General features: G+C 59.1%; 59 protein-coding genes (2 of these 59 running past the window's edge). 39 read left to right on the top strand and 20 right to left on the bottom strand.

Annotated features, from left to right (window positions below; all coding sequences use genetic code 11):
• The 13 genes from J2D75_RS03265 to J2D75_RS03205 form a co-directional block, all read left to right on the top strand.
• Positions 1–114, top strand: the final stretch of a protein-coding gene (locus J2D75_RS03265; RefSeq protein WP_207852615.1) for a peptidylprolyl isomerase. 1806 nt of this gene lie to the left of the window's left edge; 114 of the gene's 1920 nt are visible here — the last part of the coding sequence; its start codon lies beyond the left edge, outside the window; the stop codon is at positions 112–114.
• The gene (trpE, locus tag J2D75_RS03260; protein WP_207852613.1) at positions 111–1640 is read left to right on the top strand and encodes an anthranilate synthase component I; all 1530 of its coding nucleotides are present in this window, start codon (positions 111–113) and stop codon (positions 1638–1640) included. The genes J2D75_RS03265 and trpE overlap by 4 nt, the downstream gene beginning before the upstream one ends.
• Positions 1641–1697: 57 nt before the next feature.
• Positions 1698–2294 carry an anthranilate synthase component II gene (locus J2D75_RS03255; RefSeq protein ID WP_207852611.1) on the top strand — a complete coding sequence of 199 codons (597 nt, stop codon included), beginning with the start codon at positions 1698–1700 and terminating at the stop codon, positions 2292–2294.
• Complete coding sequence (trpD, locus tag J2D75_RS03250; protein WP_207852609.1) at positions 2287–3399, top strand: anthranilate phosphoribosyltransferase; 1113 nt, start codon at positions 2287–2289, stop codon at positions 3397–3399. Before J2D75_RS03255 ends, trpD begins: the two co-directional genes overlap by 8 nt.
• An 11-nt stretch (positions 3400–3410) precedes the next feature.
• Positions 3411–4277 carry an indole-3-glycerol phosphate synthase TrpC gene (gene trpC / locus J2D75_RS03245; RefSeq protein WP_207852608.1) on the top strand — a complete coding sequence of 289 codons (867 nt, stop codon included), beginning with the start codon at positions 3411–3413 and terminating at the stop codon, positions 4275–4277.
• Between the two features lies 1 nt (position 4278).
• Positions 4279–4755: a cyclic pyranopterin monophosphate synthase MoaC gene (gene moaC, locus J2D75_RS03240; protein WP_207852606.1), complete on the top strand. Its 477-nt coding sequence runs from the start codon at positions 4279–4281 to the stop codon at positions 4753–4755.
• A gap of 123 nt (positions 4756–4878) precedes the next feature.
• Positions 4879–5889, top strand: a complete 1011-nt coding sequence (gene pdhA / locus J2D75_RS03235; RefSeq protein WP_207852604.1) for a pyruvate dehydrogenase (acetyl-transferring) E1 component subunit alpha — start codon at positions 4879–4881, stop codon at positions 5887–5889.
• 6 nt (positions 5890–5895) lie between these two features.
• On the top strand, positions 5896–7257 hold the full coding sequence (locus J2D75_RS03230; RefSeq protein WP_207852602.1) for a pyruvate dehydrogenase complex E1 component subunit beta: 1362 nt from the start codon (positions 5896–5898) through the stop codon (positions 7255–7257).
• A gap of 12 nt (positions 7258–7269) precedes the next feature.
• Positions 7270–8532 (top strand): pyruvate dehydrogenase complex dihydrolipoamide acetyltransferase, encoded by a 1263-nt coding sequence (locus J2D75_RS03225; protein ID WP_207852601.1) that lies wholly within the window; start codon positions 7270–7272, stop codon positions 8530–8532.
• Between the two features lie 27 nt (positions 8533–8559).
• Positions 8560–9972 carry a dihydrolipoyl dehydrogenase gene (gene lpdA, locus J2D75_RS03220; protein ID WP_207852599.1) on the top strand — a complete coding sequence of 471 codons (1413 nt, stop codon included), beginning with the start codon at positions 8560–8562 and terminating at the stop codon, positions 9970–9972.
• Between the two features lie 136 nt (positions 9973–10108).
• Positions 10109–11083, top strand: a complete 975-nt coding sequence (lipA, locus tag J2D75_RS03215; protein ID WP_207852597.1) for a lipoyl synthase — start codon at positions 10109–10111, stop codon at positions 11081–11083.
• On the top strand, positions 11083–11565 hold the full coding sequence (locus J2D75_RS03210; RefSeq protein ID WP_207852595.1) for a type II toxin-antitoxin system RatA family toxin: 483 nt from the start codon (positions 11083–11085) through the stop codon (positions 11563–11565). Before lipA ends, J2D75_RS03210 begins: the two co-directional genes overlap by 1 nt.
• 21 nt (positions 11566–11586) lie before the next feature.
• Positions 11587–11925, top strand: coding sequence for a hypothetical protein (locus J2D75_RS03205; RefSeq protein WP_207852593.1), 339 nt, complete (start codon positions 11587–11589; stop codon positions 11923–11925).
• On the opposite strand, the gene J2D75_RS03200 is transcribed toward J2D75_RS03205, so the two are convergent.
• From J2D75_RS03200 to J2D75_RS03185, 4 genes are all read right to left on the bottom strand, one after another.
• Entirely contained in the window at positions 11911–12456 is a 546-nt protein-coding gene (locus J2D75_RS03200) for a CinA family protein (RefSeq protein ID WP_408736724.1), read from the bottom strand. The two genes, J2D75_RS03205 and J2D75_RS03200, sit on opposite strands and share 15 nt — an antisense overlap.
• Positions 12453–12983: a phosphatidylglycerophosphatase A family protein gene (locus J2D75_RS03195; RefSeq protein ID WP_207852591.1), complete on the bottom strand. Its 531-nt coding sequence runs from the start codon at positions 12981–12983 to the stop codon at positions 12453–12455. Before J2D75_RS03195 ends, J2D75_RS03200 begins: the two co-directional genes overlap by 4 nt.
• Positions 12980–14959 (bottom strand): lytic transglycosylase domain-containing protein, encoded by a 1980-nt coding sequence (locus J2D75_RS03190; RefSeq protein WP_207852589.1) that lies wholly within the window; start codon positions 14957–14959, stop codon positions 12980–12982. Before J2D75_RS03190 ends, J2D75_RS03195 begins: the two co-directional genes overlap by 4 nt.
• 67 nt (positions 14960–15026) lie before the next feature.
• Positions 15027–15638, bottom strand: coding sequence for a YjbE family putative metal transport protein (locus J2D75_RS03185; protein ID WP_207852587.1), 612 nt, complete (start codon positions 15636–15638; stop codon positions 15027–15029).
• Between the two features lie 175 nt (positions 15639–15813).
• On the opposite strand from J2D75_RS03185, the gene purB reads away from it, so the two are divergent.
• From purB to J2D75_RS03140, 9 genes are all read left to right on the top strand, one after another.
• Complete coding sequence (gene purB / locus J2D75_RS03180) at positions 15814–17163, top strand: adenylosuccinate lyase (RefSeq protein ID WP_207852585.1); 1350 nt, start codon at positions 15814–15816, stop codon at positions 17161–17163.
• Positions 17164–17312: 149 nt separating this feature from the next.
• Complete coding sequence (purC, locus tag J2D75_RS03175) at positions 17313–18080, top strand: phosphoribosylaminoimidazolesuccinocarboxamide synthase (protein WP_207852583.1); 768 nt, start codon at positions 17313–17315, stop codon at positions 18078–18080.
• A 28-nt stretch (positions 18081–18108) separates the two neighbouring features.
• Positions 18109–18351, top strand: a complete 243-nt coding sequence (gene purS / locus J2D75_RS03170; RefSeq protein ID WP_207852581.1) for a phosphoribosylformylglycinamidine synthase subunit PurS — start codon at positions 18109–18111, stop codon at positions 18349–18351.
• Positions 18348–18743 carry a Rap1a/Tai family immunity protein gene (locus J2D75_RS03165; protein WP_207852579.1) on the top strand — a complete coding sequence of 132 codons (396 nt, stop codon included), beginning with the start codon at positions 18348–18350 and terminating at the stop codon, positions 18741–18743. The genes purS and J2D75_RS03165 overlap by 4 nt, the downstream gene beginning before the upstream one ends.
• Entirely contained in the window at positions 18740–19441 is a 702-nt protein-coding gene (gene purQ / locus J2D75_RS03160; protein WP_207852577.1) for a phosphoribosylformylglycinamidine synthase subunit PurQ, read from the top strand. The genes J2D75_RS03165 and purQ overlap by 4 nt, the downstream gene beginning before the upstream one ends.
• Positions 19438–21645 carry a phosphoribosylformylglycinamidine synthase subunit PurL gene (gene purL, locus J2D75_RS03155; protein ID WP_207852575.1) on the top strand — a complete coding sequence of 736 codons (2208 nt, stop codon included), beginning with the start codon at positions 19438–19440 and terminating at the stop codon, positions 21643–21645. Before purQ ends, purL begins: the two co-directional genes overlap by 4 nt.
• A 30-nt stretch (positions 21646–21675) precedes the next feature.
• Complete coding sequence (locus J2D75_RS03150) at positions 21676–21906, top strand: BolA family protein (protein WP_025859661.1); 231 nt, start codon at positions 21676–21678, stop codon at positions 21904–21906.
• 34 nt (positions 21907–21940) lie between these two features.
• A complete protein-coding gene (gene grxD / locus J2D75_RS03145) occupies positions 21941–22279 on the top strand; it encodes a Grx4 family monothiol glutaredoxin (RefSeq protein WP_207852573.1) in 339 nt (112 codons plus the stop codon).
• Positions 22280–22352: 73 nt separating this feature from the next.
• Positions 22353–22658 (top strand): hypothetical protein, encoded by a 306-nt coding sequence (locus tag J2D75_RS03140; protein WP_243428404.1) that lies wholly within the window; start codon positions 22353–22355, stop codon positions 22656–22658.
• Positions 22659–22703: 45 nt separating this feature from the next.
• Here J2D75_RS03140 and J2D75_RS03135 read toward each other — a convergent pair whose 3' ends face one another.
• Entirely contained in the window at positions 22704–23156 is a 453-nt protein-coding gene (locus J2D75_RS03135) for a YraN family protein (RefSeq protein WP_243428403.1), read from the bottom strand.
• On the opposite strand from J2D75_RS03135, the gene J2D75_RS03130 reads away from it, so the two are divergent.
• Entirely contained in the window at positions 23155–24582 is a 1428-nt protein-coding gene (locus J2D75_RS03130; protein ID WP_207852571.1) for a phospholipase D-like domain-containing protein, read from the top strand. The genes J2D75_RS03135 and J2D75_RS03130 overlap by 2 nt on opposite strands.
• Here the strand turns inward: J2D75_RS03130 and J2D75_RS03125 are convergent.
• Positions 24566–25276, bottom strand: a complete 711-nt coding sequence (locus tag J2D75_RS03125) for an endonuclease/exonuclease/phosphatase family protein (RefSeq protein ID WP_207852569.1) — start codon at positions 25274–25276, stop codon at positions 24566–24568. The two genes, J2D75_RS03130 and J2D75_RS03125, sit on opposite strands and share 17 nt — an antisense overlap.
• Positions 25273–26361 carry an AI-2E family transporter gene (locus J2D75_RS03120; RefSeq protein WP_207852567.1) on the bottom strand — a complete coding sequence of 363 codons (1089 nt, stop codon included), beginning with the start codon at positions 26359–26361 and terminating at the stop codon, positions 25273–25275. The genes J2D75_RS03125 and J2D75_RS03120 overlap by 4 nt, the downstream gene beginning before the upstream one ends.
• On the opposite strand from J2D75_RS03120, the gene J2D75_RS03115 reads away from it, so the two are divergent.
• Positions 26342–27340: a sulfurtransferase gene (locus J2D75_RS03115; protein ID WP_243428402.1), complete on the top strand. Its 999-nt coding sequence runs from the start codon at positions 26342–26344 to the stop codon at positions 27338–27340. The two genes, J2D75_RS03120 and J2D75_RS03115, sit on opposite strands and share 20 nt — an antisense overlap.
• Before the next feature lie 27 nt (positions 27341–27367).
• The gene (gene metC, locus J2D75_RS03110; RefSeq protein WP_207852565.1) at positions 27368–28576 is read left to right on the top strand and encodes a cystathionine beta-lyase; all 1209 of its coding nucleotides are present in this window, start codon (positions 27368–27370) and stop codon (positions 28574–28576) included.
• Positions 28577–28585: 9 nt separating this feature from the next.
• Here metC and J2D75_RS03105 read toward each other — a convergent pair whose 3' ends face one another.
• The 4 genes from J2D75_RS03105 to J2D75_RS03090 all read right to left on the bottom strand — a co-directional run bounded on the left by J2D75_RS03105 (position 28586) and on the right by J2D75_RS03090 (position 32822).
• The gene (locus J2D75_RS03105; protein WP_207852563.1) at positions 28586–30097 is read right to left on the bottom strand and encodes a YifB family Mg chelatase-like AAA ATPase; all 1512 of its coding nucleotides are present in this window, start codon (positions 30095–30097) and stop codon (positions 28586–28588) included.
• 3 nt (positions 30098–30100) lie between these two features.
• A complete protein-coding gene (gene serA, locus J2D75_RS03100) occupies positions 30101–31360 on the bottom strand; it encodes a phosphoglycerate dehydrogenase (protein ID WP_207852561.1) in 1260 nt (419 codons plus the stop codon).
• Between the two features lie 132 nt (positions 31361–31492).
• A complete protein-coding gene (locus J2D75_RS03095) occupies positions 31493–32284 on the bottom strand; it encodes an inositol monophosphatase family protein (RefSeq protein WP_207852559.1) in 792 nt (263 codons plus the stop codon).
• 40 nt (positions 32285–32324) lie between these two features.
• Positions 32325–32822: a c-type cytochrome gene (locus tag J2D75_RS03090; protein WP_207852557.1), complete on the bottom strand. Its 498-nt coding sequence runs from the start codon at positions 32820–32822 to the stop codon at positions 32325–32327.
• 108 nt (positions 32823–32930) lie between these two features.
• Here J2D75_RS03090 and J2D75_RS03085 point away from each other — a divergent pair, with 108 nt between their 5' ends.
• The 4 genes from J2D75_RS03085 to smpB are packed head-to-tail and all read left to right on the top strand — an operon-like array spanning position 32931 to position 35980.
• A complete protein-coding gene (locus tag J2D75_RS03085; RefSeq protein ID WP_207852554.1) occupies positions 32931–33677 on the top strand; it encodes a 3-deoxy-manno-octulosonate cytidylyltransferase in 747 nt (248 codons plus the stop codon).
• Positions 33674–34588: a prephenate dehydratase gene (locus J2D75_RS03080; protein WP_207852552.1), complete on the top strand. Its 915-nt coding sequence runs from the start codon at positions 33674–33676 to the stop codon at positions 34586–34588. Before J2D75_RS03085 ends, J2D75_RS03080 begins: the two co-directional genes overlap by 4 nt.
• Positions 34581–35471 (top strand): 4-hydroxy-tetrahydrodipicolinate synthase, encoded by an 891-nt coding sequence (gene dapA / locus J2D75_RS03075; protein ID WP_207852550.1) that lies wholly within the window; start codon positions 34581–34583, stop codon positions 35469–35471. Before J2D75_RS03080 ends, dapA begins: the two co-directional genes overlap by 8 nt.
• A gap of 2 nt (positions 35472–35473) precedes the next feature.
• The gene (gene smpB / locus J2D75_RS03070; RefSeq protein ID WP_207852548.1) at positions 35474–35980 is read left to right on the top strand and encodes an SsrA-binding protein SmpB; all 507 of its coding nucleotides are present in this window, start codon (positions 35474–35476) and stop codon (positions 35978–35980) included.
• Between the two features lie 22 nt (positions 35981–36002).
• On the opposite strand, the gene J2D75_RS03065 is transcribed toward smpB, so the two are convergent.
• Complete coding sequence (locus tag J2D75_RS03065; RefSeq protein WP_243428401.1) at positions 36003–38150, bottom strand: TonB-dependent receptor; 2148 nt, start codon at positions 38148–38150, stop codon at positions 36003–36005.
• A gap of 128 nt (positions 38151–38278) precedes the next feature.
• On the opposite strand from J2D75_RS03065, the gene nikR reads away from it, so the two are divergent.
• Positions 38279–38722 (top strand): nickel-responsive transcriptional regulator NikR, encoded by a 444-nt coding sequence (gene nikR / locus J2D75_RS03060; RefSeq protein ID WP_207852546.1) that lies wholly within the window; start codon positions 38279–38281, stop codon positions 38720–38722.
• 73 nt (positions 38723–38795) lie between these two features.
• On the opposite strand, the gene J2D75_RS14525 is transcribed toward nikR, so the two are convergent.
• Positions 38796–39479 carry a cold-shock protein gene (locus J2D75_RS14525; protein WP_207852544.1) on the bottom strand — a complete coding sequence of 228 codons (684 nt, stop codon included), beginning with the start codon at positions 39477–39479 and terminating at the stop codon, positions 38796–38798.
• Positions 39480–39871: 392 nt separating this feature from the next.
• Here J2D75_RS14525 and J2D75_RS03050 point away from each other — a divergent pair, with 392 nt between their 5' ends.
• From J2D75_RS03050 to mltG, 9 genes are all read left to right on the top strand, one after another.
• Entirely contained in the window at positions 39872–40954 is a 1083-nt protein-coding gene (locus J2D75_RS03050) for a lipid A deacylase LpxR family protein (protein WP_207852542.1), read from the top strand.
• 209 nt (positions 40955–41163) lie between these two features.
• On the top strand, positions 41164–41520 hold the full coding sequence (locus J2D75_RS03045) for a hypothetical protein (RefSeq protein ID WP_207852540.1): 357 nt from the start codon (positions 41164–41166) through the stop codon (positions 41518–41520).
• Between the two features lie 214 nt (positions 41521–41734).
• Positions 41735–42484: a glycine betaine ABC transporter substrate-binding protein gene (locus J2D75_RS03040; RefSeq protein ID WP_207852539.1), complete on the top strand. Its 750-nt coding sequence runs from the start codon at positions 41735–41737 to the stop codon at positions 42482–42484.
• A 14-nt stretch (positions 42485–42498) separates the two neighbouring features.
• Positions 42499–43752 carry a class I SAM-dependent methyltransferase gene (locus J2D75_RS03035; protein WP_207852537.1) on the top strand — a complete coding sequence of 418 codons (1254 nt, stop codon included), beginning with the start codon at positions 42499–42501 and terminating at the stop codon, positions 43750–43752.
• A gap of 142 nt (positions 43753–43894) precedes the next feature.
• Positions 43895–44839, top strand: coding sequence for an ACP S-malonyltransferase (gene fabD, locus J2D75_RS03030; RefSeq protein ID WP_207852535.1), 945 nt, complete (start codon positions 43895–43897; stop codon positions 44837–44839).
• Positions 44840–44857: 18 nt separating this feature from the next.
• Positions 44858–45601: a 3-oxoacyl-[acyl-carrier-protein] reductase gene (fabG, locus tag J2D75_RS03025; protein ID WP_207852533.1), complete on the top strand. Its 744-nt coding sequence runs from the start codon at positions 44858–44860 to the stop codon at positions 45599–45601.
• A gap of 292 nt (positions 45602–45893) precedes the next feature.
• A complete protein-coding gene (locus J2D75_RS03020) occupies positions 45894–46133 on the top strand; it encodes an acyl carrier protein (protein WP_025859646.1) in 240 nt (79 codons plus the stop codon).
• A 60-nt stretch (positions 46134–46193) separates the two neighbouring features.
• Positions 46194–47504 carry a beta-ketoacyl-ACP synthase II gene (gene fabF / locus J2D75_RS03015; protein ID WP_207852531.1) on the top strand — a complete coding sequence of 437 codons (1311 nt, stop codon included), beginning with the start codon at positions 46194–46196 and terminating at the stop codon, positions 47502–47504.
• Complete coding sequence (gene mltG, locus J2D75_RS03010) at positions 47494–48522, top strand: endolytic transglycosylase MltG (protein ID WP_408736723.1); 1029 nt, start codon at positions 47494–47496, stop codon at positions 48520–48522. Before fabF ends, mltG begins: the two co-directional genes overlap by 11 nt.
• 37 nt (positions 48523–48559) lie before the next feature.
• On the opposite strand, the gene J2D75_RS03005 is transcribed toward mltG, so the two are convergent.
• From J2D75_RS03005 to J2D75_RS02975, 7 genes are all read right to left on the bottom strand, one after another.
• On the bottom strand, positions 48560–49402 hold the full coding sequence (locus tag J2D75_RS03005) for a lipid-binding SYLF domain-containing protein (protein WP_207852529.1): 843 nt from the start codon (positions 49400–49402) through the stop codon (positions 48560–48562).
• Between the two features lie 93 nt (positions 49403–49495).
• Complete coding sequence (locus J2D75_RS03000) at positions 49496–50293, bottom strand: inositol monophosphatase family protein (RefSeq protein WP_207852527.1); 798 nt, start codon at positions 50291–50293, stop codon at positions 49496–49498.
• Positions 50294–50382: 89 nt separating this feature from the next.
• Positions 50383–51297, bottom strand: a complete 915-nt coding sequence (locus tag J2D75_RS02995; RefSeq protein WP_207852526.1) for an LpxL/LpxP family acyltransferase — start codon at positions 51295–51297, stop codon at positions 50383–50385.
• Positions 51278–52288, bottom strand: coding sequence for a tetraacyldisaccharide 4'-kinase (gene lpxK, locus J2D75_RS02990; protein WP_207852524.1), 1011 nt, complete (start codon positions 52286–52288; stop codon positions 51278–51280). The genes J2D75_RS02995 and lpxK overlap by 20 nt, the downstream gene beginning before the upstream one ends.
• The gene (locus tag J2D75_RS02985; RefSeq protein ID WP_207852522.1) at positions 52276–54288 is read right to left on the bottom strand and encodes a glycosyltransferase N-terminal domain-containing protein; all 2013 of its coding nucleotides are present in this window, start codon (positions 54286–54288) and stop codon (positions 52276–52278) included. The genes lpxK and J2D75_RS02985 overlap by 13 nt, the downstream gene beginning before the upstream one ends.
• Position 54289: 1 nt before the next feature.
• A complete protein-coding gene (locus tag J2D75_RS02980; protein WP_207852520.1) occupies positions 54290–54781 on the bottom strand; it encodes a DUF934 domain-containing protein in 492 nt (163 codons plus the stop codon).
• Positions 54768–56438 carry the 3' portion of a nitrite/sulfite reductase gene (locus J2D75_RS02975; RefSeq protein WP_207852518.1) on the bottom strand. The gene runs 21 nt beyond the window's last position, so only the last 1671 of its 1692 coding nucleotides appear in the window; its start codon lies beyond the right edge, outside the window; it ends in the stop codon at positions 54768–54770. The genes J2D75_RS02980 and J2D75_RS02975 overlap by 14 nt, the downstream gene beginning before the upstream one ends.

Genomic DNA, 56438 nt, shown 5'->3' with positions numbered 1-56438 from the left:
GATATTGCCGCAAGCTATATCAATGCTCTAGCGCGCCGCACTCCACCTCATATCAGCGAAGCGGGCGTGAATGCCGCCCTGTCGGAAGCTGGATTTGGCGGAAACGCACCATGACCATAAAACTGCACTCCTCGGCCTCGCCCTCCCGCGCCGCATGCGAAGCGGCATGGCAGAATGGTGAGGCTTCCGTTGTGTTTTCGGTTGAGGCCGCCGACCTACTTACGCCGGTTTCTGCCTATATGCGCCTCACCCACCTGCATACTGGCGCAAAGCGACACAGCTTGCTGCTGGAAAGCGTGGAGGGCGGGGTCTCCCGTGGCCGCTATTCCGTTATCGCACTCCTGCCAGATCTGATCTGGACCTGCCATAGTGGCCGCGTGAACATAGAGGCCGATGGCCATAACACCACGCCACTGGAACGCCCGCTAGACAGCCTGCGCCAGCTCATTCAGGAAACGCGCCTGACGTTACCGCCGGGCTTGCCGCCCATGATCGCAGGGCTTTTCGGTTATCTGGGCTACGACATGGTGCGTCAGATGGAGCACCTGCCAGATGCCCCACCCGATGATCTGGATCTGCCTGAATCCGTGCTGATGCGCCCCAGCCTGTTCGCTGTTTTTGACACGGTCACGGACGAACTCATTCTGGCGGCCCCCGTGCGCCCGGCCGCAGGAGAAAGCGCAGGCATCGCATGGGATCGTGCGCATGCTCTGCTGGCCCGCGCACGCACCTGTCTGGCTGGCGCATTGCCCGCCACGCAGGCAATACAAAATATACCGACCTTCAGTGAACCGGTTTCAACCTTCAGCCGTGATGAGTTCTGTGATGCCGTCAGGCATATCCAGAACTATATCGCGGCGGGCGATGCCTTTCAGGTCGTGCCCAGCCAGCGCTTTTCCACGGCGTTCCCACTCCCGTCGCTTGACCTTTACCGGGCACTACGGCGGATTAACCCGGCTCCGTTCCTGTTCCACCTTGATTTTGGCGGGTTTGCCCTCGTTGGCTCATCGCCTGAAATTCTGGTGCGCCTGCGCGCAGGCAAAATGACAGTTCGGCCTCTGGCAGGCACACGCCCACGTGGGCAGACAGTGGAAGAAGACCTGCAACTTGAGCAGGAACTGCTGGCCGACGAAAAAGAAATAGCCGAGCACCTGATGCTCATAGACCTTGGCCGCAACGATGTGGGCAGGGTCAGCCAGCCCGGTTCTGTCACGGTTACGGAGCGGTTCGTTATCGAGCGGTTCAGCCATGTCATGCACATCTCCTCCAATGTGGAAGGAGCGCTGCGACCTGACCTTGACGCACTCGACGCACTCGTAGCGGCTTTCCCGGCTGGCACCCTGACAGGGGCACCCAAAATCCGCGCCATGGAAATCATTGACGAAATCGAGCGCACGCGCCGCGCCACCTATGCAGGCTGCATCGGGTATTTCGGGGCCGGGGGCGATATGGACACCTGCATCGGCCTACGCATGGCCGTTATCAAGGACGGCATGATCCATGTGCAGGCAGGTTGTGGCGTCGTTGCGGACAGCCAGCCTGAAAGCGAATACGAAGAAACCCAGCACAAGGCGCGGGCTGTTTTCCGTGCGGCTCAAACCGCCATGGAGCAGGCTCGGGAAGAAGCGGGCAGGGGGTAATACCGTGTCCGTTTCGCATTAATTGACCGCGGCACTTTAAAAGGCCATCATTTCACCATGATCCTCCTGATCGACAATTACGATAGCTTTACCTTCAATCTCGTCCACTATCTGGGCGAGTTGGGGGAAACCTGTAACGTTGTCCGTAATGACGCCCTGAGCGCCCATGAAGCTCTGGCACTCAATCCGCAGGCTATCGTCCTTTCTCCCGGCCCATGCTCCCCTAACGAAGCGGGCATCTGCTGCGACCTGATCGCCGCAGCAGCCGGAAAGGTGCCGGTATTCGGCGTATGCCTCGGGCATCAGGCCATTGGGCAGGTCTTCGGTGCCGAGGTTGTGCGCGCGCCAACGCCTATGCACGGCAAGATCAGCCCGGTCTATCACGATGGCAAGGATGTATTCGCGGGCCTTCCAAGCCCGTTCAAGGCCACACGCTATCATAGCCTGACACTTGAGCCTGCCAGCATACCAGCACATCTGGAAGTGACCGCATGGACAGAAGATGGCGTGATCATGGGTGTACGCCATCGTGAATTTCCGATTTCGGGCGTGCAGTTCCACCCAGAAAGCATTGCCTCCGAATACGGACATGATCTGCTCCGTAATTTTCTGACCATCGCCCGGGAATGGAATGCCGGACAGGCTCATGTCTGACATCCTGACTGAGACACCAGCCGATAGTCATGCTCTGTTTACGTCCGTTCTTGAGCGCCTGACCCGCCGCGAATCCCTCAGCGCCGCACAGGCCGAAAGCGCGTTTGGGATTATCATGGATGGCGCCGTTTCATCTGAACGGATTGCCGCTTTCCTGATGGCGCTACGCGTCCGGGGCGAAACGCCAGATGAGCTTCTGGGCGCGGTAACGGCCCTGCGTCAGCGCATGAACGCCGTGCCGGGCCTTCCGTCCGATACGGTCGATGTCTGCGGCACTGGGGGCGATAACTACGGCACGCTGAACGTCTCCACGGCTGTTGCTTTTGTGCTGGCCGGTGCTGGTGTTCCCGTTGCCAAACATGGAAACCGGGCGGTTTCCTCACTGTCCGGGGCATCAGACGTGCTGGGCGCACTCGGTGTGCCGCTGCTGGCGGAAGTCCCGGCATTGCAACGCCAGATGCAGGCGCACCGGGCCATTTTTCTTGCCGCCCCCAACCATCACCCGGCCATGCGCCATGCCGCACAGGCCAGAAAAGCGCTGGGCCTGCCCACGCTGTTTAACCTTGTCGGCCCGCTGGTAAATCCCGCAGGCGTCACGCAGCAGTTGGTGGGGGTTTTTTCGCCCTCATGGCTACGCCCTGTCGTGGACGTGCTGGGCAGGCTGGGGTCCAAGCGGGTATGGGCCGTATGCGGCCTGCCGCGCATAGGCCACGGCGGCATTGATGAAATGACCCTGGCTGGCCCCACACAGGTTGAAGCCCTTGAAAACGGGCATATTCATTCCTTTGTTGTGGAGCCCGAAATGGCGGGGCTTGCATACGCACCTGTGAGTGCCATACAAGGTGGAAATGCACAGCAGAATGCACAGGCGCTTAATGCCCTGTTGCGCGGTGCGCACGGCGCGTACCGAGACACCGTCCTGCTCAATGCGGCCTGTGCGCTGCATGTCGCGGGACGGATCAACCTTGTGCGGGAAGGGCAGATCAACCCGCACGCGCTAAAAGACGGCGTGGCGGAAGCCGCGCACACGCTGGATAACGGGGCCGCTCTGGCGGTTCTTGAGGGGTTACGGGCGGCCCGGCCTGCCGACCGGCCCGAAAGATAAACAGGACAATCATGAGCGATACACCCAACACGTCCACGGTTGCACCTTCAGACGCTGTTTGCGCTGCTGGAGCTGATGAACTCCCCGACGTTCTGGCCCGTATCTGTGCCAGAACCAAACTGGAAGTAGAACATCGCTCGACCCTGCTGACCCTGAAAGAAATTTCAGCCAAGGTGCAGGAACAGAAGGACGCGCCTCGCGGCTTCGGACGTGCCCTGAAAGAAAAAGCTGCTGACCGTGCTGTCGGGCTTATCGCCGAAATCAAGAAAGCCTCCCCTTCGGCGGGCATTCTGCAAGAACACTACGACCCGGCCCAGATCGCGCGCAGCTATGAACGGGCGGGCGCGGCCTGCCTGTCCGTACTGACCGAAAGCTCCTGCTTTCATGGCTCAAATGATGACCTGATTGCAGCACGAGCAGCCTGCTCGCTGCCGGTTCTGCGCAAAGATTTCATTCTTGACCCATGGCAGGTCTATGAAAGCCGCCTGATTGGCGCAGACTGCATCTTGCTCATCATGGGTATTTTGAGCGACGAAAAAGCACTGGAACTGGTGGACCATGCCAAAGGGCTAGACATGGATGTTCTGGTGGAAGTGCATGATGAGGACGAGCTCAACCGTGCTCTGGCGCTGGATACCTTTCTGATCGGCATCAATAACCGCAATCTCAAGACGCTGGTGACAGATGTTAACACCACCAGCCAGCTTGCGCCGCTTGTTCCGCCTGACCGGATCATTGTCTCGGAAAGCGGCATCAAGACACATGCTGAAATCGAACAGCTTTCTGCTCAGGGTGTAACCGGCTTCCTTGTCGGGGAATCCCTGCTGCGCCAGCCCGACCCCGGAGAGGCCGCGCGCAAGCTTCTGGGCACGGACTGACATGACACAATCACGGCTGACACATCTGGACATGGCTGGCCATGCCCGGATGGTGGACGTTTCCGCCAAGCCTGCGACACAGCGCAAGGCCGTGGCATGCGGCGAAATCCTCATGGCATCTCGCACACTGGACATGATCCAGTCGGGAGACATGCCCAAGGGTGATGTTTACGCGACAGCACGCATAGCGGGCATTATGGCGGCCAAGAAAACCGCCGATCTTATACCGCTGTGCCATCCGCTGAGCCTGAGCAGCATCAGTGTCGATTTTGCCGCCGGGAATGACAAGGTCGTGATCACCGCCGTTGTTACAACAACGGGGGCAACAGGTGTGGAAATAGAAGCGTTGGCGGCTGTGTCCGTCGCTGCCCTGACCTTGTATGACATGTGCAAGGCGGTGGATCGCGGCATGCAGATCGACAACATCAGGCTGTTGCACAAAAGCGGGGGACAGTCAGGAGAATATAACGCCGAATAACGGCGCGGCCCAAGAACCGGATTTTCATGCACTCCAACAAAGACGCAGGATAAAATGTCTGTCTTCTCCCAATCAAAGCCAGGTGTCGCATTAAATGGTTGCGTATAGTTAAGGACTCCATTCATGGGAACAACAGACAAACAGGTGGGCAAAGCGGGCCGCAATGAGCCCTCTCTGACCCGCGAGCAGTTCATGCAGGCTTACCATGACATGCTGCTGATCCGCCGTTTCGAGGAAAAGGCTGGCCAGCTTTATGGCATGAGCCTTATCGGTGGCTTCTGCCATCTCTACATCGGTCAGGAAGCCGTCGTAACCGGCATCCAGATGTGCCTGCGCGAAGGTGACAAGATCATCACCTCCTATCGTGACCACGGGCAGATGCTTGCCGCTGGCATGGATGCTCGTGGCGTCATGGCCGAACTGACTGGCCGCGCCACGGGGTATTCCCACGGCAAGGGCGGCTCCATGCACATGTTCTCCCGCGAGAAAAATTTCTACGGTGGACATGGCATTGTCGGTGCGCAGGTCGCGCTTGGGATCGGGCTGGCCTTTGCCAATAAATATCGCGGTACGGACGAAGTGTCCGTTGCATATTTTGGCGATGGCGCCGCCAATCAGGGGCAGGTGTACGAAAGCTTCAACCTTGCCGCCCTGCACAAACTGCCCTGCATCTTCGTGCTTGAAAACAACCGCTACGGCATGGGCACATCGGTTGAGCGCGCCTCCGCCTGGCACGAGTTTTACAAAAATGGTGAACCGTGGGGCATTCCCGGCAGGCAGGTGGACGGCATGGATGTTGCCGCCGTACATGAAGCCGCCGCCGAAGCCGTTGCGCATTGCCGCGCAGGCAAGGGGCCATACCTGCTTGAAATGATGACCTACCGCTACCGTGGCCACTCCATGTCTGACCCGGCCAAATACCGTACGCGCGAAGAGGTTGAAAACGTTCGCAAGCACCACGATCCGATCGAACACGTCAAACATATTCTGCTGGATGCCGGGGTAGAAGAATCCGCCCTGAAAGCCATGGATACCGAGATCAAGGCCATCGTCAACGACGCTGCGGACTTTGCACAGACAAGCCCGGAACCTGATCCTTCTGAACTGTTCACGGACGTTGTGCTGGAGGCCTGAAAGATCATGGCGACTGAAATTCTGATGCCCGCGCTTTCCCCCACCATGACGGAAGGCAAGCTGTCACGCTGGGTAAAAAAGGAAGGAGACACGGTCTCCGGCGGCGATATTCTGGCGGAAATCGAGACCGACAAGGCCACGATGGAAGTCGAGGCGATTGAAGACGGTATTCTGGGCCGTATTCTGGTACCAGAAGGTACCGAAGGGGTCGCGGTTAACACCCCCATCGCCATTCTGGTGGAAGAGGGCGAAGCCGTGCCGGATCAGGCTGGCCAGACAGCCCCGGCAGCAGCCCAGACAGCCTCTGTCACGGCACAGCCCGCACCAGCGGCAACTACCGCACCGCAGGCAGCCGAGGCGTTCGTCAGCCACGAAGACAAGGACTGGGGGCCTACGCAGGAAATCACTGTCCGTGAGGCGCTGCGCGATGCCATGGCAGCAGAACTGCGCCGCGATGGCGATGTGTTCCTGCTCGGTGAAGAAGTGGCCGAATATCAGGGTGCCTACAAAATCTCGCAGGGGCTTTTGCAGGAATTTGGCGAGAAGCGTGTCATTGACATGCCCATCACCGAACATGGCTTCACCGGTATGGCGGTGGGTGCGGCCCTGACGGGGCTGAAGCCTATTGTCGAGTTCATGACCATGAACTTCGCCATGCAGGCGATCGATCACATCATCAACTCCGCCGCCAAAACACTCTACATGTCCGGTGGGCAGATGGGGTGCCCAATCGTTTTTCGTGGCCCCAACGGTGCCGCAGCCCGCGTAGGCGCCCAGCACTCACAGTGCTATGGTAGCTGGTACGCGCATGTGCCGGGCCTCAAGGTTGTTGCACCGTGGTCTGCTGCCGATGCCAAGGGGCTGCTGCGCGCTGCCATCCGCGACCCCAACCCGGTTGTGGTTCTCGAAAACGAAATCCTGTACGGCCACAAGTTTCCCTGCCCGGTGGATGAAGACTTCATCCTGCCTATTGGCAAGGCAAAAATCGAACGGCCCGGCAAGGATGTCACGATCGTGGCCTTCTCGATTGCTGTGGGGATCGCGCTGGAAGCCGCGGCTCTTCTGGCAGCAGAAGGGATTGATGCCGAAGTCATCAACCTACGCAGTCTCCGCCCGCTGGATACCGCAACCATTGTCGAAAGCGTCCGCAAGACGGGCCGCCTCGTGACCGTGGAAGAAGGCTGGCCGTTTGCGGGGATTGGCTCCGAAGTAGCCATGCAGGTGATCGAACACGCCTTTGACTGGCTGGATGCCCCACCCGCACGTGTTGCTGGTGTGGATGTGCCCATGCCATTCGCGGCCAATCTGGAAAAACTGGCGCTGCCACAGCCCGAGCACGTCGTCAAAGCCGTGCGCGGCCTGATCTGAGAGGCTGAGACGATGGCAACTGAAATTCTCATGCCAGCCCTTTCCCCCACTATGACGGAAGGCAAGCTGGCACGGTGGGTCAAGAAAGAGGGCGATGCCGTTACATCCGGCGATGTGCTGGCGGAAATCGAAACCGACAAGGCCACGATGGAAGTCGAGGCTATTGAGGAAGGTATTCTGGGCCGTATCCTGATTGCCGAAGGCACAGAGGGGGTTGCGGTCAACACGCCTATCGCCATTCTGGTGGAAGAGGGTGAAGCCGTTCCCGCCGAGGGCGCGACAAAATCTGCCGCTTCCACGGCGGTGGCCAGCCCGAACACCCCTGCCGCCGCACCGCAGGCCGCCGTGAGCGCACCCGCAGCCCCGGCACCTGTCGCAGCCGCCAAAACCGCTACAGGCGCCCGCATCATCGCTTCGCCTCTGGCCCGGCGCATTGCCCGGCAGAAAGGCCTTGATCTGGCGACAGTCAAAGGTTCGGGCCCCAATGGCCGTATCGTCAAGCGCGATGTGGACAATGTGCAGCGCTCCGCACCCAAGGCGGAAGTAGCCAATTCCGCTGCACAGGCACCCGCTTCAGGCGGTAGCCGTCTGGTGCCCCACACCACCATGCGCAAGGTCATTGCGCGCAGGCTGACTGAGTCCAAGGCCAATGTGCCACATTTCTATGTGTCGATAGATGTGGAACTGGACGCCCTGATGGCGCTGCGTGCGCAGCTCAACGCGCTGGCTGAAGGCGAGGGGGACGAGGGCGTAAAACTCTCCGTCAATGACATGCTGATCAAGGCCTCTGCCGTGGCGCTGAAAAAGGTGCCTACGGTAAATGCCTACTTCACCGAAGAAGGCATGCTGCTGCATGAAGATGCCGATATTTCCATAGCGGTGTCGCTGGATGACGGGCTGATTACCCCCATCGTCCGTAAGGCTGACAGCAAGAGCCTGCGTGAGATCAGTCAGGAAGCCAAGTCCCTGATCAGCCGTGCCCGTGCTGGCAAGCTCAAGCCTGAGGAGTTTCAGGGCGGCACGTTCTCGATCTCGAATATGGGCATGTATGGCGTCAAGGACTTTGCCGCTATCGTCAACCCGCCGCAGGCCGCGATCCTCGCCATTGCTGCGGGGCGCAAGCAGCCTGTCGTGTCGGGGAACGAAATCAAGATCGCTACGGTCATGACCGTAACCCTGTCGGTTGACCACCGTGCCGTTGATGGCGCGACCGCGGCACAATGGCTGAACGCGTTCCGCACGGCTGTGCAGTCGCCCCTGTCTCTTGTGCTCTAGCCTGAGCCTAGCGGAGAATCTGATATCATGAGCCAGACCGATTTTGACCTGGTTGTTATCGGCGGCGGCCCCGGCGGTTATGTGGCGGCACTCCGTGCTGCCCAGCTGGGCCTGTCCACCGCCGTGGTTGAAGCCAACCACCTTGGGGGCATCTGCCTGAACTGGGGCTGCATCCCCACCAAGGCGCTGCTGCGTGCCTCGGAAATCAATCACCTGCTGCACGACCTTGATGGCTATGGTTTCAAGGCCGAAGCGGTAAGCTTTGATTTTAAAAAAATTGTCGCGCGTTCGCGTGCTGTTTCAAAACAGCTTTCTTCGGGCGTTTCGCACCTGCTCAAAAAGGCCAAAGTTCCTGTTTTTGAAGGATTTGGCAAACTGGATGGCGTAACCGCCAACGGCAGGCGTAAAGTTCTGGTCAGCAAAAAAACGGGTGCGCCGCAAACCCTCAACGCCAAAAATGTCATTCTGGCAACAGGGGCCAGAGCACGGATCCTGCCCGGTCTGGAACCGGATGGACAGTTTATCTGGTCTTACCGTGAGGCGCTTGTTCCTGAAGAAATGCCCAAGCGCCTGCTGGTCATTGGCTCCGGGGCTATCGGTACGGAATTTGCCTCCTTCTACCGCAATATGGGTGCAGAGGTGACTTTGGTTGAAGTCGCACCGCGTATTCTGCCGGTGGAAGATGAGGAAATCAGCGCTATTGCCCATAAAGAGTTTGAAAAACAGGGCATTAGAATACTCACCAACGCCAAGATCGGTTCCCCGCAGAAGGGGGCTGAGAGCGTCAGCATTGCGGTGGAAGCGGGCGGTAAAACCGAAACCATAACGGTGGACAAAATCATTTCCGCCGTGGGTATTGTCGGGAATGTCGAAAACATTGGTCTTGAAGGCACCAAGATCAAGGTTGACCGCACGCATGTCGTAACGGACGAACTCTGCCGCACGGGCGAGGCAGGGGTTTACGCCATTGGTGATCTGGCAGGAGCACCGTGGCTGGCGCACAAGGCCAGCCATGAAGCCGTGATGTGTGTTGAAGCCATTGCCGGCAAGCACGTACATCCTATTGATGTTACAAAAATTCCCGGCTGTACGTATTGCCGCCCGCAGATTGCTTCTGTTGGCTATACGGAAGCCCGCGCCAAAGAGGCTGGCTACAAGGTGCGTGTTGGCAAGTTCCCGCTACTGGCCAATGGCAAGGCGCTGGCCATGGGCGAACCCACCGGCCTGATCAAAACCGTCTTTGACGATGCTACGGGCGAGTTACTGGGTGCGCACATGATTGGTGCGGAAGTAACAGAAATGATTCAGGGTTACGTGATCGCCCGCACAGGGGAACTGACAGAAGCCGAACTGTCGGAAACGATTTTCCCGCACCCGACCATTTCTGAATCCATGCACGAAGCCGTGCTGGCCGCTTATGGTGGTGCGCTGCACTTTTAGGCTTCCGCTACACCCGTACAGGCGCATCTCCCGCGCCTGTGATGGCGGCAGGGACTGATGACAGGCCCAGCCGCCTTGACGGGGCAGGCGGGGCGTTCCAGTTCTGTAGGGCTATTGTTCAAGATTGGGCAGGACCATGCCAACTCGCGTCATCATCGATCATCGCAAAAAAGACGCAGCCAAACTGCGCCACCCAGAAAAGGCACATCGGCCCGATAACCCGATTGCCCGCAAACCTGAGTGGATCCGCGTCAAAGCGCCCAATCACCCGACCTACCACGAAACCCGCGCCCTGATGCGTGACAACAAGCTTGTCACAGTCTGCGAGGAAGCCGCCTGCCCCAATATCGGGGAGTGCTGGTCGCAACGGCACGCCACCATGATGATCATGGGGGAAATCTGCACCCGTGCATGCGCTTTCTGCAATGTCAGCACAGGCATGCCCCTGCCGCTGGATGCAGACGAACCACACCGCGTGGCCGAAGCTGTAGCGAAACTTGGCCTGCGCCACGTTGTGATTACCTCAGTCGATCGCGATGATCTGACGGATGGCGGCGCCGCACATTTTGCGGCCGTTATCAAAGCTATTCGCGGGGCGGCCCCCCAGACCACCATCGAAATTCTGACACCGGATTTTTTACGTAAAAACAACGCACTGGAAGTGGTTGTTGAAGCACGCCCGGATGTTTTCAATCATAATCTGGAAACCGTGCCCCGCCTTTATCCGACCATCCGGCCCGGAGCGCGCTACTACCAGTCGCTCAGACTTCTCGACCGGGTGAAACAGCTTGATCCGTCGATTTTCACCAAATCCGGCTTGATGCTGGGGCTGGGAGAAGAAAAAATGGAACTCGCACAGGTCATGGACGACCTGCGTGTGGCGGATGTGGACTTCATCACCATGGGGCAGTATCTGCAACCAACGGTCAAACATGCGCCGGTCGCGCGGTTTGTCACACCGGAAGAGTTTGAAGACTATGGTGGCATAGCGCGGGTCAAGGGCTTCCTGCAGGTCAGTTCCAGTCCGCTTACCCGCTCATCCTACCATGCTGACAGCGATTTCGCCGCCCTACGCGAGGCGCGCGCCGAACGCCTGAAGGAGATGCGATAATGCCCAAACACGCAGAAAAGCGTGTTCTGTCTTACCAGCCAGAGCAGATTTTCGATCTGGTAGCCGATGTCGGCCGTTACCCCGAATTTCTGCCTTGGTGCACAGCCGCACGGGTGCGGACGCAAACAGCCTCTGAACTTGTCGCCGACCTGACAATCGGGTTTGGCCCTTTCCGTGAGAGCTTTACGTCGCGCGTGTCGCTTGAACGCCCCGGCACCATTACTGTCCGGTATGAAAAAGGGCCTTTCCGCTATCTGCGCAATACCTGGCGCTTCAGCCCTGACCCACAGGGCTGTCTTGTCGAGTTTTTTGTCGATTTCGAATTCAGTTCCCGCATCCTGCAAATGGCAATCGGCGTTGTCTTTACGGAAGCCACGCGGTTGATGGTCTCTGCCTTCATCAAACGGGCGCGTGATATTTATGGCCCGCCGCAGGGGAGTATGGTTGGCACATCCATGCCGGATAGCAAACCCGCCACCTGAAAAGACGCGAAGGCCACGTTCATGCGCGCAATATCAATCGCCCCCATGGCTCTGTTTGCCTTGCTGGTCTGCGCCGCCACAGCCCACGCAGACCCGGCATCAGCCCCTGTAGCGGAGATTCCTCTTCCTACGCAGCCTGTCAGCCCATGCGACAGAACCGAGCGAACAGACAGCAAAACGGATGCTCTGAACTGCCAGAGCCTTGACCGGATTCAGGCGCGGCTCGCTGCAATAGCACAAGCCCGCTTACCACAAGGCAGCGTTATTGCCGCCGGTACGGGTATGACAGCCCCTGAGAGCATCACAACACCCCAGCTACCCAAATCAGGGGCGTGGTATACCTCTTCAGACCAACGCTGAAAGACAATCCGCAACCATTGTCAGCGCGTGGTCTGCGGCCTGAAGGCGCACCTGTTCGCGCGAACCGGAGAAGATACGGCTTTCGGCCCGCGCTATACCGCCCACCCGGTCTGCCACAGCAAACCAGACTAACCCCACGGGCTTTGTCGCACTCCCGCCACCCGGCCCGGCAATACCCGAAATCGATACACTCAGCCGCGCCAGAGGGGCCGCCAACAAAGCGCCATGTGCCATTGCCAGAACCGTTGGCTCGCTCACCGCACCATGCTCCGCCAAGGTCGCTTCCGGCACGCCCAGCAGGTTTTTTTTCATGGTGTTGGAATATGTGACCAACCCACCTTCCGTCATGTCCGACGAACCGGGAAAATGGGTAAGAGCCGCCGCCACCAGCCCCCCAGTACAGCTTTCCGCCGTCACCACCCGGGCTGAGGCAGAGTGTAACAGTGCAAGCACATGCTCTGCTTTCCGCAGCATGGCCGCATTCAGGGTTGCCTCATCAGCAGGTAGAGCAGGCGCAGGCGCGTGGCTCATGTTCGCGCGGCCCGCAGGCCTGATAGGACTTTAAACGCTTTCACACAGCCTGCGGCCATCAGGCCCGCAACGATGTCATCCCCCATAATACCAGCGGCATCGTGCCGCCTGTCGAGGGTTCCAACCGGCCCCGGCTTGGTAATATCGAATAGCCGAAAGAGCCCAAAAGCCAGCAAAGGCAAAAACCACGGACGGGTGGTTAACGCAGGCACGCCTGTATGCTCGGGCGCAGCGACACCAGACTGCGTGAGCGCATTGTGTTCCGCTACAGGCAGGCACCCCAGCAAGGCCAACCACATGCCCGCCACCTCGTCGATTACGATCCAGCCATGATCCTCACCATCCCCCGCACGGCTGGCTGCCCACCACCCTACAAGGCTTGCCGCAATCGCTGAAGATGCCAGCAGGCGCGGTCTTTTCAGCATAGGCACACCCAGAAGCAACGCGGCAAACGAGCCGACCGTACCGGGCGCACGGGGAGAAAGCCCACATCCGCCAAACGTGGCGATAAAGCGTGCCAGTGTCATTGGTTCTCTCCCATAGCCCTGTAAATGATCATGTTTTCCCACACGCGCTGTACGTAATTACGGGTTTCCGCCACGGGAATGCTTTCGATCCAGTCAATCATGACATCATCCTTCGCGCCGTCATTCGCGGGGTTACCCATGGTACCCAGCCAACGCCCGAGCCGCCCCGGCCCGCCATTATAAGCCGCAGCGAGATAAGGCACGACAGGGCCAAAACGTTCCTGAATATGCTCCAGATACGCGACACCTAGCCGCATATTGCTTTCGGGGTCATGCAGACCACCTGCACTGGCGGCGGCGGCCGCTACGCCCGCCTTACGGGTCATATCCGCCGCTGTAGAGGGCTTGAGCTGCATTAACCCGATGGCGTTGGAAAGACTGATCGCATCGGGATTAAAACTGCTTTCCTGCCTGATCAGGCCCGGCACCAGCCCGACAGGCAGCGCATTATTTGGAATGGCATAGGGCTCCGGCCAGCCTGTGCGCAGCAGAACACCATCCCGTCCAGCTTTGCGGGCGGCTGTTACCGCAATATCCGGCAGATCAAGCCGCTGCGCCAGAGCCGAAAGCCCACGCAGGGCCGCAGTATCTGACGTCTGGTTTGCCAGCATTTGCAAAAAATCACGCGCATGGGGGCGGTCTCCCCATGAAACGAGCAGGGCGGCGGCCTGCGCCAGTTCATTGGCATCCAGCGCCTCATCCACCTTACCGTCTGCCGCGGCCAACTGAGCGTGCAAACCGTGTCTGGTTACATCTGCAACATAGGATGGGTTGAGCAGGGCCTGATCCTGCCCTTCCAGCAAAGCTCCGGCTAACTGACCATAAAAAGTGGAGGGGAAAGCGGCAGCCTGCTGAAGGGTTGCCTTATAGGCGCGCTCATTCCCCGCCTGCTCATAAGCCCGCGCCAGCCAGTATAGCCCGCGGCTTTTGCTGATCAGAGAGGAAGACTGTGTCAATGGCTGGAAAAAATCTGTCGCCCGCGCCGCATCATGCCCAAAACGCAGAGCAATCCACCCACACAGAAAACGGGAATCCAGTCGGGCGGCACCCGTAACAACCGGATCATCCGCAACGGACTGGGCTTCTGCCGCACGTCCGGCCTGCAAAAGCTCACGCGCCAGCACTTCTCGCTCGCGCCAGAACAGGGCGGGCGGGGCTGTCTGCTCTGCGGCATTACCTGCGGCAGCCCACAAAGCCACGGCTTCATCATATCGCTGTTGCTGCCGCAACCAACGCACATGATCCAGCACCAGAAAGCTGTCCGAGCCAACCGCCTCAGGCAAAGCGGCTGCCTGCTCCTGCGCGTTGCTTTCTCCACTACGGAACGCCAGCCTCGCACGGGCCAGATCCTGCCTGTCTGCTGCAAGATAGGGAAGTGTCCTACGAGCGGCTTCCGTCAGGCCTGCGCGTTCTTCCCTGTCAAAACGCACCCATGATGCACTCGGGGTTACAACGGCAGGAAACCGGGTCGCAAGCAGGCGGGCAGCGGTTGGCGCGTCATTGCCATTCTGCCATGCCCGTGCAGCTTCATCGGTCAAACGCGCCATCAAATCGGGGGCCTGCTGGGCGCAGTAGGCCAGTGCCGCCGCCGTAGCCAAAGGCTGTGTGCTGCATAGGCCGCGCACAATGCCCGGATCTGTTTCTACAAGCAGAGCCTGCTCCATGCGCGTAGCAATCAGGCCTCTGCGCGGCCATGCCGGGCCATTACTCAAAAAATCAGCATAATCCTGCACACTGGCCCGATCTGGCCCTACCAGCCTGAGCCAGAAATGCAGGCGATCCGCCAGACTGCCATTGGCAGCCTGCGCAGTCGGCACCGAAAGATCAAGATCCGGGGCGGTATAAAGATCGTCACCATCCGTAGAGGGTGGAACCGGATCATCGGCAGCGAAAACTGAAACGGGGCCAGCCAAAAACGTGGCTGTCAGGGCGATGACCGCCCACTTCCGCCAGCAGACTGCGTACAAACGTGTCATGCGCGAATGCCACCCTGTTTCATGTTCCAGCGCAGCCCCATCAAACTGCCTGCGCCTTTATCGCCTGTCAGTGGCCAACATGGCCCCAGACCTCGCCACCACCTTTGACAATCAGTTCGACCGCCACAGCCAGAACAATAAGCAGCCCCACCCAAGCAATCCACTTATAACGCTCAAGCAAACGAGCGATAAGCGATGCCGCAAGCCCCATGAGCAGCACGGAAAGCGCCAGCCCCATAACCAGAATGCCCGGATGCTCACGCGCAGCCCCCGCAACAGCCAGAACGTTGTCCAGACTCATGGACAGATCGGCAATGACAATCCGTATAATCGCCTTGCCCAACCCGCCGGGGGCTGGCTTGGCATCTGCCTCGGCTCCGGCATTGTCGCGCATTTCGCGATACATACGCCAGCACACCCATAGCAGCAGAAAGCCTCCTGCCAGTGTCAGCCCGACAATGGCCAGAAGTTTGACCGCCACCAAAGCCAGCAGAATACGAATGAGGGCGGCAAACCCCACCCCGATGAAAATGGCCTTCTGTCGTTCCTGAGGTGTCAGCGAACGCACCGCCAGGCCGATAACAACCGCGTTATCTCCAGCAAGGGTCACATCAATCATGACAACCTGCAGAAATGCGATGATGGCGGGCAGGCTAACGGATTGCAAAAGACCTGACACGGCGGCTCCAATTCCTGAATTTCGGGTGCAAACCTGCACCATAAGAACAGAGAAATCCGGCAACCCGGTGAAAAAGTCAAAGTTTTCCGCTTTGATGGCAGACGCCCGCGCGGAAATCCGCTAGAGAGACGCCACCGTTTGGACCTTCATGTTCTTTAGTAAGGAAACACGCGTTATGGTGCCGCGCTATACCCGCCCCGTCATGGCCGCCATCTGGTCACCCGAAAACCGTTACCGCATCTGGTTTGAAATCGAGGCGCTCGCCTGCGAAGCCATGGCGGAATACGGCACGGTTCCCAAGGATGCCGCCAAGGTGGTGCGCGAGAAGGGCAACGCCGCCATGGCCGCCTTTTCCGAAGCCGATCTGGCCCGGATTGATGAAATCGAAGCCGAAACCCGGCACGATGTCATTGCCTTTCTGACATGGCTGGCTGAAAAAGTCGGCCCGGAAAGCCGTTTCGTGCATCTGGGCATGACCTCATCCGATGTGCTGGATACCTGCCTGTCCGTGCAGCTTGTGCAGGCCACCGACCTGCTGCTCAAGGATCTGGATGATGTGCTGGCGGCTCTGAAGACCCGCGCATTCGAGCACAAGCACACGCTCACCATCGGACGCAGCCACGGCATTCATGCCGAACCCACATCCTTTGGCCTGAAGCTGGCCGGGCATTACGCCGAGTTCGCCCGCAACCGCCAGCGCCTCGAAACCGCCCGTGCTGAAATCGCAACCTGCGCCATTTCCGGCGCTGTGGGCACCTACGCGCATCTTGATCCGCGCGTGGAATCCTTTGTGGCAGAACGCCTTGGCCTACAGGCCGAAACGGTTTCAACGCAGGTTATCCCGCGCGACCGCCATGCTGCTTTCTTCTGCGCACTGGCGGTAATCGCCAGCGGTATCGAGCGTCTGGCCACGGAAGTGCGCCATCTCCAGCGCTCGGAAGTGCGTGAAGCCGAGGAATTTTTCCATCCGGGGCAGAAGGGTTCTTCCGCCATGCCGCACAAGCGTAACCCGGTGCTGACCGAAAACCTGACGGGTCTTGCCCGGCTTGTGCGCTCGGCCGTTGTTCCCGCACTGGAAAACGTGGCCCTGTGGCACGAACGCGATATTAGCCATTCCTCGGTTGAACGGAATATCTGCCCCGATGCCACCATCGGTCTGGACTTCGCTCTGGCCCGCCTGTCAGGCATGATGTCCAAGCTGGTGGTTTACCCCGAGCGCATGGCCGCCAACATCGAAAGCCTCGGTGGCGTAGTGCATTCGGGCGAAGTGCTGCTCGCACTGGCCAAAGCGGGCCTGTCGCGTGAGGACGCCTACCGGATCGTGCAGCGCAATGCCATGGAAACATGGACGAAGCTCGGCACCCCCGAAGGCAAGACCTTCCGCGAGAATCTGGATGCCGATCCCGAAATTTCCGGCCGTGTCAGCGCGGATGTGATCGACGCCGCCATGGACAGCCGCCAGCACCTGCGCGCGATTGATGCGCAGTACGAAAAAATCTTTGGTGAAACCGGGCCGCAGCACTAAACACAGCACAAGGGCCGCGCGGCATATCGCACGCGCGGCAATCCTGCTATGAAAGCCGGACGCACTTCCAGAATACCGCCTCGGCGGGTTTTTCATATCTTCCAGTCGGCTCCGGCCGGTCTGGTCTGACACGACAGGTAAGGATCATCATGGCCCGCCGCAGGCAGCTTTATGAAGGCAAAGCAAAAATCCTTTTTGAAGGCCCAGAACCGGGTACGCTTGTGCAGTATTTCAAGGATGACGCCACCGCCGGAAACGGCGCGAAAAGCGGTGTCATTACTGGAAAGGGCGTGCTGAACAACCGCATCAGCGAACACCTGATGCTGCGCCTGCAGGAAATCGGCATTCCCACGCACTTTATCCGGCGGATCAACATGCGTGAGCAGTTGGTCAAGGAAGTCGAAATCATTCCGCTGGAAGTTGTAGTGCGCAATATCGCCGCAGGCAGCATTTCCAAGCGGTTTGGCATTCCTGAAGGACAGCGCCTGCCGCGCCCGATCGTCGAATTCTATTACAAGAATGACGAACTGGGCGACCCGCTGGTGTCGGAAGACCATATCATTGCCTTCGGCTGGGCCTGCGCACATGACATGGAAGATATTACGGGCATGGCCATGCGCGTAAACGACTTCCTGTGCGGCCTGTTCAGCGGCATTGGCATCCAGCTTGTCGATTTCAAGCTTGAATTCGGCCGCTGCTGGGAAGGCGAGGAAATGCGGATTGTGTTGGCGGACGAAATTTCGCCCGACAACTGCCGCCTGTGGGATACCCAGACCAACGAAAAACTGGATAAAGACCGCTTCCGCCGCGACCTCGGTAATGTCAAGGAAGCGTATCAGGAAGTGGCGCGCCGCATGGGAATCCTGCCCGAAAACGGGGCAGGGGGCGACATGAGAGGCCCGGAAACGGTACAGTAAAAGCCGCAAGCGGCAACGGGAGCGAAGAATGAAGGTACGTGTGACCGTCATGCTGAAAGACGGTGTTCTGGATCCGCAGGGCAAGGCCATTGGCCATGCGCTGCATACCCTTGGCTTTAACAACGCTCAGGATGTGCGCGTAGGCAAGGTGATTGAACTCGATCTGCAGGACTGCACTGCGGAAGAAGCCCGCAAAACGGCTGAAGACATGGCTAAAAATCTGCTGGCCAATCTGGTTATCGAAGATTACGCCATAGAGGTGCCCGCATGAAGCGGCTTGTCCTGCTCTGTCTGACAGGCGCCCTTGCCAGCCCGCTGGCGGGCCCGATCCTGTTCCATGAGCAGGCTCAGGCCCAGCGTGTCACCCCCATGCAGACAGACAGCTTTGCGCGCATCTGCTCACGCCCCACCGGGCACAGCCTGTGCGATGCATATCTGAGCGGTCTGGCTGATGGGGCCACGCTTTCAAAACTCAACAGCAATGCTGCGGGCGACAGTGCGGCCACTGCCGGGTTCTGTGTTCCGGTATCGGAAACGACCGCCTCCATCCGGGGGAAGGTTCTAACCTGGCTGAAAGCCCATACAGATGCCCTGTCTCACCCGGTGGGCGAGAGCGTTTTCAAGGCTTTGCATGACACCTATCCGTGCGAGGCCAAACCATGAAAGCCGCTATTGTCGTTTTTCCCGGTACCAACCGTGAACGGGATATGGCCCTCGCACTCAAGCGTGTAACGGGTGTCGCGCCACGTATGATCTGGCATCACGAGACAGACCTTGACGGGCTTGATCTTGTCGTGCTGCCCGGCGGTTTCAGCTATGGCGATTACCTGCGTTGCGGTGCCATGGCCGCCCACTCACCTGTTATGGGTGCAGTCCGCACGTTCGCAGCAAAAGGCGGGCATATCCTTGGGGTCTGCAATGGCTTTCAGATCCTGACCGAATCAGGGCTGCTGCCGGGTGCGCTGCTGCGGAATGCTGACCTGCGCTTTCTGTCGCAGGACTGCTACCTGCGCGTTGAAAACGACCAAACCCCCTTTACCAGCCGCTGGACAAAAGGTGACGTGTTCCGCACGCCGCTGGCTCATGGCGATGGCAACTACACAGCCGACCCTGCAACGCTTGAGCGCCTCGAAGGCGAAGGCCGCGTGGCGTTCCGCTATGCCAGCGCCACCGGGCAGGTCAAGGCTGATGATGTGGCCAGCAACCCCAATGGCAGCCTCAACAGCATTGCTGGCGTGCTGAGTGAAAACAATCGTATCTGCGGCATGATGCCCCACCCGGAGGATCTGGTTGATCCGCTCATGGGCGGTGAGGATGGTCTGCCCCTGTTTGAAGGTCTGGTGGAGGCTGTAGTCCGGTGAATAAACCCGCAACCGTTGATGTCGCCCTTGCCCGTGAATTTGGCCTGACAGCCGAGGAATACGGGCGTGTGCTCACAATCATGGGCCGTACCCCCACGCTGACAGAACTGGGCGTGTTCTCGGTCATGTGGTCCGAACACTGCTCATACAAATCGTCGCGCAAGTGGCTGCGCAACCTGCCGACAACAGCCCCATGGGTTATTCATGGCCCCGGCGAGAACGCAGGCGTTGTGGATATCGGGCAGGGTTATGCTGCCATCTTCAAGATGGAAAGCCACAACCACCCGTCTTTCATCGAGCCTTATCAGGGTGCGGCCACAGGTGTTGGCGGTATCCTGCGTGACGTATTCACCATGGGGGCGCGTCCTGTCGCAAACCTGAACGCCCTGCGCTTTGGTAGCCCGGAAAACCCCGTAACCCGCCGGATTATTGATGGCGTGGTGCGCGGTATCGGCGGCTATGGAAACTGCGTGGGTGTGCCTACTGTCGGCGGGGAAATCAATTTCCACCCGGCTTACGATGGCAACCCGCTGGTTAACGCCATGACGGTCGGCATTGCCCGTACGGACAAGATTTTCCTCTCCGCTGCGGCTGGTGTGGGCAATCCTGTCGTTTACGTCGGTTCGCGCACGGGGCGTGATGGCATTCACGGTGCCACCATGTCTTCCGCGGAGTTTGATGAGGACGCGCTCTCCAAGCGCCCCACCGTACAGGTGGGTGACCCCTTCATTGAAAAGCTGCTGATCGAAGCCTGTCTGGAACTGATGGCCACGGATGCCATCGTCGCCATTCAGGACATGGGGGCTGCGGGCCTGACCTCGTCCTCCGTTGAAATGGCGGGCAAGGGCGGGGTTGGTATCGACCTTGATCTGGATGCCGTTCCCCAGCGTGAACCGGGCATGACAGCCTATGAAATGATGCTGTCAGAAAGTCAGGAACGCATGCTGATGGTGCTGCGCCCGGACCGGACGGACGTTGCGCGCCGTATTTTTGAAAAATGGGAACTCGACTTCGCGATCATCGGCCATCTGACCGAAACCGGTCACATTGTCGTGCGCCATAAGGGCGAAGTGGAAGCCGATATTCCGCTGGCCCCGCTGGCGGATCAGGCCCCGATCTATGACCGCCCGGCCACAACGCCCGTGCCGCCAGCCCCGCTGGAACCCGTGCATGCACCGCTGTCTCTGGACGCCATGCTGCTGCAGCTTGTTGCCTCTCCCGATCTGTGCTCACGCGCATGGGTGTGGAACCAGTATGACAGCACCGTAGGTGGACAGACCGTGCGCCGCCCCGGTGCGGCCGATGCCGCGATTGTCCGGGTGGATGACACCGACATCGCTCTGGCCGTAACCACGGACTGTACCCCACGCTACTGTCAGGCAGACCCGAAGACGGGTGGCGCGCAGGCCGTGGCTGAAGCATGGCGCAACATCACCGCCACGGGTGCTCGCCCACTGGCTGTGACCGATAACCTCAACTTCGCCAACCCTGAAAAACCCGAGATCATGGGGCAGTTCATCGCCGCGATCGAAGGGATGGCGGAAGCCTGCACAGTCCTAGATTTCCCTGTCGTGAGTGGCAATGTCTCGCTTTATAACGAGACCCGCAATCCTGATGGTTCCACCACCGCCATTTTGCCGACACCGGCCATTGGCGGGCTGGGCGTTCTGGAAAACGCGGCGCACGCTATCGGCCTTGGTATGCAGGACGGCAAGGATGTGGTGCTGCTTGGCGCGACACTGGGGGCACTCGGGCAGTCAATCTGGCTGCGTGAAATCCTTGGCCGCGAAGACGGCCCGCCTCCGGCGGTTGATCTGGCAGCCGAACGCCGCAATGGTGATTTTGTCCGCACGGAAATTCTGGCTGGCGCCATCACCGCCTGTCATGATCTTGCAGATGGCGGCATTCTCGTCGGCGTTGCGGAAATGGTCATGGCGGGAGGTATCGGGTGTGAACTTGACAGCCCGGATTCCGGCATCCGCCCCGAAGCATTCTGGTTCGGTGAAGATCAGGCCCGCTATCTGGCCTGCGTGGATGATGGTGCGGCCCTCTGCGCCCGTGCAGCAGCAGCAGGCGTTCCGGCCCGGATCATTGCCCGTTCCGGCGGTCAGGATTTGATTTTGCCGAGCGGCGTCACCATATCCATCGCACGGCTTAAAAACGCGCATGAAACATTTTTTCCTGCCCTGATGGACGCCCGTTAAGGCAGGAAAAACAAAAGGGGGAGAGGCAGTATGGCGATGAGCGCCACGGAGCTGGAAACATATATCCGCGCGGCATTCCCGGATGCTCAGGTCAAAATTGACGATCTGGCAGGCGATGGGGATCATTATGCGTGCAGTATTGTCAGCGAGGCATTCCGGGGCTTGCCCCGAGTGCGGCAGCACCAGCTCGTTTACGATTCCTTACAGGGCCATATGGGCGACAAACTCCATGCCCTGGCACTCAAGACCGCCACTCCCTAACCCCTCGGGTTTACCCCTTGCAAGGATATGACCAATGACTGATTCCGCCACGCAGAAAATCCAGCAGGATATCGACAGCAATCCGGTGATGCTGTTCATGAAGGGCGACGCCGACTTCCCGCAATGCGGCTTTTCTGCCCGCGTTGTGCAGATTCTCAACCATCTGGGCGTGCCGTTCAAAACCGAAAACGTTCTGGCTGATCCGGCTATCCGTCAGGGCATCAAGGATTATTCCAACTGGCCGACCATTCCTCAGCTTTACGTCAAAGGTGAGTTTGTCGGCGGGTGCGATATCGTAACGGAAATGTTCCAGAGCGGCGAACTCCAGACCCTTCTGACAGAAAAAAACATCGCCTGTAACGCTTCCGCCTGATTTTCAGGTTGTCATGACCACTCCGGCCTGTATAGTTTCACGCAGATCGTGAAAATGGGATAAGGCCGGAGTAATGACGCGTTTTGTGTTAGGGCGTGTATCACTTGTGCTCTGCGGTATGGCAGTTGCTGCTTTCGGCTTTCAGTCCGCGGCACATGCACAGCGCGTTATTTCCGACCTTGAAGCCAGCAAGCTGACATTTGCAGCGCTGACGGCTCCCCCGCCTGTTATTCACCTGCATTCACGAGCACATCATGGTGCGGCGGCGCACTCGGTTGCTGTCGCCCATGCCGGTAAAGTGCATGGCATGGTGCATCTGGTCAGCTACCACGCATCCAAACATGCGGTGCATGGCAAAAAGACACATCACCGCACCTGATCGGGGTTGCTTTCACTCCCGAATGTTTGATTCTGTGGCTCGCGATCACATCTGCCGCAGAATGTCTTCTACCCATTCCATGGCTCCCGCAGCATCCATCGCAATCAGGTCGAACCTGAGCGTTTCATAACGCCATGCGGGATTGCGTTGCAGTAGACACTCAGCCGCCCTGTATAGCCGTCTGGATTGTGCCTGCGACAGGCAGGCAAGGGCTTGTGGCATCGTCTGCCGTTTCTTCACCTCGATAAAGACCAACATACCCGCGCGCTCTGCCACAATATCGACCTCGCCACGCGGTGTGCGGGATCGGCGGAGCAGAATGCGCCACCCACTGGCTTCAAGCATGATACAGGCCTGATTTTCTGCATCCACACCATCCTGCTGCGCCTGAACGCCACGCTGACGCCGTGCAGACGAAACCACTTTGCGTTGCCCCTGCACTTGATACATGGTGGTTTTTGCTTTTCCTGCCGAGCGGAAGTTCTGATCAAACCCCATGCTGTCCGTTTTCTCCCAGCCCATGCTGCTTCTCGCCTTGATGATACTCCAGCTCGTGCTGGTCACAAGCGTGGTTCTGCATATCCTGCTGACCAAGCGCGATACGGCATCAGCCATCGGCTGGATGGGTTTTTGCATGCTCATGCCCATTTTCGGCTCGGTGCTATACGCGGTGTTCGGGATCAACCGCGTAACCCGTCTGGCACGCAAGTTGGTCGGTACGCGCCCCCCCGGACGCCCCGGCATTTCTCGGCTTTCCTCATGGAACCGCGAACTGGAAGGGCAGTTCGCACCACTGGCCCTGATGGTTGGCAAACTGACAACCCGCCCGCTTGTTTCTGGGAATACCATCACCTGCCTGCATGACGGTGACGGAGCCTACCCGCTCATGATCCGCGCGATTGAAACAGCCCGTAAAAGCGTCGTGTTGTGCTCGTATATTTTCCGCGACGATCAGACCGGGCAGGCATTTGCCAAAGCATTGGCCGATGCCCATGCGCGCGGCGTGTGCGTGCGCGTGCTGGTGGATGGCATTGGCAGCGGTTATTTCCTCTCACCCATCTACCACCGCCTTCGGCGAGCCGGGGTACCCTGTGCGCGCTTTATGCACTCCGTCTGGCCCTGGCGTATGCCTTTTCTCAACCTGCGCAACCATCGCAAAATTCTGGTTGTGGATGGGCGCGTCGGTTTCATGGGAGGGCTGAATATCGCGGATGAAAACCGTGTAACCCGCAAACCCCGGCACCCGGTATCCGATACGCACTTCATGATTGAAGGCCCGGCCGTGCAACAGTTGGCTGAAACAGCCGCATGGGACTGGTATTTCACCACCCACGAAACGCTCGACAACGACCTGTTCAGCGAAACTCCGAGTGAAAGCGGGGCAACACTGGCCCGTATCGTCACTGCGGGGCCAGATACAGATCTGGAGAAAATAGAATACACCATGCTGCAGGCCATTACTCTGGCACGGCGCAGCGTACGTTTGATGACGCCTTATTTTCTGGCAGGTGAGCGCTTTCTTTCCGAGCTGGAACTGGCGGCATTACGCGGCGTGCAGGTGGATATTGTCATTCCCGAGCGCAGCAACCATCGTGCCCTTGACTGGGCTTGCGCGGCCAACATCGCCCCTTTACTGCACTCGGGTGCGCGTATCTGGCTGGCCGCAGCTCCTTTCAACCATTCGAAACTTATGGTGGTTGATAGGGCGTGGTCGTTTTTTGGCAGTTCCAACCTTGATATCCGCAGCCTGAGGCTGAACTTCGAAATCAATATGGAGGCCTACGACACCTCTCTGGCTGATAGTCTGGATACGTTTATCGACAGCCACCAAAACCGCAGACTAACCCATTACGATCTGGATAATCGTTACAAACTGACAAAAATACGCGATGCCTTCGCCCGTCTGTTTATGCCCTATCTGTAAGGCGTGCGCCTCTTTCAGCCTGTGCGGGCTGAAGCATGACAGCGATAGGCCGGTGATCCGATGCAAAAACCGGTAGAACCCGCGCGGCAAGACACACCATGCCTTCTGTCAGGCAGCGATCAATTCTGATCGGCAGTACATCAGCCATATGGTGGGTTGGCGCTTTTGGCCCCACATCCCGAAAGCCCGGAACCAGTGTTGGCCCCACCAGATTGAAATCCCCCAGAATGGCGCAGGGTGCTGTCAGCAAGGATGCCACCCGGCGCAACTGCCGCCGGTTAAGAACCTGCCCGTGAGAGAGATGTACATTAGCCAGTGAAAACCGCCTGTATTCGATAATCTGTGCATGACGTTTGACCATAACCCCCGAAGGAATGGTGCAGGCACGCGGCGGGCGGGCAAAAGGCTGGCGGCTCCAGCAGGCCAGCCCATGAATACGGCCGGGCAGGGGGGCCCGGCTATAATGCCCGCCCACCAGCCCCGGCAGCGCGTCGATTTCAATCGTAGCTTCCTGCATGAGCAAAATATCGGGATTTTCACGCGTGATCAGGGCTGCGACATCGTGAACGGTCGCCCCGGTTCGGCGCAACAGATTCCAGCTTATGACCTTAAGAGACGCCCCTTCATGCCGCTGCGGCGAACGCCCACGGCGGCGCTGTGCCCATTCTACAAGGTTTACGAGCCTGCGCTTCATGGAGCGATATTCCTCCGGCCATCAGCCGACAGTAGCAACGTATCGCCTGCGGCAAATTCCATCGTAACGGAAAAACCAATGGCCAGCAGAATGGGGCCAAGGAAAATACCCACGCCACCAAAAGCCAGAATACCCCCGATCACGCCCAGAACAGTCAACAGATAAGGCAGCTTGGACCCCCGTACGATAAAAAGCGGACGAATGACATGATCCGCGCCTGATACGAACACGATGCCGTAAAGCAGCAACAAAATAGCATGCGCCGGATGATGCGCCACCAGCAGCCAGAGCGCGGCTGGCCCCCATACCAGAGGCGCCCCCACCGGAAAAACGGCAAGGAACGCAGTTAGAATGCCCAATACTACCGGTTCTCCCACTCCTGTCATCCATAGTCCGATGCAGGTCAGTATCCCCTGAATGATGGCTGTTCCCAAAATACCATAAACCGTTCCGCGCACTGTGCTGCCTACGATATGCAGGTAACGCCCGGCCTGTGGCCCGGCTATGCGCAGGATCACGGCCTGCAGCGTGTCCCACAGCATGGAACCGCCAATCCAGAAAAAGAATGAAATAAACAGCGCCATAACAAGGTGCATCGCCCCATTGGCGAACTGCATCAGCACCCCCAGAAGCGACTGGATGATGCTCCCCGCATACGGGCGGAACTCCTCGGCAAACGCATTGACGTTCTGCTCCCACAACGCCCAGCGATGACTGATTTCAGGGCCAAAAACTGGCAAGGTGGACAGCCAGCGGGGCAGGGGCGGCAGATGATTGATTTCGGCCACCAACGCCATCAACTGCGTAGCCAGCCGGGGCCCGGTAGAAAGACTGGCCGAAGCAAGGGCAGCCAGCGGCAGTACAACCCCTACGGCGCACAGGCAGGTCATCACCAGACTGGCCGCACTGGCACCCATGCGCCTCCGCAGATGCTGGAATAACGGCCATGTCGTGTAGGTCAGCACACCTGCCCATAGCAATGCTGAAGAAAAGGGGGCCAGAACAAGGACACAGCCATACCCAACGGCCCCCAGCAGCAGGAATCGCAGGACATGTTCTGTTGTTATGATCCGTTCATTCGCCATGGCCGTTACTAAAGCACGCCGCCTCAAAGACCGCCAGCATAGCAAGAAAGCCTGTTCACGCCTGACGTGGATCACCTTATGGTGCAAACATCCGAAACAGGAAAACAGTTACAGGCTGGCCATGTCCCTTCTCGTTCAGGCGGATGAACTCGCAACCCTGCTCCGCTCATCCACACCACCAGTCGTGTTTGACGCTACTGCCCTCCTGCCCGGAGAAAGCGGCAACCCAGCCGAGCGTTTCGCTAAGGATCATATTCCTCACAGCCTGTATTTCGACATTGATGTTTTTTCCGACCCGCAGGGCCAGTTTCCCCACACGCTTCCATCAGCCGCACGCTATGCCGGGCTGATGGGGGCTTGGGGTATAACCCGAGCCGACCCGATTATTTTCTACGATCAGGGCAACACGGCCTCGGCCTGCCGGGCATGGTGGCTGGCAAGAGCCTTCGGCCACGCCAATGCGCGCATACTCGATGGTGGACTACCCGCGTGGCGCGCGGCAGAACAGCCGACTACAGGGGCCGCCACACCCCCACGCCCTGCCGCTGTGTATCATGCGCATACACATTACAGCCGGATCACCGGGCTGGGGGATATGAGCGCTATCGTGGCCACTGGGAACCGTCCCATTCTGGATGCGCGGAGTGAGGCCCGTTTTTATGGCACAGCACCCGAACCACGGCCCGGTGTCCGCTCGGGGCATATGCCCGGCGCACAGTGCCTGCCTTACAAAACCGTGCTGGACGGGCAGGGGCGCTTTCTACCCCCCACAGCCCTGCTAGCCCTGTTTCAAACCCTCGGCATACACCCACATGACAGGCCGGTAACAACCTGCGGTTCAGGTATGACCGCGTCCGTTCTGACCGCTGCCCTGTGTCTGGCCGGAATAGACGATAATAGCCTGTACGATGGTTCATGGGCTGAATGGGGCAGCATGCCCGATCTGCCGGTTACCACCGAGCGCACCCCCAACCAGTAACGCCACGGCAGAAACGGAGCATGACAGATGAATGAGCACAACAGGGTCGCCGAAGGCTGGCTGCAACTGGGTACAACCCTGTCACACGCTGCGCGCCCCACGCCGGATGAACGCGGCTGCTATGTAAACCCGCCTGTCACGCGCGGCTCAACTGTTGTGTTTCCCTCGCTGGAAGCCATGCAGAGACAGGGGGCCACACGGTATGAGCATGAAAGCATTTATGGCGCCATGGGCTCGCCTATCCAGCATGAGCTGGAAAAAGCCATTGCCGTCATAGAAGGCGGTACGGACTGTCAGATTGTCAGCTCCGGTCTTGCGGCCTGCACCCTGCCATTGCTGGCCTTTCTGTCTGCGGGTGATCACTGCCTGTTTTCAGATAGTGTGTATGGCCCCACACGCCGCTTTGCCGAAAACGTACTGCGCCGTTTCGGAGTAGAGATTTCTTACTTCCCGCCCATGGCGGAAGAAAAGGAACTCGAAGCTTTCATGACCCCAAAAACCCGGGTTGTTTTTACAGAAAGCCCGGGCAGCCACACGTTTGAGGTTCAGGACATTCCGATGCTCGCGCGTGTCGCGCACCGGAACAACGCAAAGCTGTTCGTGGACAACACATGGGGCTTTGGCATTTTCGCTCCATTCGCTCATGGAGCCGATCTGTCCATTCAGGCTTTGACCAAATATCCGGCAGGCCATTCCGATGTCATTGCTGGCGCCATCACCGTAGCCGAGCGCAAAACGTGGGAACAGCTGCGCGATACTGCTATCCAGACAGGGCAGGTTGCCGGGCCGGATGACTGCTGGCTGACCCTGCGCGGCCTGCGTACCATGGGCGTTCGGTTGGCCCAGCAGGCCCGCTCGGCCCTTGATCTGGCCGTATGGCTGCAACAGCAGCCCGAAGTGGCGCAGGTTCTACACCCGGCCCTACCAGACTGCCCGGGCCATGCCCTGTGGGCAAGAGACTTTACGGGGGCTGGGTGTCTGTTCGGGGTCGTTCTCGATAGCCGCTACAGCGGACAGGATATGGAACGCATGATCAACAGCCTGCGCCTGTTCGGCATCGGTGCCTCATGGGGGGGATATGAAAGCCTCGTTCTGCCGACAACAGGTGGGATTCAACGCGCCTTTGCATCGCCTATGGGCAAGGCCAGCGCCTTCAGGCTACAGGTCGGCTTGGAGCAGACCAGCGATCTCGTAGCCGATCTGCAACAGGCCTTTAAGCAGCTCCATACCGCCTAAAAAACGCGCTTAGCTCTGAAACCGCACCCGAAAGGTTGCGGCTTCAGCCACATGCTCGGGCTTAATCTCAGCACTGTCGGCCAGATCTGCTACCGTGCGGGCCACACGGGCCAGCCGCGTATAGCCGCGCGCGGAAAAACGGAATTTTTCCGCAACAGACTGAGCCAGTTGCGCTGCGGCACCGCCTAGCCCTGTCTGCTCGATTGTGATCTCTGCATTTTTTCGACCGTCCTGCCGTGCGCTTTGCATGGCACGCGCAGCCTCCACGCGTGCGCGCACGACTGCCGTTGTCTCCCCCTCCGCATCGCGCATATACCCCAGAGGTTCATACGGCTGCATGCCGACATGCAAATCAATCCGGTCCAACAAAGGTCCGGACAGCCGTGCCGCATAATCCTGCCCACAACGGGGAGCCTTGTTACATTCACGCGAGGCATCACCCAGATAGCCGCAACGGCAGGGATTCATGGCGGCCACAAGCTGAAACCGGGCCGGATAGCTCACATGGGCCGCAGCCCGTGCGATACTCACACGACCAGATTCCAGCGGCTGACGTAAAGCCTCCAGAGCCGAGCGGGAAAACTCTGGTAATTCATCCAAAAACAGCACGCCCTGATCCGCCAGACTGATTTCGCCCGGCCGGGCGCGGCTACCACCCCCTACCAGAGCGGGCAGGCTCGCAGAGTGATGCGGGTCACGATAGGGCGGACGCCTGAGCGGTCGTCCATCTGCCAGCAGCCCAGCAGCACTATAAATGCGCGAAACCTCAAGACTTTCGCGCGGCGTCAGATCAGGCAGCAAACCGACCAGCCGCGCCGCGAGCATGGATTTTCCTGCCCCCGGTGGGCCTGACAGCAAAAGAGAGTGACCACCAGCGGCCGCAATTTCAAGCGCGCGCCGCCCGGTTTCCATGCCCCGTACCTCCGCCAGATCAGGCATTTTCTGTGCGGGAGCCGTGGGCAAAGCCGTAAACTCGGGGGCAGGCAACGGCTGCAGGCCATTAAAATGATTAATCAGGCCCAGAAGGGTCGGAGCCGCCAGAATGGCAATATCGCCACCGCACAAAGCTTCCTCACCCTGCTGGGCCGGGCATACCAGCCCAAGCCCGAGAGACGCCGCCTCAAGGGCTGCGGACAGCACACCCGACACCGGATTGATCCGGCCATCAAGCGACAGTTCGCCCATGGCCGCATAACGCCCGGCTTCCTCGGCGGGTACAACCCCCATGGCTGCCAGCAACGCCAGCGCAATGGGCAGATCAAAATGTGAACCTTCCTTGGGAAGATCCGCCGGAACAAGATTGATAACAATGCGTTTGGCGGGGAGGGCCAGACCAATGGAGGTCAGGGCTGCACGAACACGTTCGCGTGCTTCGCCCACAGCCTTGTCTGGCAGGCCGACCACCAGAAAGGCGGGCAGGCCACTGGCGACCTGCACTTCAACCCAGACAGGACGCGCCTCTATGCCTGAAAAGGCAAAACTGCGGATACGGGCATTAATGAGACCCGCACCCGCATTCATGTTTTACTTGCCCTTGTAGATCAGGCGGGCACGGATCGTGCCTTCAATCTCCCGCAGGGAGTGAAGCAGACGGTCGTCCAGTTCCGTATCCCCGGCGGTGTCGGCCTCGATTACGACATAGCCGATTTCGCTATCGGTCTGCAGGAACTGCGCCGTAACGTTGCAGCCTGCCCGCAGAAAGACCTCGTTCAGCTTCATCATCATGCCCGGAACGCTATGGTGGACATGCATGAAACGTGCACCACGCGGGCTGGCAGGAAGCTGCACGCCGGGGAAGTTGACGGCCCCGAAAGTCGAGCCAACGTCAGAATACTCAACCAGCTTACGAGCCACTTCCACGCCAATGCGCTCCTGCGCTTCAACCGTGGAACCACCGATATGCGGGGAGAGAATGACGTTTTCCAGCCCCATGATAGGGGTAGACAGACGATCGCCAGCGCCCTTGGGTTCCTTGGGGAACACGTCGATGGCGGCACCCAGCAGATCGCCACTTTTCAGAGCTTCCGCCAGAGCTTCCAGATCAACAACATTGCCACGGGCATTGTTGATCAGGAATGCGCCTTTCTTCATGGCGCGGATCTGGGCGGCACCCATCAGGTTGGCGGTGGTGGGCAACTGCGGCACATGCAGGCTGACCACATCGCTCTGGCCCAGCAGATCTTCAAGCGTTTCCACCGGCTGGGCGTTACCGTGCACCAGCTTGTCCACTACATCGTAGTAAAGAACCCGCATACCGAAGGCTTCCGCCAGAACGGAGAGCTGTGAACCAATGGAGCCGTAACCGACGATACCCAGCGTCTTGCCGCGCACTTCCCAGCTATTGACGGCGGACTTGTTCCATTCCCCCGCATGGCACTCGACCGAGCGCGGGAAAATACGGCGCATGAGCATGACAATCTCGCCCATGACCAGTTCAGCCACCGAGCGGGTGTTGCTGAACGGCGCATTAAACACCGGCACCCCATTGAGGCGCGCGGCCTCAAGATCAACCTGATTGGTGCCGATGCAGAAGCACCCGATAGCCATGAGACGATCCGCCGATTCAATGACTTCCTTCGTCAGCTGGGTGCGTGAGCGGATCCCGACGATATGCACGCCTTCCAGGGCTTCACGCAGGGCTTCGCCTTCCAGAGCACCCTTCAGCCGCACGACATTGTCGTACCCGCAGGCTTTAAGCAGCGCGACCGCACTGTCATGTACGCCTTCGAGCAGGAGAATACGGATCTTGTCCTTGGGGAGAGACAGGTGCGTGCTTGTGCTCATCTGGAATGACCAATAGCTGTTGTGTCAAAGCGCAGCCCTATCGCAAATCATGGCAAATGAACAGAGGGGGCCATGTCGGAATGGTGAAATATCCGCCTGAACATGACCGCCTCCAGCCGGGTTACGAGGCTCCTAAACGCCCGAACGCAGCGCTTCGCACGCGGCGGCATGCAGGGCAGGGGTGGCAGCGGCCAGCACCGTACCATCGCCCTCCAGCCCTAGAGCAGAGCCATCCCAGCGGGTCATAACGCCACCAGCCCCCTGCACGATCGGCACCAGCGCACCCCAGTCCCACGGTTTCATATCGCATTCGGCAATCAGGTCGAGCTGACCAAGGGCGAGCAGCCCATAGGCATAGCAGTCGCCCCCCCACGTCATGCGGCGAGCGCGGGATTTCAGGGTTTTCCAGCCGTCATGCGGCGCAACCTCCAGCATCTCGGGCGAGGTGCAGGACATTTCCGCCTCCCCAAGGCTGACATCACGCGTGCCGATACGCCCCCCTAGAGAAGAGGAAAAAACCGTCTCACGGCCGCTTACACCCAGCCAGCGTTCTTCAAGGATCGGCTGATCCAGCAGGCCTAACAGCGGCCTGCCTTCATGAAACAGCGCAATCAACGTACCAAAGCTGGGGCGACCGGTTACAAAGGCCCGAGTGCCATCCACCGGGTCCAGCAACCACTGGTACGAAGCCTCGGGATTATCCTGCCCAAACTCCTCACCAAACACACCATGATGGGGCAGGCGCTCGGCCAGCAGGGTGCGCATGACCCGCTCGGCACTTCTGTCCGCCACGGTTACCGGGCTTTCATCCCCCTTGCTTTCCACCGTTATTCCCCTGCGGAACCACGGCCGCACCACGCAGCGAACCGTATCCGCCAGAGCATTGGCCACTTCGATGTAAAGATCGATTTCCCTGCTGGTCATGCTTAAGATTTCCTGAAAGGTAAGGAGAAATGTGCCGCCTTCAGTCTGGCGCCTGGCGAAGGGTTCGCAAATACGCAATAATATCAGCCCGCAGGGCGGGGTCAGCCAGCCCGGCCAAAGACATGCGTGTGCCGGGGGCAAAACGGTCTGGCCCGCTCAGCCAGTCGGACAGCGTCTGCTCCGTCCAGTTCCGGCCCGCAGCACTCTGGTGCAGCGCCTCAGAATACTCATAACCCGGCACCGAGGCGACAGGTCTGCCAACCACGCCAAACAGGTTCGGCCCCGCGCTATCACCAGCTCCCGCCCTGAGCGCATGGCAGCCTCCACAAACCTGCTCCACCATACGCCCACCATGGCCCACATCCGCACGCGCCAGATAAGGCTCTATGTCCACCGCGTCATGTCCGGGCAGTATCATCGCCAGACGGGCAGGGGTCGTATCAGGCACCAGGCTACGGGCTACGCCATACGCACCCGCCATCACGCCCACACTCAACACCACTGCCACCGCGACCCTGTTCAGCACCCTGCCGTCCATGTTTGTAAACGCCCCTCTGTTCACCCGTTGCGTTTGCCATACAGCTTTTCTAGAGTGCTGGCCGCCTTGTCTTCGGCTATAAGCCGCGCCACGTTCTGGAGCAAGCCGATGCCGCCCCCACCGCTGACCATCATTCCTGCAAGACTGGCCTCCACCCGCCTACCGGGCAAGCCTCTGGCTGACATTGCCGGGCGCCCCATGATTGTGCATGTGCTCGAAGCCGCACTGGCCGCCCGGATCGGGCCGGTTGTCGTCGCTGCAGCCGAGCAGGAAATCTGCGATGCGGTGACACAGGCAGGAGGCAGGGCCATTCTGACTGACCCGGCCCTGCCGTCCGGCTCGGACAGGGCGTGGCAGGCTGCCTGCCTTGCCGACCCGCAGGGGCAGCACGATATTATTCTGAACCTACAGGGCGATCTGCCCACATTTCCGCCCGAGGCTCTGCGCAGCGTGCTTGATGTCATGGACGAACCCACTTTCGATCTGGGCACGCTGGTCGCGCCCATCGTCTCGGATGAGGAGCGGGACGCGGCATCCGTCGTCAAGGTTGCCTGTTCCTTCGCGCCTGAACAGGCCTGTGCGCCTGCATTATATTTTTCGCGCCAGCCCATTCCCTGGGGCGATGGACCACGGTGGCATCATGTCGGGGTTTACGCCTGGCGGCGTCCTGCATTGGCCCGTTTTGTCAGCCTGCCGCCCTCCGGGCTTGAAATGCGCGAGAATCTCGAACAGTTAAGAGCTTTGGAAGCGGGCATGCGGATTGGCTGCACCCGCATGGATACCGCCCCTTTCGGGGTGGACACGCCAGCAGACCTCGAGCGGGCGCGCCGCATGATCGGAGCACGGAAGACATGACACAGCAGGTCATAGCCTTTCAGGGAACACCTGGAGCCTATTCTGATCTGGCGTGCCGCAACGCACGCCCCGGATGGCGCACCCTGCCGTGCCGCAGCTTTGCCGAGGCTATAACCGCCGTGCATGAAGGCCGGGCGGAACAGGCCATGCTGGCCTGCGAGAACAGTCTGGCTGGTCGCGTGCCAGACATCCACTCACTGCTGCCTGCATCGGGCCTGCATATCGTGGGCGAACATTTCCAGCGGGTCGAGCATTGCCTGCTCGTCGTGCCGGGAACGCGCATGGAGCAGGTGCGCCGGGTTCATACCCACCCCGTAGCCATGGATCAGATCCGCGTTCTCCTGCGCGAGTATAACCTGACACCGGTGATTGAATTCGACACCGCAGGGGCTGCCGAACTGGTCGCACTCTGGAAAAAACCCGAAGAGGCCGCCGTAGCCTCTTCACTGGCTGCCGAGCTTCACGGGCTTGAAATCCTCAAACGCAATGTTGAAGATGCAGCGCACAACACCACCCGTTTCTACATTGCCTCGCGCCAGCCCAATCGCCCGCCCGTGCATACGCCCCATGTGATGACAACGCTGATTTTCAGCGTCCGCAACACACCCGGCGCGCTGTATAAGGTGCTGGGCGGTTTCGCCACAAACGGCGTAAACATGACACGTCTGGAAAGCTACATGACGGGCGAAACATTCGCCGCCACCCGCTTTCTTCTGGACGTGGAAGGCCACCCGGAAGACGACCATCTGGGCAAAGCTCTGGCCGAGCTTGAATTTTTTGCCAAAAGCGCCACAATTCTGGGTGTTTATGAACAATCGCCCTTCCGTCACTCCCCATCAGCCGAAGGACAGGGCATGCCGCGTTCCTCACCGGAGGATGCCATTTCAGGATCGATTACAGCCCATGTCTGACACGTTCTTTTCCGGCTCCATTACGGCTCTCATTACGCCTATGAACCGGGACGGCAGCCTTGACTTTCCTTCGTTCGAAAATCTGGCGGACTGGCAGATCCGCGAAGGCACGTCCGCCCTGTGTGCAGTCGGCACAACCGGAGAAAGCCCGACCCTGAGCCATACCGAACACCACGCCGTAGTCGAACGCGCCATCAAGGTCGCGGCCGGGCGCGTGCCAGTTATTGCCGGGGCTGGTTCCAACAGCACGACAGAGGCCACCGATCTCGCCCTCCATGCCCAGAAGGCTGGCGCCGCCGCCGTGCTGGTTGTCGCTCCCTATTACAACAAGCCGACGCAGGAAGGGCTTTATCGCCACTTCATGAGCATTGCGGACGCCATTTCCATTCCGGTTATCCTGTACAATATCCCCGGTCGCTCGGTGGTGGATATCAGCGTGGAAACCATGGCGCGCCTTGCCCGGCACGAAAATATTATCGGCGTTAAGGATGCGACCGCCAACCTGCTGCGCCCCCTGCAGCTCCGTCAGGCGCTGGATCGGCCTTTCAACCAGCTTTCCGGCGAAGATGGCACAGCCGTTGCGTTTCTGGCATCTGGTGGGGATGGCTGCATCAGCGTAACCGCCAATATTGCCCCGGCACTCTGCGCCAATGTGCAGACAGCATGGAAAGAAGGCCGCATTCAGGACGCCATTGCCATTCAGGATCGGCTGCTGCCCCTGCATGACGCCCTGTTCTGCGAGAGCAATCCGGCTCCGGCAAAATACGCCGCCAGCCTGCTGGGTCTTGCGGGCGAAACCTGCCGCCTGCCGCTAGCCCCGCTGACAGAACCCTCGCGCGAGAAGGTACGTGCAGCCCTTGTCGCCACGGGCCTGCTTAACTGATCATGTCGCAAAAAGCCGGAAAATCCGCCAAAAGTGCGATGATCTCGCATGGTATGGTTGCCCAGAACCGCAAGGCCCGGTTCAACTATGCCATTCAGGAAACCGTAGAGGCCGGGCTTGTCCTCAAAGGCCCGGAAGTCAAAAGCCTGCGCCTTGGCCGCGCCACCATCGGCGAAGCGTTTGCGGGCGAGCGTGATGGAGAGCTATGGCTGTTCAACAGCTATATTCCTGAATATCAGGGCGGGGTGCTCTCACGCTTTGATACCCGCGCCCCGCGCAAGCTCCTGATGCACCGTAAGGAAGTGCGCAAATACATGGGGGCCATAGCCAAACAGGGCGCGACCCTTGTGCCGCTCGACATCCATTTCAATGCGCGCGGTGTCGCCAAGGTCACACTGGGTTTGGGGGTGGGCAAGAAAAGCGTCGATAAACGGCACGCCATAGCCGACCGCGACTGGCAGCGCGATAAGGCCCGGCTGATCCGCAACAAAGGCAAGGGCGATTACTAACCCCTGAAACGGGTTGCTCTGCTTACAGAGTCAGGGTCAGGGCAAAGCGGGCGGAAACCGGCTCAAGCGGGTGAACGGTTGCCCCCGTCACGGGCTTGGCGGTTGGTGTGACACGGTATTCATAGCCGTATTCAATCGCGTTATCATGCGAATTGGTCAGATTGAACAATGAGACCGCCAGCGTCAGATGTTTGCTAAAGCGATAGCCGACATCAAGATTGACTTCCTGATACCCGCTGGAGCGCAGGCTATTGTCTTCCAACAGAGGATAGCTGCCCAGCCAGCGTAGCTGCACACCCCCGAACCACGGCCCCTGATTATCAACCAACACCCCGAACGACCAGATGATGTTCGGCGCGTTTGCGACATAAAGCCCATCAATCCCGTAATAACCCGGATTATTCGTGCGGTAACGCGCATGCGAATAGGCAAGATCGGTATTCAGTTCCAGCCATGGCAGGGGATTATACTGGGCGGAAAACTCTACGCCTTGACGGCGACTTGGTGGCCCGGCCTCGTTTACCCCTTCATCCGGGTCGTAAATCAGCTCCGAATCAAAGTCGATCCGCCAGAAAGAAAGCTGCGTATTAAGGTGGCGTAACGGGGTAGAGCGTATCCCGATTTCCTCTGAAAACGCCTTGGTCATGACCGGGGTTTCTACCGATCCCGCGGTAAAGCGATCCCCAGAGAATGTACCAACCACACCACGCAGGTCGTTGGAATGGAAGCCTCGCCCCGCACTCAGATAAAGCTCAGTCCTGTTCCACGGCCCAAAAATCAGGCTTCCTTTTGGCTGAAACAGTACCTGACCAACATGCCCCGAAGCTCCGGTGATCAGACTGACATCCGATCCCTGATAATACTCCTCGCGTAGCCCCACGACCGTTCGCATCCAGGGGAGCCAATGGGTGGTGTTCTGCACATACCCGGCAACACGCCCCTGCTGTACGGAATCCGCGTTGCAGGCATATTGCCCGCCGCCATAGGGGCTATCCCGGCAGGTAGCCAGAACAACACGCTGTCGGGTGTGACGCCGGTCGATAAAAATCGTGTCGTAACGACCATCAAACCCAACAATAGTCTGGCTTGGAATATGATCGAACAGCGTATCCTGCCGGGTATAACTGAGCGTGCCACCAACCTTGGTACGCGTTTCGTCCTGCTGAAACTGGTCTCCATTGACCTGATCCACCAGATAATGTGTAAAATCGTTCCATAATGTCAGGCGATCATGCGTGGCATAAAAGCTAGCCTGCCATTTTTGGCGCTCATTCCCATGCCGGTAATGACCCGACAGGCTATAGCGCTCCGAAAATCCGCCATCGGTCGGGTTAAGTGAGCCAAAACGATCAATCAATCCGGTTTGAATGGCTTCTAGCGGCTGATCATTGGTCGCCCGCCATTGCCCACGATAATACATACCCGTGAGATCAAAGCCGTTCGTAGCCGTTCCATGCAGATAACGGGCCATGGATTTGATTGCTCGAAAATTGTCAGGGTAACGCCACGGACCATCGGCATGATCCGTTTCAAAAGCTCCCAGCAACCTGTCCCCATTCTGAAAATGGGCGGTGCCACCCGCCACCAGTCGTTCATTCCCCAAGGTATCGCCGCTGCCACTGATCATGGTGGGCAGATCGCGCACCAGCCGGATGCGATCAGACCCCGCCACTCCAAAATCCCCGGTCGCTGCGTTAAATGGGCCCTTGGTATAGTCGATGGCCCCCATCATTTCAGGAATGAGAAAATTTAGATCCGTATAGCCTTGCCCATGCGCGTGCGTCACTTCGTTCACCGGCATGTCATCAACAAACGTGGCCAGATCAGTACCATGATCAAGATTGAAACCACGCATAAGAAACTGATTGGCTTTGCCTTCTCCCGAATGAACGGTCACGACAAGACCGGGCACGGATTCCAGCAGTTCCCCCACCCGGTAGGCAGGGCGGAGCCTGAGTTCATTCTGGGTAATCGTTCCCTGACCAGCGGAAATAGCTCTGCCGAGCAGATCAAGACGTGAGGCGGTAACGGTTACGGTCTCATCCACACGGTCTGCTTCGGTCTGTTTTTGCCCGGTTTGTGAGGGAGAATGCCCTTGGGCTGCCAGAACGGATGATGCCATAAGAATCTGGACAAGGCCCACGGCCAGAACAGGACGTACACACCCCATGAAAAGACCAGCCCCCATAGCGGAGCACAAACAATGCACCCGCACGCCATATTCAACGCGAATCATACTTATTTATAAATAGTTCATACTCCCTGTAACAGCAACCTTGCTCGAAAAGGCCACTCCCCATGGAACGGATTACCATTACGATTGATGAAGACCTGCTCGCCACAGTGGATGGGGTTATGAACCGGCGAGGCTACACAAGCCGCTCGGAGGCTATTCGCGATCTGATTCGCGATGCGGCCTCACGCGAAGACATCCTGTCGCAGTCGGGAGAGTGCGTGGCTGTGCTGGATTATGTTTATGATCATGAAACACGCGCTCTGGCACAGCGGTTGACCCATGAACTGCACACCCACCACGACCTTTCAGTCGCAACCATGCATGTGCATCTTGACCATGAACGCTGTCTGGAAACAGCGATTTTGCGCGGCCCAGCACCCGCTCTGCAAAAACTGTCCGATACCGTCAGCACCCAGAGAGGCGTATCCCACGCCAGCCTGCATATTATTCCCGTAGAAAAAGCCCATACGCATGCCCATGCACCAGAACATTCCACCGAGTCATGACCCTGCCGTACAGGCATAAAAAAAAGCCCCGACCTAAGTCGGGGCTTTTTCCTGATAACCGCGAAGGGCTAAATCAGTCGCCGGAAACTTCAGCAGCTTCCGGGCCTTTCTGACCCTGAACAACCTTCACGTTCACGCCCTGACCTTCGTTCAGAGCGCTCAGGCCCGAACGCTCCAGAGCGGAAGCGTGAATGAAGATGTCCTTGCCACCGCCTTCGGGGGTGATGAAGCCAAAGCCCTTGACCGCGTTGTACCACTTGACAGTGCCACGCGTTTCTTCAGCCGAAGACAGGTCAGGAGCCGGACGGGCTGCGGGGCGCGCACCAAAGCCAGGGCGAGCCGCACGGGGGCGTTCCGGCTGGGCAGTGCTTTCATCAACGGAGATGACTTCCGCAACCTGGCGGCCCTTGGGGCCCTGACCAACGCGGACAACCAGCGTCGCGCCGGGGTTGACACCCTGAACGCCAGCCTGTGAAAGCGCGTTAGCGTGCAGGAACACGTCACCAGAGCCGTCAGCCAGTTCAACGAAACCGAAACCCTTTTCGCTGTTGAACCACTTTACGGTAGCGCCAACTTCCGGTCCGGAAGCGACAACCTGCGGCCCGCCAGCACCACCACCGGTACGGCGCGGGGCAAACCCACCGCGATCACCACCAAAGGACGGGCGCTCACCGAAAGACGGCATGGACATGTAATCGTCGTCAAATCCGCCGCGGCGAGGAGAACGGGGGCTGCGGTCGGTCCTGTTACTTTTCAAGGGTCTAGATCCTGGCGTGCGGAGAAACAGAGTTCTCGCGAAATTGAAAAACGAGCAGGTTACCGGAACGGGTTGACAGGTTCGGCCAACATACGCCAAAAACCCCGCCAGCCGCTCCTGAAAGCTGCAACATGCCCTCTGCGTCCGTAGCACAGCCATCAGCGGGCCGCTACAGGAAAGCATAAAATCGCCTCCGGCTTCACTCAACTTTTCCAATGCTCACATTTTTGTGATGCAGGGCGCCGTGCGTCTTTTCCCAGCCAATCGTTCCTGAAACGGCAGATGCCCACAGCATCCGTCAGGAAAAGGCTTCCTTCGCGTATCGCACTCCCCTAAAGAAACTGACATCCAAGGCTGTCCTCAATACCAGAAAAGATCAGGAGAAACGCCGCATGCCTGCCAGAATCAAGACCTCGCCCCGCGTGACGCACATGGCTGCGGCCTGCCTCTCTCTGGTGTGCGGCACGGCTGCCACGTCTTTTCTGCCCGGCATGGCTTCATCCGCCAGCGCCGCACCCGCACAGGATAAACGCGGCACATGGACGCTTCAGGGCGAAAACGATGCCATCAGCACGCTCAAGGGCACGTCAGACCAGTACTATACTAGTGGCCTGCGCTTTAACTGGACATCCGGCACCGACACGCTGCCCGCGCCTATTGCCGCTATTAACAAGGCAATCTGGGGGGAAGGGGTTCAGCGAATCAGTATCGGCGTGCAGCAGATGATCTTCACCCCACGCGATACACAGATCAGCAGCCCGTGGGCCGCCGGGCAGCCCCATAACAGCCTCCTGCGCGACCGCCCTTACAGCAGCCTGCTGCTGGGTACGATCAACCTGATTAACGATACCGACCGCAGCCGCAGCGTTTTTGGCGTTCAGTTCGGTGTCATGGGGCCTGCGGCTCAGGGGCGCCAGTTGCAGAACGGTTTTCATGGCCTTATTGGCGACACCCCGAATCAGGGCTGGTCGCACCAGTTGCAGAACCAGATCATCTTTCAGGTTCAGGGGGGGCGCACATGGCGCCTGCCGCTGCTGCAGGTGGGGGGTATTGAACTCGATACTCTACCCTCGGCATCGGCTGCGATCGGCGATTACCAGATCTATGGCCGACTGGGAGATATTTTCCGCATAGGGCAGGGGCTTGATAGCGATTTCGGCACCCCCACCATCCAGTCCTCCGTAACGGATGGCGGCGATGCCTATAAATCCCGCCGCCCCGTATCATGGTATCTGTTCGGCGGCGTGTCGGGGCAGGCCGTTGCCTACGATGCCTCTCTTCAGGGCAACACGATGCGCTCGAACTCCCTGCACGTAGATAAAAACTGGGATGTAGGCGAGATCCATGCTGGCGCGGCCGTTCTGTTCCGTGGCCTGCGCATTTCGTTCAGCCAGACATGGCAGACTCAGCAGTTTGATGGCGCAAAAAGTGGGCTGTTTAACTACGGCTCACTAATGGTTTCGACTAAGTTCTGATTTTTGTGCACAAAAAATGTTCATTTGCTTAAAATGAAACCAAAAATTTAGCATTTCACAGCCCCCTTTGTGGTTTTTGCGTCACGGCCCTACCAACCTGCCTATCAGAAAGGCGTTGGCGCGTTCTTTGAAGTGGCATGGCGCAAAACCCACCTCTAAGCTCAGAATCATCGAGAGATTGACCTGATCTTCTGGGGGAATGAAAAGCCATGCCACACAGCTCTGAAGCGCCACGCACCTGTCAGATCATTCCATTCCAGATGGAAATCCTCTCCCGGCACACGGATTATCTGTCCCGCTGGCTTGATGCCAGCATGCCAATGGGCATCTGCAATGCCGATATTTTCACCACTGAAGAAAAACAGGCTGGCACGTCTTCCGCCTATGTCGTGATCTGGGTGCGTGAAACGGCAGACCCCGCCTACAAGCTTTACTCACGCGGCAATCGCTGGATTGTCATGGATGCGGTTCGGGATAACACGCTGGGCAGCTTCGCCTCCTTTGCGGACGCCCTGAACATGATCCGCCCCGTTCTGCCCCGCGAAAAAGGCATCGTAGCCGCCTGATCGTCTCTCCCCCGGACGCGCGACTGCTTTGCGCCGCCCTTTCCCTGACCGGGGGAAGGGCGTTTTTTGTTTTTGCCCACCCCATGCGCTCCAGCAAGGAATGCAGGTATTTTCAATTCGGGGATTGCCTGTAGCGGCTTCTCCTGCTGCAACAGCAGCGCAGCCTGCTCCATCGACAGGGATCAGGTTCAAAACAGATACAAAGGAACCTGTGATGACCACCTTGACGCTCGCCTATCCCGAATCCACCGTGCATGAGGCGACCGCGGCGGCCATCATCCGTGTACTCGAAGCAAACGATGTCGAACCCGAAATCGTAACCGGGCCGAAATCCGTGCTGGCCACAATGCTGAAAAATCAGGAAATCGACCTGTATGTGTCCGCATGGCTGCCTGATGAAGATGCTGCCCTGCTGACACCGGGCATTACGCCGCTGGGTACGCTCTTTCACCCTGAAGTCTGCTGCTGCATTCCCGGCGAAAACGCTGCCTATACGTCCTTGGCTGATATTGCGCAGGCCGGGCCGGAACTCTCACGCACGATCATCACCCCCACATCGCTACTCGCGCATATGGAAAAGGTTATGGAGGTTTACGGCCTGACCGCCGCCGGTTTCACGCTGGCCCCCAGCCCGGATGCCGAGGCTATTGCAGCCCTGAACGCAATACTGACACGGGGCGAACTCGCACTCATGCCCCTGTGCCAGCCGTGCTTCCTGTTCCATCAGGGTGGCTTTCGCATCCTCACAGACCCCAGCAAGGCTCTGGGCCGCGAACAGACCGCCCGGCTACTACTACGCCCCGGCCTGCGCGATGAGCTGGAGCAGGATCTGGTGGACGAACTCGATGAGCTGCTGCTGAGCGTCAAAATCATCAGTGCCATGGATTACGCCATGCATGTTGAAGGCATGAGTGCGGATGAAGCCGCCGAAGCCTGGCAGCGCGGCAGACTGCTCCCGCGCTGAGAGGGGGCTATACCATGACCGCGCCTGATGACCTTCTGGATTTCAGCCTGACAGCCCAGTACGAATCCTATCCCTACCCTGAGCGCTCGGCAAAAGATGAACACAAACGGCTGCTGATCGGCAGTCCCAGTCATCTGCGCGAAATCGACTACTGGGTATTCGGGGCCAGACGCCCCGCCAGTAAGCCCCTGCGCGCTCTGGTGGCCGGTTGTGGCACAGGTGATGGCGCTATCATGCTGGCCACCCACCTGTCCCGCGCACAGCGCCCCGCAGAGGTGATCTGCCTCGACCGCTCGAAAGCCGCACTGGCCATCGCTCAGGCGCGGGCAGACGTACGCCAGCTAACCAACATCCGTTTTATTGAAGGGTCGTTGCTCGATCTGGAGGCGCTTGACCTCGGTTTGTTCGATTATATCGACTGCTGTGGCGTTCTCCATCATCTGCCCGACCCCGATGCGTCTCTGGCCGCCCTTGAGGCCATGCTGGCGCCGGGCGGTGGTATGGGGCTGATGGTCTATGCACCCTATGGCCGCACGGGCGTTTACATGGTGCAGGATGCCCTGGGCAGTCTCGCTCCCATAACCGATGCCCCGGAAGCCCGGCTGGACATGGCCCGCCGCATCATGCGGACTTTGCCTGCCACCGCATGGTTGCGCCAGAATGGAAACTTTGGCGATCATCTTTCTGGTGGGGATGCCGGGTTGTACGATCTGCTCCTTAACCCGCGCGATCGCTCTTACACCATCACCGCGTTTGTGGCGCTGCTCAACCGGGCGGGGCTGGAACCGACATGCCTTATGGAGCCTGCCCGGTATAATCCGGCCCTATTCCTGCCCGATCCGAAACTCCGCGCTAAACTGGCTGAACTGCCTCCACTGGAGCAGGCCGCCATTGCCGAAGAATTGACCGGCAATATGGCAACCCATGTTGCCTATGTTGTGCGCAGGGGAGCCGCCCCCATACGCCCGGATCCGCTTGATTACGACAGTATTCCCATCATGCGCGAAATCCCCGGTGTGGAACTGGCCAAACAGATGCGGCCCGACAATACGCTCCCCTTTGCCTTCGGCACGTTGCTGGTGCCCATTGCGCTGCCGCCTCAGATACGCGGTATCCTGCCGCTGATTGATGGAGAGCGCACGGTGGGCGATCTGGCCCGTGCCCTCGAGACACGGGGGGTAGGAGAGGAGAAATTCCGACAGGTCTGGCACGAGAGCTTTACCATCCTTGAAAGCCTGAATCGGGTTCTGCTCCGCTCCCCCACCTGACCTATGGCGCCAGATGCACGCATATTGTGCCACACGGGCACAGGCCGTATCGTGCGTCACCTCAAAGCGCCGGAGCCGCTGACCGTTCCTTGACGGGCAAGCCTTCGGCGCTTCATCCGCTCAAAGAACACAGTGAGACAGCATGGCCGTTTACGCATTTGTTTTCCCCGGACAGGGTAGCCAGTCCGTTGGCATGGGGCAGGATCTGGCTCAGGCCTTTTCCTCCGCCCGTACCGTTTTTGAAGAGGTGGATGATGCTCTGGGCGAAAACCTGTCGAAAATTATTTTTGAAGGCCCGGCAGACAACCTCACCAGCACGGAAAACACACAGCCCGCGCTGATGGCCGTTTCCATGGCCGTGCTGCGCGTTCTGGAAACTGAAGGCGGGCTTGATCTGGCTTCAACCGCAACGCTGCTGGCCGGACATTCTCTGGGCGAATACGCAGCCCTTGCCGCCGCCCGGTCTTTGGGGGTTGCCCAGACAGCCAAACTGCTGCGCCTGCGCGGACAGGCTATGCAGAAAGCTGTCCCCGCCGGAGAAGGCGGCATGGCCGCCCTGATCGGGGCCACGCTGGAACAGGCGGAAGACATCGCCACACAGGCCAGCCAGACCGCATTGGTGGAAATCGCCAACGATAACGGCGGCGGACAGATCGTGCTATCTGGCCGTATGGCTGGCATTGATGCAGCTATTGCACTGGCCAAGGAGCTGAAGATCAAACGCGCGGTCAAGCTGCCCGTTTCAGCGCCCTTCCATTCCTCGCTAATGAAGCCGGCCGAGATCATCATGGCCGAAGCTCTGGAGCAGGCAACCATTGCGGCCCCTATCGTGCCGGTTATCGCCAACGTCACCGCCCTGCGCGAAACCGACGCGGATACGATTCGTAAAAACCTCGTCCAGCAGGTTACCGGTCGCGTGCGGTGGGAAGAAAGCGTTCGCGCCATGGTGGCAATGGGCGTGGACAGCTTTGTTGAAATCGGCGCGGGCAAGGTGCTCTCCGGCCTGATTCGTCGGATTGCCCCAGATGTCACGACAACATCTGTTGGCACGCCCGATGATATCGAATCCTTTCTCAAATCATTGTAAAAAAACGGATTGAAAAACATGTTCAGACTGGATGGCAAAACGGCGCTGGTCACCGGTGCATCAGGCGGGATCGGCAGCGCCATTGCGGGCATCCTGCACGCTCAGGGCGCGCGTGTGGTTCTGTCCGGCACGCGGGAGTCCGTCATTCAGCAGCAGGCTGACAAGCTGGGTAAGGGCAGGGCGTTTGTCGCCGCCGCCAACCTGAGCGATGCAGGCGCTGCCGATGCACTGGTTGCACGGGCCGAGGAAGTCGCAGGCGCACCGCTGGATATTCTGGTCAACAATGCGGGCCTGACGCGCGATACGCTGGCTCTACGCATGAAGGATGAGGACTGGAATCAGGTTCTGGACGTTGATCTGGCAGCCCCCTTCCGCCTGTGCCGCGCCACGCTCAAGGGCATGCTGCGCCGCCGTGCGGGCCGCATTGTCAACATTGCCTCCATCATTGCCGCGACAGGCAATGCCGGGCAGGCCAACTATGCAGCAGCCAAAGCAGGCATGATCGGCATGAGCAAGTCACTGGCGCAGGAAGTCGGGTCGCGCGGCATAACGGTCAACGTGGTGGCGCCCGGCTTTATCGTCACCCCCATGACGGACGCCCTGCCGGATGCGCAGCGCGAAAAACTTCTGGGCTCCATTCCGCTCGGGCGTCTGGGACTGCCGTCTGATGTGGCCTCGGCTGTGCTCTATCTGGCCTCGGATGAAGCCTCATGGATCACGGGCAGTACCTTGCATGTCAACGGCGGGATGGCCATGATCTGACACAGTCTGAAGACAATGCACGCCCCAGATGCGAGAGGGCGTGCAAAAATCTTTCAGATGTGGCAGACAGACAGCGCAAATAGCGCTACGTCAGGCAGGAGAGAAAGCAATCCATCCGGTTTGCCTTGGCGTAACATGGAAAAACGTGCTAAGCGCCCGCAACTCCCGCTGCTAAGGCAGAAAGATGGCCGAGATCATTGGCCCTTTCCGCCATGCACGGAAGATTGAGGGCTAACCAAGCACCTGAACAACCTTGCCGCTCTGCGGTCAGGCATATGGGATAGAAAGACAGATGAGCGAAATCGCTGATAAGGTTAAGAAAATCGTGGTCGAGCATCTCGGCGTCGAGGAAAGCAAGGTCACTCCTGAAGCATCGTTCATCGATGATCTGGGTGCGGACAGCCTCGATACCGTCGAGCTGGTGATGGCGTTTGAAGAAGCCTTCAATGTCGAAATCCCCGAAGACGCCGCTGAAAAGATCACCACTGTCAAAGACGCCATCGATTACATCGAAAAGCAGAAAGTGGCCTGATTCGGCCTTATCTGCAGTCAAGTTGGAATATGGCCCCCTGATTGTCAGGGGGTCATGGACGTGTCGAACAGGGAGCGGGCTGGTTTGTTGCTGTCGGCCGGAGTGAATTCGGAGCGGAGACGCGTTGTCGTCACCGGCATGGGCATCGTCGGGCCGCTCGGCCTCGGTGTCGAAAATGTATGGTCGCGCCTTACGGCGGGAGAAAGCGGGATCGGACGGATCACGCAATTCGACCCCAGTGATCTGCCAGCGCAGATTGCAGGCGAGGTGCCTAAAGGCCCAACCAGCGAGGGCAAACTCACCCTCGAGGAATGGGTGCCTGTCAAAGACCAGCGCAAGATGGATCGCTTTATCCATATGGGCTTGGTTGCTGCGACCGAGGCTGTAGAAGATTCAGGCTGGAAACCCCAGTCAGAGGAAGACAAATGCCGCACCGGTGTCATGATCGGTTCGGGTATTGGCGGTCTGCAGACTATCTATGATGCGTCCATTACCGTGCATGAGGGCAGGGCGCGGCGTCTTTCGCCGTTCTTTATCCCGTCTGCCCTGATCAACTTGGTGTCCGGCCATGTTTCGATCAAATACGGTTTTCAGGGGCCCAACCACTCAGTGGTTACGGCCTGCGCCACAGGCGTTCATGCCATTGGCGATGCCGCACGCCTGATCATGTTCGGTGATGCCGATGTCATGGTCGCAGGGGGTGCGGAAGCAACCGTATGCCCACTGGGGATTGCAGGCTTCTGCTCGGCGCGTGCCCTATCGACCGGGTTTAACGAAACACCTCAGGCCGCCTCACGCCCGTGGGACAAAGACCGTGATGGTTTTGTCATGGGTGAAGGTTCCGGGGTGGTCGTTCTGGAAGAATACGAGCACGCCAAAGCCCGTGGCGCCAAAATTTATGGCGAAATCATCGGCTACGGCATGTCCGGCGACGCTTACCATATTACCGCTCCGGCTGAAGGCCATTATGGTGCTTACCGCGCCATGCGTGCCGCTCTGCAGAGCGCAGGCCTGACTACGGCTGATATCCAGTACGTCAACGCGCATGGCACATCCACCATGGCCGATGATATGGAACTGGAAGCCGTAGAGCGCCTGTTTGGTGATGATGCTCGCAAGCTGGCCATGTCTTCAACCAAGTCGGCAACCGGCCATCTGCTGGGGGCTGCTGGTGCGGTGGAGGCTATTTTCTCCATTCTGGCTATCCGCGACAATGTAGCTCCGCCGACACTGAACCTCGACGATCCGTCACGCGAGAGCGTGATTGACCGGGTGGCACACACGGCTCAGCAGCGTCCGATTAATGTCGCTCTGTCCAATAGCTTCGGTTTTGGCGGTACCAATGCCAGCCTGATCGTGCGTGGCGTTTAAGCGCACGAAAAAACCAAAGACATCCGCCCCGCGTAAAAGGAAGATATTCCTTTTGCGCGGGGCGCTTCTGTTTGGAGCTACGACATTCCTCTGCGCCGGGGGTGTTATAGGGGTGGGCTGGCATGACTACACCCGCCCCGGTCCTTTACCCACAGGGCAGGATATTGTCGTACCCCATGGTGGTTATGGCTCCACCGCCTCTGTCTTACAAAACAATGGAGTTCTTCAGAACGATTGGTGGCATGGTGTCCTGTTCCATGTCGCGGTTGTTCTGACACGCCATAACGGGCAGTTGCACGCGGCGGAACTGCATTTTCCCACTGGCGTTTCCCTACAGGAGACATTGTGGATTTTGCGGCATGCCAAGCCCGTCCTGCACCGCCTGACCATTCCCGAAGGGCTGACCGCCAGCCAGATCAGGAGCCTGATTACCAACGCACCGTTCCTGACAGGCGAGACCCCCACTTTGCCAGAAGGCAGCGTTCTGCCTCAGACATATAGCTATCTGCGCGATAGCTCGCGCCAAGCTCTTGTCGAGCAGATGGCACTACGCCTGCGCACTGTCCTGCAAAACATCTGGCAGGGACGCGCTCCTGACGAGACAGATATTCACACGCCTGAAGAACTACTGGTTCTGGCATCGCTGGTAGAAAAGGAAACCGGGGTTGCTGATGAGCGCCCCCTGATCGCACGTGTGTTCCTCAACAGGTTGGCAGCGGGCATGAAGCTCCAGACAGACCCAACAGTGATCTACGCTGTAACGCATGGTAACCCGCCCCTTGGGCGTCCGTTAACGCACACCGATCTTCAGACACCCAGCCCCTACAACACGTATCAGAACACTGGCCTGCCACCCGGCCCCATTTGCGCACCGGGCACGCAGGCTCTGGAAGCTGCGGCCCACCCCGCCCAGTCGGACGCCCTATATTTTGTGGCGAATGGCACAGGTGGGCATAATTTTGCCAAGACCCTGTCCGAGCACAACCAGAATGTTGCGCAGTTCAGGAAGAAGCACTGACCGACAGTCAGCACTTCCACCGTATCAAATAGCGTGCTTACCGACGGCTTGAACTGGTTGGCCCGAGGCTTTCCTGACGGATACCACCACCGGCTGAACCGGGTTCAACAGCATCATCAAAGCTATCATTGGCCGCAGCGCTATGGCTGCTGCCCGCTGCTGGTGTGGTCGTGGAGGCCGCTGCTGTGGAATAGCGCATCAAAATCCGGCGCAGAGGGTCTGCACCCGGATTATTGACCCGCATGCTCACCACAATTTCTTCCGGCCCGACCGTCTGGCCATAATACTCGCGGTTTACATCGCTATTAACCGTAAGCTTGCTCCCACCGAGCGATGCGCCAGCAAAAACCCCCTGCGAACGCTGGGCAACGAGAATATCCGTATTACTGGCACCGGCATTCGCGCTGGCTACAGCTGTGCTCATATTAGCAAACGAAGCACCGGCGTTTGTACCGAGCTGCAACTGGCTGTCGAGCAATGCCTGCAACCCTCTGTCCGTCATGATAAAGAACAGTATCTGCGAGCTTTGAACGCCGAACTGAATCCCCATCGAGGCCGCACTGAGCTTGTAAAACGCCGGGTCTGACCAAGAGCCACGCGCATCACGTGCCAGCAGAACACAGCTGCCATGTGCGCCGCCAAACCCAATGGAAACCCTGAACATGGCCGGGCAAACCATGACGGCACGGGCCTTGCTCAGATTACCACTCAGCACGGCACGCTGGCTGCTATTGCCGAAAATGTCCTCAACACTCAGGGCCGCACGATCGACCGTCGCCTGTGGTGTATCCGATGCACGAGCCTGCTGCTGCGTTCCGGCAACCAGTGTTGTCGCACCCGCAAGCGCAAACACGACGGACAAACGGGTAAACTGTTTCATGACCGTTTTTCTCCATGGTAACCGGCATTTTTTATTGCATCAGAAGAGAGCATGGTTTTATGGCGGCAGAAAGGCCTTGCCGCGTTTTTCCTTCTATTCCAGCGCAATACCCACGGCGTCCGACAGGGTTTGGGCAATATGGGGGTTGGCCGCCATGATAACCGCGCCCCCTGTAAGCCCGCCATCACGCAGGAAAGGTGAAACCCGTGCTCCCGCTTCAGCCAGCAAGGGCAGGGCACCGGCCACATCCCACAGGTTGATGACAATCTCGATATAGCCATCCAGCCGGCCACTTGCCACATCGGCCAGCGCCAGAGCGCCACAGCCTCCCGAACGAGGCATGGCGCCAAGTCCCATAATGGCGTCGATCTTTTCCATAAATACCGGTTTGGGTACGCGGCCACTCCACCCCATTTCGATCATGGCACGAGACGGCTCCGCCACGCGCGAAGCCTGAATGGGCTTGCCATTCAAAAATGCACCATGTCCACGCAGCGATGTATAAACCTCCTGCAACGCAGGGGCTTCGATCACGCCTGCCACAGGTTCATCACCATCCAGCAGACCGAGAGAAACACACCACCGGCTTCGGCCCCGCGCGTAATTGGAAGTCCCGTCAATCGGATCCACAACCCAGCGTAGGCTGCCTGTCCGGGTGACACCGCCTTCCTCACCTTCAAAACCATCATCGGGGAAAAGCGCTTTCATCCGACCGGCGATAAACGCCTCAACCGCGCCATCTGTTTCTGTCAGCCAGTCCTGTGCGGCTTTGAGTTCACCCTGCGGGCCACCCGGCTGCGGCCGCATGGCCATGGCCATGCGTGCGGCATCGCGCACGACGGATCTCGCGGCTTCCAGTCGGCAGGCTAGGGCGGGGCTGGGGGCTGTCATGATATGTCATCTCCTGCTTTTCTTGGTTCGGGCCGGGGCACGATAGCGGGAAACCTGTATTATAAAAGCCCTTGCGGAAGGAATGTCCGTCAGTCCCGATAGCAGGATTTAGGCCACCGTCTGTGCAGCCACAGCCAGCTCTGCGGTCTTTGACGTATCCAGCTTTCAAGCCGGTCATTAATCATTTGTGTCAGCAGGCGGGTATCTTCCTGCCTGTCTCCCGTATCCGGCAAGGACAGAGGGGCTTCCACCACAACCCGCAGACGGGCAGGACCAAGGCGCACCACATAGCCCGGAATAACCGGGCAGCGATACCGCAGGGCCATGGCGGCAAGGGCAGGGGCGGTCATGGCAGGCTGGCCGAAAAACGTGACTTCAAGGCCATCGTTCATTTTCTGATCCACCAGCATCCCCAGCCGTCCACCCCGCGCCACATAGGCCAGAGCTTCACGGGCACCTTTCGCCCCCTTGGCGAAAAGCGGCACGGGCGTATCCCCCATAGCCCTGTCACGCAGGGTGCGGATGAGCGTATCAACCCGCGTATTCGCCGCGGCCCGGTAGAATGATGCAAACGGCACCCCATGCCGGGCTACGGCTGGTGGCAGCATTTCCCAGTTGCCAATATGCCCTGAGACCAGCAGCACTGGCCCGCCACGCTCGGCCTGCTCGTGCAGATACTCCGCACCCTGCACCTCAAAACCCGGGCCTGAGGGCGTGTTTTCACGCAAGTGCGCAATATGGGGCAGTTCTCCTACCGTGCGTCCGAGATTTTCCCACACCCCACGTACGATAGCCTGTCGCTCACCTCGGGTCAGTTCTGGCATAGCCAGTTCAAGGTTACGTTCCGCCACGCGCGAAACAGGCAGCCAAGGCCCGAGGCAACGCGCCAGTTCCCCCGCGAAGGTTGACGCTGTCTGCGGTTTCATCGCCCCCAGAAACGCCAGCAGGCCTTGTGCGGTGCTGGCTTCAAGCCACTGTCCTGCCTTACGAAACCACGCTGCCATGCTGCCCCCCTTCAAGCAGTCGATCCAGTATCCATTCTGGCATAGCCTCATCCTGCCAGATCAGATCCACCCCGACACACGAAACCCGCGACAGAAATTCGGGAGGCAGACGCACATGATCTTTAGGCGTTGTCACCAAAAGCGCCCCATACGCACGCGCCTCATCTTCCAACCGGGCAAGATCACGCGCACGATAGGGATGGTGGTCTGGAAAAGCGCGCTGGCCTGCCAATGTCACCCCGGCGGCACGCAGCGTATCAAAAAATTTCTCTGGCCGCCCCAGCCCGGCAAAGGCAAAGCACGGCCTATCCAGCAATGCCGCAACACCGGCTGACTGCGCGAAGAAAGCCTGAATAACCGGCAGCCCACTTTCGCGCAGCGTTGGCAGCAGGCCGGTGCTATCCTCCCCGGTTACCAAAACTGCTGTGCTGCGGGCCAAAGCGTCCGCCAGAGGTTCGCGCAATGGCCCGGCTGGCAGAACATGCCCATTACCAATCCCGGCTCCTCCATCAACCACGAGCACTGACACCATTTTATGTAAACCGGGGTTCTGAAATCCATCATCCATCAACAGGCAGTCTGCCCCGGCCTCTATGGCCCGTCGCGCACTGAGAATACGATCCCCCCCAACCCAGACAGGGCATACTCCCGCCAGCAATAAGGGTTCATCCCCTACATCGGCGGCTTTATGCCGTGTCAGATCAACTCGCGTGCCCTCTGGCACATGCCCGCCATAACCCCGCGCAAGAATATGCGGTGTTCTGCCGCGTCGGATCAGCCTTTGCGCCAGATCCATCACCACGGGTGTCTTGCCCGTGCCCCCCACGGTAACATTGCCGCAGCACAGGACGGGCACAGCTGCACGCCAACCCGGTCTGGTCTGCCGTTGCCGGGCGATGCGGATTACCAGCTTTTCAACCGGCCACAGTAAAGCCGGTAACAGATGCGCCGCTGAGTTCCGCCAAAAAGCCGGAGGCTTTAGCATGACCATGCCAGCGCCAGCACCCGCTCTGCCAGACGCTCCACCAAAGACTGATCGGCCAGCGCAATCTCTCGCGCAGCATGTCCCAGTTGTTCACTCAAGGCTGGACTGCTCAGAATACGCCTTACCCAATCTTCCAGCGCCTGTGTGTCGGGCACAATCGCCACAGAATCACCAAAGCGCTGGTAAGCCTCGGTAAAATTATCCGTCAGCGGGCCACTGGCCACCACACAGCCGAGCCGGGCTGGTTCATACGGGTTATGTCCACCCCCTTTGCAACCCGGCAGGCTATTCCCCATAAACACACAGGATGCCAGACGGAAAAACAGCCCCAACTCACCCAGCGTATCCGCCACCCAGAATGAATCCTGTTTTTGCGGGAGTTGCCCAAGCTGACGGCGCGGAGCACCTCCGGCCAAAGCGGCCACTTCGGCTCCGCGCTCCGGGTGCCGCGGTACAATAATGGTCAGCAGTTCCGGTATATCCCGTGACAGACTACGGGCGACGTCGATCAGTGCCTGTTCTTCTCCCATATGGGTAGAGGCCACCAGCCAGATCGGGCGCCCTCCTAGAAAAGCACGAAGGCTGGCAAAGGCTGCCTCATCGAACGGCAAGGGAGCAGCCGCCCGTTTGAGATCACCTGCGGGTAGCAGCGCCGTTGCCCCCAGCTCGGATAGGCGTTGGGCATCCTCCGGGCTTCTGGGGCAAATCCAGGCAAACCGCTCAAGCATGGCTCGGGCAATCCCCGGCACACGCCGCCAATGCCTGAAGCTGCGATCAGACATGCGGCCATTAACCAGAGCTACGGCAATATTGCGTGCATGGCATAGCCCGATCATGGTGGGCCAGAGTTCGCTCTCGGTAAAAACTACAGCCTGAGGCTGCCACTGGCGCAGGAAACGACGCCCCCAAAGCGGCACGTCAAGCGGCATGAACTGATGAATAACCCGTGCGTCCGTCAGTCTTTGTTCCACCATCCGCGCGGCCGTCACTGTAGCGGTCGTCAGCAGCACATGCAGGTCAGCCCGCAGGGCCAGACATTTCTGAACAAGAGGCAAAACAGAGATAACTTCGCCCACGCTAGCGGCATGGAACCATATCAGCGCACCCTCAGGTCGGGCGCAGGAGGCATAGCCCATTTTCTCACGCACACGCCCCGACAGTTCCTTGCCGCGCGCCAGCCGCCAGCGCAGGAACAAGGGCAGGAGCGGGGTCAGCACCACGCCTATGGCTGACCAAAGCCGTGAGGGAGAAAGATTTAAGGGCGCCAGCGTCTGCGGCCCGTCCTCACGCCCCAAAGACGTCCCCCTATGAGACCGCGCACACGCCATGGCCTGATTCAATGCCTGCTCAAGCACAAGAGCATGGTCTGATTCTGCCGGCTGGTCTTCCAGAAACAGCGGATCCCCACAGGCCAGCACACCCCGGCCAAACGGCAGGGGCAGGGCCATGCGATCCCATGTTTTGAGTGATATGCTACGGCAGGCTGCGCCGACCGGCACCACAGGGGCACCTGCCAGACGCGCGAGCGCCAAAGCGCCTTGCTGGACTTTACGCCTTGGCCCCCTAGGGCCATCGGGGGTTATGGCAACAAGACAGCCATGCCGCAGGCTGCGCCGCATCTGGCGCAGCGCATTGGCTCCCCCCTTATTCTTGCCACGTGTATCGCTTGAGCCCGCAATCGACCAGATTCGCCAAGGCGCAACCACATCGGCAATCAGGCGGCCATCCTGATTCCGGCTGATCAATACCCTAAGCCTGAGAGCCGGGTTATGTGGCTCGGCCCACCACCAGAGGGCGGGCGAAAGCGGCAACATTTCGTGCCAGAACGCCACAACCGCCACGCGGCCATCACGCCCGGTCAACCAGTCCTGTGACTGGGGAGACAGTCGGATAGTCCAGCGAGTGGTTCGCAGAGCAAAGCCCAGATAGCCGCGCAGCCCTGCCACCAAAACGGTGCGCAGGGCTGAACGAACAGAACCAGACAGGACACGAACCCGCCCGATCATGTCAGGAAAGCAGCCATCTCCTAAGGCCGGTGCCTTCTGGTTTTTCATCCAGAACGGAAGGCTGATACGCTACCGTAAAGCGGGTATGGGCTGCCTGCCAGAATGCCGGGTCGCTCCCTTGCGGGATTTCTACCTGCGAAACCCCACAACGCAGCAAGAACTCGTACTGATCGGGCAGGATATGCCCCGCAGCCCGAAGCGCTCCGGTGTAGTGCAGGTGCTCACGCAGGGCGCGGGCCTGACTGAAAGCCCGGCCATCGCGGAAGGAACCGAATGTTACACATACAAGATCCAGACGGGGCAGGGCTTCACGCAGACTTTCAACCCGATCCGCCGGTTCAAGCACCACACCCAGACGGCCCGCACCATTACGCCCCAGCCCTTCAGCCAGACGGGACAGAGGCACCAGCACATCACCTTCAGGCAGAGCCACACCTTCCTGCGCAGTCTGCCAGCCGTTTTCCATAATCTGGCCGTTCTCAAACAGTGGCATAGGCTGCGTCCTTGAATGGCGCCGCGCCAAGACGGCGACAGGTCTCGATAAAACGCTCCCCCGGATTACGCCGGACGAGATAGGTGTCGATTATACGGGCAATGGCGTCCACTGTCTCGTCTTCGGACATGGCGGAACCAATAATCTGGCCGACGGATGCATCATCCCCCGTGCTGCCACCCAGCGTGATCTGGAACGCTTCCTCGCCGCGTTTATCCACCCCCAGAATACCGATATTACCCGCGTGGTGATGTCCACAGGCATTGATGCAGCCCGAAATATTCAGCCGAAGCTGACCAATTTCCTGCTGCAGCGTGTTGTCGGCAAAACGGGCACTCAGCTTCTGCGCAATAGGGATGGAACGCGCATTAGCCAGTGAGCAGTAATCCAGCCCCGGGCAGGCGATAATATCGGTCAGTAGCCCCACATTGGCCGTACCCAGACCGTTGGCCTGCAACACCTGCCAGAGTGCATACAACTGATCCTGCCGGACATGACCCAGCACGACATTCTGCATATGGGTAATGCGCAGCTCACCAAAGCTGTACTGATCCGCCAGATCGGCCAGCAGATCCATCTGATCCGCCGTTGCATCGCCCGGGATCCCCCCGGCCGGCTTGCACGAAACCGTCAGGCTGCAATAGCCGGACTGCTTGTGCGGATGCGTGTTGGTGCTGACCCACGCAGCAAACTCACGGTCCGCACGGCACTGGGCGGCAAGGCTTTCTGCTCCATCGGGCAGGGTTTCAAAGGCCGGTGCGCCAAAACGCGCCCGAATGGCCTCAACCACCTCGGCGGGCAGGCGGTAACGGCTACGATCCATTGCCGCGAATTCGGCATTGACCTTTTCAAGAAACGCTTCACGTCCAAGAGCTTGCACGAGGATCTTGATACGGGCCTTGTACATGTTATCGCGGCGACCGTACTCGTTATAGACCCGCAGTACCGCTTCGAGATAGGCAATCAGATCCTCTTCAGGCAGATCATCCCGCAGGCTGACACCCACGATAGGCGTACGCCCAAGCCCGCCACCCACGATCACCTCGAACACAGGACGCCCTTGCTCACTCTGGCGAGCAATCAGCCCGACATCATGGAAACGGGCGGCTACACGATCCTGTGCGCTGCCGGAAATGGCAATCTTGAACTTACGCGGCAGGAAGGTGAACTCAGGATGCAGGGTTGACCACTGCCGCAGGATTTCCGCATGCACGCGCGGGTCAAGCACCTCATCCTGTGCGGCTCCGGCAAACTGGTCGGATGTCACATTGCGGATGCAGTTACCGCTGGTCTGGATGGCATGCATCTGGGCATCAGCCAGCACGTCCAGAATTTCGGGCGTATCTTCCAGCTTGATCCAGTTGAACTGAATGTTCTGGCGCGTGGTGAAGTGACCATAACCCCGGTCATAACGGCGCGCGATATGCGCTAGCGTGCGCATCTGCACTGCACTGACGGTGCCATACGGAATAGCAACACGGAGCATATAGGCATGAAGTTGCAGGTAAAGGCCGTTCATCAGCCGCAGGGGCTTGAACTCGTCCTCGCTCAGCGCACCGGAGAGACGGCGGGCGACCTGATCGCGAAACTGTTCAACGCGCTGGGCCAGAAAGGCACGATCAACTTCGTCATAGGCATAGCGCCCGACCGGAAGCGT

The sequence above is a fragment of the Acetobacter suratthaniensis genome (assembly GCF_017377745.1).
GTDB classification, from domain to species: Bacteria; Pseudomonadota; Alphaproteobacteria; order Acetobacterales; family Acetobacteraceae; genus Acetobacter; species Acetobacter suratthaniensis.
The sequence above is the reverse complement of the archived record's forward strand: the minus strand, read 5'-3'. Positions and strand labels throughout refer to the sequence as shown.

Bases quoted from the DNA above. Each gene is read 5' to 3' on its own strand.
- J2D75_RS03095 (WP_207852559.1), bottom strand. From the start codon at position 32,284: ATGACCAGCAGGGAAATCGATCTTTACATCGAAGTGGCCAATGCTCTG.
- moaC (WP_207852606.1), top strand. From the start codon at position 4,279: ATGACACAATCACGGCTGACACATCTGGACATGGCTGGCCATGCCCGG.
- J2D75_RS03165 (WP_207852579.1), top strand. From the start codon at position 18,348: ATGAAGCGGCTTGTCCTGCTCTGTCTGACAGGCGCCCTTGCCAGCCCG.
- J2D75_RS03105 (WP_207852563.1), bottom strand. From the start codon at position 30,097: ATGAATGCGGGTGCGGGTCTCATTAATGCCCGTATCCGCAGTTTTGCC.
- lipA (WP_207852597.1), top strand. From the start codon at position 10,109: ATGCCAACTCGCGTCATCATCGATCATCGCAAAAAAGACGCAGCCAAA.
- J2D75_RS03210 (WP_207852595.1), top strand. From the start codon at position 11,083: ATGCCCAAACACGCAGAAAAGCGTGTTCTGTCTTACCAGCCAGAGCAG.
- J2D75_RS03225 (WP_207852601.1), top strand. From the start codon at position 7,270: ATGGCAACTGAAATTCTCATGCCAGCCCTTTCCCCCACTATGACGGAA.
- nikR (WP_207852546.1), top strand. From the start codon at position 38,279: ATGGAACGGATTACCATTACGATTGATGAAGACCTGCTCGCCACAGTG.
- trpC (WP_207852608.1), top strand. From the start codon at position 3,411: ATGAGCGATACACCCAACACGTCCACGGTTGCACCTTCAGACGCTGTT.
- J2D75_RS02980 (WP_207852520.1), bottom strand. From the start codon at position 54,781: ATGCCACTGTTTGAGAACGGCCAGATTATGGAAAACGGCTGGCAGACT.
- J2D75_RS03200 (WP_408736724.1), bottom strand. From the start codon at position 12,456: ATGAGCCACGCGCCTGCGCCTGCTCTACCTGCTGATGAGGCAACCCTG.
- J2D75_RS03140 (WP_243428404.1), top strand. From the start codon at position 22,353: ATGACGCGTTTTGTGTTAGGGCGTGTATCACTTGTGCTCTGCGGTATG.
- pdhA (WP_207852604.1), top strand. From the start codon at position 4,879: ATGGGAACAACAGACAAACAGGTGGGCAAAGCGGGCCGCAATGAGCCC.
- J2D75_RS03115 (WP_243428402.1), top strand. From the start codon at position 26,342: ATGATCCGTTCATTCGCCATGGCCGTTACTAAAGCACGCCGCCTCAAA.
- J2D75_RS03050 (WP_207852542.1), top strand. From the start codon at position 39,872: ATGCCTGCCAGAATCAAGACCTCGCCCCGCGTGACGCACATGGCTGCG.
- J2D75_RS03190 (WP_207852589.1), bottom strand. From the start codon at position 14,959: ATGACACGTTTGTACGCAGTCTGCTGGCGGAAGTGGGCGGTCATCGCC.
- J2D75_RS03130 (WP_207852571.1), top strand. From the start codon at position 23,155: ATGCTGTCCGTTTTCTCCCAGCCCATGCTGCTTCTCGCCTTGATGATA.
- J2D75_RS03065 (WP_243428401.1), bottom strand. From the start codon at position 38,150: ATGGGGTGTGTACGTCCTGTTCTGGCCGTGGGCCTTGTCCAGATTCTT.
- metC (WP_207852565.1), top strand. From the start codon at position 27,368: ATGAATGAGCACAACAGGGTCGCCGAAGGCTGGCTGCAACTGGGTACA.
- J2D75_RS03135 (WP_243428403.1), bottom strand. From the start codon at position 23,156: ATGGGGTTTGATCAGAACTTCCGCTCGGCAGGAAAAGCAAAAACCACC.
- J2D75_RS03000 (WP_207852527.1), bottom strand. From the start codon at position 50,293: ATGACAGCCCCCAGCCCCGCCCTAGCCTGCCGACTGGAAGCCGCGAGA.
- purB (WP_207852585.1), top strand. From the start codon at position 15,814: ATGGTGCCGCGCTATACCCGCCCCGTCATGGCCGCCATCTGGTCACCC.
- J2D75_RS02985 (WP_207852522.1), bottom strand. From the start codon at position 54,288: ATGATCGGGCGGGTTCGTGTCCTGTCTGGTTCTGTTCGTTCAGCCCTG.
- lpdA (WP_207852599.1), top strand. From the start codon at position 8,560: ATGAGCCAGACCGATTTTGACCTGGTTGTTATCGGCGGCGGCCCCGGC.
- lpxK (WP_207852524.1), bottom strand. From the start codon at position 52,288: ATGGTCATGCTAAAGCCTCCGGCTTTTTGGCGGAACTCAGCGGCGCAT.
- grxD (WP_207852573.1), top strand. From the start codon at position 21,941: ATGACTGATTCCGCCACGCAGAAAATCCAGCAGGATATCGACAGCAAT.
- J2D75_RS02995 (WP_207852526.1), bottom strand. From the start codon at position 51,297: ATGGCAGCGTGGTTTCGTAAGGCAGGACAGTGGCTTGAAGCCAGCACC.
- J2D75_RS03230 (WP_207852602.1), top strand. From the start codon at position 5,896: ATGGCGACTGAAATTCTGATGCCCGCGCTTTCCCCCACCATGACGGAA.
- trpE (WP_207852613.1), top strand. From the start codon at position 111: ATGACCATAAAACTGCACTCCTCGGCCTCGCCCTCCCGCGCCGCATGC.
- J2D75_RS03090 (WP_207852557.1), bottom strand. From the start codon at position 32,822: ATGGACGGCAGGGTGCTGAACAGGGTCGCGGTGGCAGTGGTGTTGAGT.
- purS (WP_207852581.1), top strand. From the start codon at position 18,109: ATGAAGGTACGTGTGACCGTCATGCTGAAAGACGGTGTTCTGGATCCG.
- fabD (WP_207852535.1), top strand. From the start codon at position 43,895: ATGGCCGTTTACGCATTTGTTTTCCCCGGACAGGGTAGCCAGTCCGTT.
- J2D75_RS03020 (WP_025859646.1), top strand. From the start codon at position 45,894: ATGAGCGAAATCGCTGATAAGGTTAAGAAAATCGTGGTCGAGCATCTC.
- J2D75_RS03085 (WP_207852554.1), top strand. From the start codon at position 32,931: ATGCCGCCCCCACCGCTGACCATCATTCCTGCAAGACTGGCCTCCACC.
- purC (WP_207852583.1), top strand. From the start codon at position 17,313: ATGGCCCGCCGCAGGCAGCTTTATGAAGGCAAAGCAAAAATCCTTTTT.
- J2D75_RS03205 (WP_207852593.1), top strand. From the start codon at position 11,587: ATGCGCGCAATATCAATCGCCCCCATGGCTCTGTTTGCCTTGCTGGTC.
- fabG (WP_207852533.1), top strand. From the start codon at position 44,858: ATGTTCAGACTGGATGGCAAAACGGCGCTGGTCACCGGTGCATCAGGC.
- J2D75_RS03045 (WP_207852540.1), top strand. From the start codon at position 41,164: ATGCCACACAGCTCTGAAGCGCCACGCACCTGTCAGATCATTCCATTC.
- J2D75_RS03195 (WP_207852591.1), bottom strand. From the start codon at position 12,983: ATGACACTGGCACGCTTTATCGCCACGTTTGGCGGATGTGGGCTTTCT.
- J2D75_RS03035 (WP_207852537.1), top strand. From the start codon at position 42,499: ATGACCGCGCCTGATGACCTTCTGGATTTCAGCCTGACAGCCCAGTAC.
- J2D75_RS03150 (WP_025859661.1), top strand. From the start codon at position 21,676: ATGGCGATGAGCGCCACGGAGCTGGAAACATATATCCGCGCGGCATTC.
- J2D75_RS03040 (WP_207852539.1), top strand. From the start codon at position 41,735: ATGACCACCTTGACGCTCGCCTATCCCGAATCCACCGTGCATGAGGCG.
- smpB (WP_207852548.1), top strand. From the start codon at position 35,474: ATGTCGCAAAAAGCCGGAAAATCCGCCAAAAGTGCGATGATCTCGCAT.
- J2D75_RS03120 (WP_207852567.1), bottom strand. From the start codon at position 26,361: ATGGCGAATGAACGGATCATAACAACAGAACATGTCCTGCGATTCCTG.
- dapA (WP_207852550.1), top strand. From the start codon at position 34,581: ATGTCTGACACGTTCTTTTCCGGCTCCATTACGGCTCTCATTACGCCT.
- serA (WP_207852561.1), bottom strand. From the start codon at position 31,360: ATGAGCACAAGCACGCACCTGTCTCTCCCCAAGGACAAGATCCGTATT.
- J2D75_RS03080 (WP_207852552.1), top strand. From the start codon at position 33,674: ATGACACAGCAGGTCATAGCCTTTCAGGGAACACCTGGAGCCTATTCT.
- trpD (WP_207852609.1), top strand. From the start codon at position 2,287: ATGTCTGACATCCTGACTGAGACACCAGCCGATAGTCATGCTCTGTTT.
- purQ (WP_207852577.1), top strand. From the start codon at position 18,740: ATGAAAGCCGCTATTGTCGTTTTTCCCGGTACCAACCGTGAACGGGAT.
- J2D75_RS03005 (WP_207852529.1), bottom strand. From the start codon at position 49,402: ATGAAACAGTTTACCCGTTTGTCCGTCGTGTTTGCGCTTGCGGGTGCG.
- J2D75_RS03255 (WP_207852611.1), top strand. From the start codon at position 1,698: ATGATCCTCCTGATCGACAATTACGATAGCTTTACCTTCAATCTCGTC.
- J2D75_RS03125 (WP_207852569.1), bottom strand. From the start codon at position 25,276: ATGAAGCGCAGGCTCGTAAACCTTGTAGAATGGGCACAGCGCCGCCGT.